This is a genomic window from Prochlorococcus marinus str. AS9601, assembly GCF_000015645.1.
In the GTDB taxonomy this organism is placed as follows: Bacteria; Cyanobacteriota; Cyanobacteriia; order PCC-6307; family Cyanobiaceae; genus Prochlorococcus_A; species Prochlorococcus_A marinus_O.
This window is the reverse complement of the sequence record NC_008816.1, coordinates 171,434-229,104: the sequence shown is the minus strand read 5'-3', so window position 1 is coordinate 229,104 and position 57,671 is coordinate 171,434. Positions and strand designations below refer to the sequence as shown.

The following is a 57,671-nucleotide window of genomic DNA, read 5'->3' as shown; positions in this document are numbered from 1 at the left end:
TATTAAGTCACATTGAGCATGATTTAGAAGCAAATGATCAGCAAGTACTAGAGCTACCATAGCATCAACCATGGGAACTGCTCTTGGTAGAACGCATGGATCGTGCCTCCCTTTTGCTTTCATAAGTACTTCTTTACCTTCAGCATTTACTGTTTTCTGTTCTTTCCCGATGGTTGCTGTAGGTTTAAAAGCTATCTTCATCTCGATATTTTCACCATTACTTATTCCGCCCTGTATACCTCCTGAATTGTTTGATGTTGTTCTTAACTTACTAATATCATCAGACTTGATGAATGCATCATTATGTTCGCTTCCTTTTAAATAAGTTCCAGAGAAACCTGAACCTATTTCAAAGCCTTTCGTGGCAGGCAAAGACATCAAAGCCTTTGCTAAATCAGCTTCTAATTTATCAAAAACTGGCATTCCAAGACCCGAGGGAACATTCCTTACTAGACATTCAATAACACCGCCGCAAGAGTCTCCTTGACGCTTTAATTCCTTAATTCTCTCGATCATTTCTGTTGATACCTTTTCATCTGGACATCTAACAATATTAGAATCTATTTGTTTGAGAGAAATCTTCTCTTTATTTATATCAGACTCAATATCATGTATACGCTTTACCCAAGATAGTATTTCAGTGTTACAGAAGGTTTTTAATAATTGTTTTGCTACAGCACCAGCAGCTACTCTCCCAATTGTTTCTCTAGCAGAGGCTCTTCCACCGCCAGAACTTGCCTGAATTCCATATTTCAGATGATATGTACCATCTGCATGAGAAGGCCTAAATACTTGTTCCAAATTATCATAGTCTCCTGGTCTTTGATCCTTGTTTCTTACCAACATCGCTATTGGAGTTCCAAGTGTGAACCCTTCCTTTATCCCACTTAATATTTCAATTTTATCTTCTTCATTTCTGGGCGTTGTAATGTCACTTTGGCCAGGCCTTCGCCTATCTAATTCATTTTGTATCAGATTTATATCTACTTTTAACTTAGGGGGACATCCATCAAGGATAACTCCTACTGCACCACCATGTGATTCTCCAAAAGTACTAACACGAAAAATTTTTCCAAAACTACTACTCATAGAAATATCAAATGTTTTATCTATATATAAACATTATATGAAACCAATTGAAAATTAAACAAAAAAAAAGCCCCCAAAAAGGGGGCTTGTAAATTTAAGAACTTTAAGCTTAACCGATAGCTGGAGCTGAAAGAGCTACTGTTGTAGACTCAGCTGCTGCTAGATCAAGTGGGAAGTTGTGAGCGTTACGCTCGTGCATTACTTCCATACCTAGGTTTGCTCTGTTAAGAACGTCACCCCATGTAGGAACAATCTTACCGTTTGCATCAACAACTGACTGGTTGAAGTTGAAACCGTTAAGGTTGAATGCCATTGTGCAGATACCCATTGAAGTTAACCATACACAAACAACTGGGAATACAGCTAGGAAGAAGTGAAGACTTCTGCTGTTGTTGAATGAAGCATATTGGAAGATCAAACGACCGAAGTAGCCATGAGCTGCAACGATGTTATATGTTTCTTCTTCTTGTCCGAACTTGTAACCATAGTTCTGAGACTCTGTCTCAGTTGTTTCTCTGATTAGAGATGAAGTAACAAGTGAACCGTGCATAGCTGAGAATAAAGATCCTCCGAACATACCAGCAACACCAGCCATGTGGAATGGGTGCATAAGAATGTTGTGCTCTGCCTGGAAAACAAACATGAAGTTGAATGTTCCAGAGATACCTAAAGGCATTCCGTCAGAGAATGAACCTTGACCGAATGGGTATACAAGAAATACTGCGAAAGCTGCTGAAACTGGTGCAGAGTATGCAACACAGATCCAAGGACGCATACCTAAACGGTATGAAAGCTCCCACTGTCTTCCCATGTATGCTGAGATACCAATTAGGAAGTGGAAAATTACAAGCTGGTAAGGACCACCGTTGTATAACCACTCATCTACAGTAGCTGCTTCCCAAATTGGGTAGAAGTGTAGACCAATAGCGTTAGATGAAGGAACAACTGCACCTGAGATGATGTTGTTTCCATATAGGAATGAACCAGCAACTGGCTCTCTAATTCCGTCGATGTCTACTGGTGGTGCTGCGATGAATGCAACGATGAAGCAAGCCGCTGCTGTAAGAAGGCATGGAATCATTAAGACGCCGAACCAACCAACATAAATTCTGTTGTTAGTTGATGTTACCCACTCACAAAACTGTGGCCAACCTTTTAACAGCGAAGAACGCTGCTGCTGAATAGTTGTCATGAGTTCGTAAAGTATGTCTCTAAATTGAGACGTGTAAATAAAAACGGAAAATAAATTCCGCTTCGAAGATTTTAGACCAAAATCTCTAAAAATGTGTAAATTATTTTCTTTAGGTAAAGTTATTTTTGCGAAATACTAAGAAAAGAGACTTTATGTCTTAATATTTTCTTTGTAATTGGTGATTAAACTTGGTAATTATCGAATGGCTTCTTAACGGAAAAAGATCGAAAGAGGTAGTTTCCTTAAAAGAGGCTAGGTTTAGAAGACTGCAATTAGAGGGTTTTGGAGCTGTTATCTATTGGAGCGAAAGAATTTAGGTTTTTAGGGTTTAAGAGTTAGTAAAAAAAATTAAAGTATTGAACATTAAATAAAATTATCTATTAAATAAAAAATCCTTATTAGTTTTCAATGATTTATTGTTCCGGTTTCTTAATTTAAAGACTTTCAAAATCTTGAACCCATTGTTTTTTGGAACAAATAACTTCTTTTTTTGTGTAACTCATGGCAATATTTTTTTCCTTATAAGCAACTTCTCCAATAAAAACAGGCCAAATCAATTGGTCTCCGTCATATTTGTGAACTATTCCTTGGCTATCAAGAAATAATGGATCTCCTTTTTTAATCATTTTCCAATCTTGATTTATTCTCTCAGGATGAATTAGACCATCAATAACTCCTTTTTTATCTCTTGGATAATCTATGCTTCCTTGATGAACATAAACAACCAATTCCTTTGGGAGTTCTATAAGGTTATTTTTTAATTTATCTATCTCTTCCCTTAGGGAGCTAATTATTAGAGAGAATCTATCTATGATTTTTGGATCATAAAAATTTTGTGCTACAGCTCCTATTTCAATAACTAGACCACATGGCCAAGCTTCTACAAGAAAGCCAGTTTGAGCTTTATCTTTTTCGTGCAAATAAATAGGCAATCCAAATTTGTTCTGCAGTAACGCAGCTAAACAAAAATCTTTGAATCTCCTCCCATACAAAACAATACTAGTTCCCATATTTGCAGTAGTAGTATGCAAATCGATTACAATTTGACAGGGTTTAGATCCGTCAATTCCAAATTCATCTAACAAAAAATTGGCTCTATTTGTTTCATAAAAGCTATTCTTTTGTTGATCACAATTCTCACTTTCTTTAAAAGATCTATTTAAATCTACATCTATATATCTGCACCCTTTTTCATAGGCAACAGGATTACCTATGATGTATTCATACTCAATACCATGTTTTAAACTATTTTCCTCTCTATTAAATTGTTTAACCGCCCAAACAGGATTAATTTCATTCCCATGAGTGCCTGAAACGATAAGTATTCTTTGAACAGTCATTTTTTCTTTAAAAATAAAATTTTATGCAAAATAGACACCTTATTATGGCCTCCAAAAAATTCTGGTTTTGGTTTTGGACTCAACTAATGAATGGCTTTGCGCCATCAGATTTACATGGTAATTATATAAGGCCCAAAGGTATAACAATTGATAGTGAATACGATATTAATAATGAGCATGGGCAAATTTATTTGTTAGTAGGCAATTCTTGTCCATGGTGTCAAAGAACTTTACTCGTCCACGAAATAAAACATTTATCAAAAAAAGTTAAGGTTATTTTTTTAAAAGCAGATGTTGAGCATGGCGAATGGATCTTCAATACAAGTATTAAAGGATATATAAGACTTTCAGACCTTTACAAAAATGCTAATGAAAAGATTATTTTTAGAGCGACATTACCTCTTTTAATTAGTTTTGTAAAAGATGAAGTAAATATTTTGTCTAATGAAAGTTCACAGATTATAAGGCTGCTCAATTCAATAAAAAATGAATCGAAATATAAGACATTAAGCATTAAAAATTGTAATCAAAAATTTTTAGATTTAATTAATAACAGCATTAATGATGGCGTATATAAATGTGGTTTCGCCAGAAACCAGTCAGCTTACGAAAAAGCAAGTCAAAATCTTTTCACGGCTATAAATGAAGTTGAAAATTTACTAGAGAAAAACAAAGGGGACTGGATATTTGGAGAAGAGTTAACCTACGCAGATATTTACCTTTTTCCAACTCTTATAAGATGGGAATTGATATATAGCAAACTTTTCAAATGTACTGAACAAGAACTTTCAAGTTTCGAAAAGATTATTGAATGGAGATTAAAATTCTTTAAATTATCTAATGTAAATAGGACATGCTTCGACAATGAATGGAAAAAAGATTACTATCGAGCTTTATTCCCTTTGAACCCAAATGAAATAATCCCAGTTTTACCATCGCTAAAGGAAATAATGAAAGTAGAGACCTAAAAAAATAAATAAATCAATTTCAAAAAAAAAAAAATGATGTTGTAATGAACACTTATTTAGTTCATAGATAATGCAATTTCATTAGAAATTAACTATGTTATGTATGTCTACTAAAGTGCGAAAAGCTTAAAATGAAATCCATTGACGAACACATCCAAAAAGATCAATCGGAAATCGAATCTGCAAAAGCAGAGGGCAATCTTCCAAAGGTCAGACATTTAACTGAAGAGCTAAAAGAACTCGAAGAGTACAAAGATCATCATCCAGAGGATAAACATGATCCTAATGCTTTGGAACTATTCTGCGATGCCAACCCGGACGAACCAGAATGTCTTGTTTATGATGATTAAGTTTTCTTTTGATAGATAATACACAATAAAAAAGGGCTCTAAAAGCCCTTTTTTTATTTATTAATTCTATTAGTAATCTCTATTAAAGTCGGATGGACTTCCTGTAAGTGAACATACAACTGACTCTTCATTTTTCATCTCCTTGACTTCTACAATTGGTCTTCCCATTTTCTTTAAAACCTCAATATCTTGAATGGTTTGACATCTAGCTATTATTTTTCCTTGTTGATCAAAGCAAGTATAGAAATTCATATTGTGTTTAAAGAGGTATCTTATTTATGACTAATTTTCATTATTAAATCAAGTGTTTTTTTTTACAAAAAAATTTTAATTTAAGTTAAATCCTTTTCCATACTTCAGAAAGCAGTGAAGATAAACCTTTTTTTAAAGATGAAGAAATAACTAAAACTTTCTTTTTAGATAAATCTTCTAACTTTTTTGAAATTATTTTCAGATAATCATCATCTACCAGCTCGATTTTATTCAATACTATTATCCTCTCTTTATCTAAAAGACCTTTTCCATATTTTTTTAATTCCTGCTCAATTATCTCAAAATCATGTAAAGGATTTTCTGCAATTGCATCAATTAAGTGAACAAGTATCTTCGTTCTTTGGATATGCCTTAAAAAATCATGGCCTAAACCTACTCCATCAGCTGCCCCTGATATTAATCCAGGAATATCCGCAAAAAGGCAACCATTCCCATCAATTTTTCTTACTACACCTAAGTTAGGTATTAGAGTTGTGAAAGGATAATTTGCGATTTTTGGACGGGCAGATGATACAACAGAAATCAAGGTACTTTTCCCAGCATTTGGAAGACCTATAATCCCAACTTCTGCAAGAAGTTTTAGTTCTAATTGAACCTCCCATATCTCACCATCTTTTCCTTCAGTGAATGATTCTGGGGCTCTATTTTGATTACTTAAATAGTATGCATTACCATGTCCACCTCTTCCTCCAATGGCAATAGTTAAACTCTGTTTATGTTTAGTTAAGTCTCCTAAAATAATGCCGGTTTTAATATCCCTGATTTCTGTTCCGCATGGTACTTTAAGGATTGTATCCTCACCTGAAGCACCTGATCTCTTATTAGGACCTCCTTTGCATCCATCTTCAGCAATTATTTCACGTTTGAATTTGAAATCTAATAATGTTTGTAGATTATTATCAGCCATCAAAATAACTGAACCCCCTCTACCACCATTCCCCCCCGAAGGTCCTCCAGCAGGAACGAATTTTTCTCTTCTAAATGAAACTATTCCATTGCCACCTTTTCCAGCTTTAAGAATAATGTTCGCTTGATCAATAAATTGCACTTAATACGTTTATTAAATTGTTTTCTAGGTATTTTAAATTTTATTTTATCCACGCAATACTGCAACCAGGGCCACCCTCGTTGTTGGCTGCATCTTCAATCTTATCAACATAATTTAAACCTGATAACCAATTTCTTAGTCCTTTCTTTAATTTTCCTGTGCCAATTCCATGAACAATCCATAGTGGTCCATGAAATCTTCTAATTTTCTCCTCAATAATTATTTCGGCTTCATGCACTCTTAATCCTCTTACGTCAATTGTATTTTTACTTGTTCTAATTTTAGAAAAAGAAAAATCCTCTCTTGTAGCCTTGATCTCAATTTTTGACATTTTGAAATTAGGCTTTTCTCCATTAATACCTTCAAAGTCATTTGCAGATAATGTGCTTCTGAATGAACCACATTTAACTTCGTAAAAACCACCTTTTTTATCTAAATCTACAATTTGTCCCGTACTATTTAGACTTTTAATCTTTACAAAATCGCCTACCTGAGGGTTCCATGATATTGACTTTTCAGATTTTTTTTGGGTTAAATGTTCCGTCTCAATTTCCTTTAATCTTTTTCCAATAATTCTCGTATCCTCTCCATTAACATTTTTATCTCTTAATTTTTTAATCAAATCTATCACCTCTTTTTTAGCGGATATGATATGTTTTGATAATTTAGACCTTTCAAGTTCTTGAATTTTTTGAGCATTTATTTTTTGATGTTCATAATTTCTCTTCAGTTCATCATGTAGTATTTCAGTCCTTGCAATCAATTCTGCAGCAGCTTCTGCAGAATTTTGTTGTTTAATCCTCTCTTCCTCAAGTCCTTTAATAATACTGTTAATGTTGTCAACTTCTTTTGGCTTTAGATAATTTGCAGCTTCATTGAGTATGCTTTCATCGAGACCAATTCTCTTTGAAATTGACAAAGCATTACTTCTCCCAGGAATACCCCAGTTGAGTATATATTTTGGCTTCAAAGATTCCTCATCAAAGGCAACTGATACGTTTTCAAATCTCGAGTCGTTATATTTTAAAGCCTTAATATCTCCATAATGTGTAGTTGCCAAAGTGATATCAGATTTATTTGCAAATTCTTTTAATAAAGCCATCGCAAGAGCGCTTCCTTCAAGAGGATCTGTACCAGATCCAATCTCATCTAACAAAACAACTGATAATCCTTTCTTATAATCAAGTGAATCTAATATCCCTTTTATGCGGGATATATGCCCACTGAAGGTAGATAAATTTTCTTCTAATGATTGATTATCTCCTATATCCACATATATATTTGGACAGAAAGGGATAATAGGATTATTAGTTGAAGGTATCAATAATCCTGCTCTAGCCATAAGTAAAGACAAGCCCAAACCTTTTAAAGCTGCTGTTTTACCTCCAGTATTTGGGCCTGTAATAGCTACAACCTTAATATTTCGATTTATATAAAAATCGACAGCTACTGGTGGAGGGGCTCCTTTTTTCTTATGTTCCCAAATCAATAACGGATGAGAAAAACCAATTAAAGAAATAATAGGATTTTTCTCAAATGTAGGAGTTTTACCTCCAATCCATTTCGAATATCTTGAACGAGTTAGGGCATTTTCTAATCTTAATAAAATGGACGCCATTTCAATAAGATTTTTTGAATTATCACTAACAACATGAGACCATTTCTTAAGTAATTTAAATTCTTCTGCTGTGATCCTAGCCTCTAAAGAAGCAATCTTATTACCTTTAGTTACTACACTTTCAGGCTCGAAATATACTGTATTTCCTGAAGATGAAGAGTCATGAATTATTCCCTTAAATTTATCTACATAATTAACTTTCACTGCTAAAACAGGCCTTCCATACCGATCTCCAATAGTAGTATCTTGCAAATAAGCTAAATTCTTTTGAATAAATTTCTCAACTAATATTTTTCTTTCGAGTTTCTTAGATAAAAATTCTTTTCTAAGAATAGATAACTCATTACTAGCATTGTCTGAAATCCTTCCATTCGATTCAATGCCTTTTTTAAAAATCGTTTCGATATTCTGATGGTCAATTAAATTTTTTGTGAATGATGAAATATAAGGTCTTTGTTCAAAATCTAATAAGATTTTTTTTAAATTTCTTGCTGCAGCAATTGTTTTCGCTATTTCTAACAACTCAGAAGATGTAATTACACCTCCCTTCGAACAAATTTCTATATTTCTACTAATATCAAAAACACCAGAAAAACTAATTGATTTATCTAAATTTTTTTCTAGCTCATTAATTTCAACAGTTTCATTCAAAAGTCTTTTAGATGCCTCGTATTCTGAAGGTATAACAAAACTTAAAATTGATTGTTTACCCATTTCCGTTGAGGCGAACGAAGATAAATGCGTTTTTAATGAATCCCACTCTAAAAGGTTTATAGATTCTTCTTCTAAGGTGTTATCTGAATATGATTTTTTAGAATAACTTTTCTCTTGCATACAAAAAAAAAGAATCAAACATTCGATTGAATCCCTTCAGGAGGAACATAAAGCATCTCAAGCCAGTTTCCTTCAGTATCCTTCATATAAAAAGATGCCGTTCCATCTCTATGCTCATGTAAAGGACCAACTTTTACACCAGAATTTTTTAAATCATTTTGAATATTTTCCACTTCTTTTTTATTTTCAAAATGAAAAGCAAAGTGAGGTCCAGCAGCTTTGTAGCTAGGGCCTAACAACGCAAGTCCATCTTTCCCTTTACCTGCCTCTAAGTAAGACCAATCTTTATCATCCCAAACCAAATTCATACCCAGCTTAATATAAAAAGATTTCGCCCTTTCGAGATTATCTACTCTAAGTGCAATGTGACCAATCCTATTTACTCCTTGTGAAAACTTCAAAACAAAGCAATTAATTTATTACTTATCTAAGAATAAACCAAATTTTTGTTAATAATGAGTTTTTAAGTATCCTGCAACCATTGAGATGCATCACAAGCATGATAAGTGAGTATTAATTTTGCTCCTGCTCTTTTAAAACTAAGCAATGTCTCTAAAACAATATCTTTTTCGTTAATCCAGTTCTTCATAGCAGCAGACTTTACCATGGAATACTCCCCACTAACGTTGTATGCAGCTATGGGCTTATTTGAAAATGTGCTTATTCTATAAACAATATCCAAATATGAAATTCCTGGTTTTACCATCAAAATATCAGCTCCTTCATACTGATCCAATGCAGATTCAATTAAAGCCTCTTTTGAATTGGCAGGGTCCATTTGATATGTAGACTTATTGTCTGGAATTACTTTCTTACTATTTTCTCTAGGAGCCGAATCTAAAGCAGTTCTAAACGGACCATAATAAGCAGATGAATATTTAGCTGTATAACTAATAATACCTACATCACTAAATCCTTCACTATCAAGAGCAGTCCTAATTGCTCCAACTCTCCCATCCATCATGTCACTAGGGCCAATAAAATCTGCTCCAGCTCTAGCTTGAGTTAAAGCTTGTTTTTTTAAAATTTCAATCGTTTCATCATTCAATATTTTTCCAGTTTCATCAACTAAGCCATCATGTCCATCACAGGAGTAAGGGTCCAAGGCAACATCTGTCATTATTGCCATTTCTGGAATCTCTTTTTTTAATATTCGAATAGCTTTAGGTATTAAACCGTCCTCATTAAAACATTCTGCTCCATCTTCAGTCTTTAAGCTATCATTAATTTTTGGGAAAAGAACCACACATCTAATTCCCAATTCCCATGCCCTAGTAACCTCCTTTAGTAAACCATCAATATCCCATCTATAAGTTCCGGGCATTGCGGAAATTTCCTCTTTAAAATCTTTCTCATGAATAAATAATGGATAGATAAAGTCCGATGCCGCCAAATGGTTTTCTCTAACCATTTCTCTTATTGACTCAGTTCTTCTTAATCTTCTTGGACGAATAATCGAATTCATTTGAATATTATTAAAATTGAAAAATATTTATCTAATACATTAATCGCTTGCCTCGCATATAAATCAATCAGAGACTACTTTTGTTCAGGAAAAGTAACTAAAATTTATTTAAAAAAAGCAAAAAAAGTTACAAAAATATTTTGCACAAACTTCATTTTTCACAAATTTACGTCATTAAGAGATAATATCTTTTAGTTAAGTGTTTATTTTAAGGAGAGTATCTTTGAAAATAATTAATGGATTTCATCTAAAGAATTTAAGAGGAGATATTCTTGGAGGGATCACTGCTGCTGTAGTAGCTTTACCTCTCGCTCTTGCTTTTGGTAATGCTGCATTAGGACCTGGCGGGGCAATTTATGGCCTATATGGGGCAGTAGTAGTTGGTTTTTTAGCAGCATTATTTGGAGGAACACCTGCTCAAGTTAGTGGACCTACCGGTCCAATGAGTGTAACTGTTGCTGGCGTAGTAGCAGGCTTAGCAGCAGTGGGGGTTCCAAGAGATCTTTCTGCAGGACAAATTTTACCTTTAGTGATGGCAGCGGTAGTAATTGGCGGCTTACTGCAAATATTATTTGGAATTCTCAAACTAGGTAAATACATTACTTTAGTTCCATATTCTGTTGTGTCAGGATTCATGTCTGGTATTGGAGTAATAATAATTGCACTTCAGATTGGTCCATTACTAGGAATCAGTACCAGAGGTGGAGTAGTTGAATCTTTATCAACTGTATTTTCAAATTTCCAGCCAAACGGTGCTGCTATTGGAGTAGCAATAATGACACTAGGTATAGTATTTCTTACTCCTAGAAAAATAAGTCAATGGGTTCCTTCTCCCCTCTTAGCCTTATTGATAGTAACCCCAATATCAATATTAATTTTTGGAGAAGGAGCTATTGATAGAATTGGTGAAATTCCCAGGGGAGTTCCATCTTTAAATTTCCCAAGTTTTAATCAATATTTTCCAATCATTTTTAAGGCAGGATTAGTCCTCGCAGTACTTGGCGCAATTGACTCTTTACTAACATCACTAGTAGCAGACAATATATCTCAAACAAAACATAATTCTGATAGAGAACTTATTGGTCAAGGAATAGGAAATGCTGTTGCCGGTCTGTTTTCAGGCTTACCTGGAGCCGGAGCAACAATGAGAACAGTTATAAATGTTAAATCTGGAGGATCCACTCCCATTTCTGGTATGGTTCACTCAGTTGTCTTGTTGATAGTTTTAGTTGGCGCAGGTCCTTTAGCCGAGCAAATACCAACTGCGTTATTAGCAGGAATTCTTATAAAAGTTGGTCTAGATATTATTGATTGGGGGTTCTTAAGGAGGGCCCACAAATTATCTTTAAAAACTTCAGTTGTTATGTACGGCGTACTCCTCATGACTGTTTTTTGGGATTTAATTTGGGCAGTTTTAGTCGGTGTATTCATAGCAAATATGCTCACTATTGATTCAATAACGGAAACTCAACTAGAAGGTATGGATGAAGATAATCCTTTATCAAAAGATGATCAAGCTAAAAATGCATTACCTGCTGATGAAAAAGCACTACTTGATAGATGTTCAGGAGAAGTAATGTTATTTAGACTTAAAGGACCACTTAGTTTTGGAGCAGCTAAAGGTATATCTGAGAGAATGATGCTAGTAAGAAACTATAAGGTTTTGATATTAGATATCACTGATGTACCAAGACTTGGAGTGACCGCGACTCTGGCAATAGAAGATATGATGCAAGAAGCTAAAAATAATTCCAGAAAAGCATTTGTTGCTGGGGCTAATGAAAAAGTAAAGGATAGATTAGCTAAGTTTGGAGTTGAAGGCATCATTGAGACAAGAAAAGAAGCTTTAGAAACCGCTCTAAATGAAATAGCCTAATAATTTATGGAAATCAATCCAATTCTGCAAAATGTATTAGCCCCGCCTGTTCTTTTCTTTTTAATTGGAGCAATATCAGTACTCTTTAAATCTGATTTAGAAATACCAGCTCCATTACCTAAACTCTTCTCATTGTATTTGCTCTTAGCCATTGGGTTTAAAGGAGGTATAGAGATACAGAAAAGTGGGTTTACAAATCAAGTATTGCCGACTTTAAGCGCTGCAATACTAATGTCACTACTAATACCTCTGATTGGATTTTTAATTCTAAGATTTAAATTTGATGTCTTTAATTCAGCCGCAATAGCAGCAGCATACGGTTCAATTAGTGCTGTTACATTTATTTCTGCAGAAAGTTTTTTAGAAAGTCAAAAAATAGCTTTTGATGGGTTTATGGTTGGGGCTTTAGCTTTAATGGAATCTCCTGCAATAATTGTTGGATTATTACTTGTGAAATTTGCAGCTCCAAAAAATAGACCAAAATCAAGAAAAATGCATCTAAGCGCAATATTACACGAATCCCTTTTGAATGGATCAGTTTATTTATTGCTCTCAAGCTTGATTGTAGGATTTCTCACTGCTTCCAGTAATCCCTCAGGAATTGAAAAAATGGAGCCTTTTACTGGACAATTATTCTATGGAGCAGAATGCTTCTTCTTGTTAGATATGGGAATAGTTGCTGCTCAAAGATTACCGAGACTGAAAAATGCGGGTTCATTTTTGATTGGATTTGCCATTTTTATGCCTTTATTTAACGCATTTATTGGTGTTTTCGTTGCAAGATTTTTATCTTTAGGACCTGGCAACGCACTTTTATTTGTGGTTTTATGTGCAAGCGCCTCTTATTTAGCAGTTCCCGCAGCAATGAGAATGACTGTTCCAGAAGCTAAATCTAGTTATTATATTTCAACAACACTAGGTTTAACTTTCCCATTCAATATAGTTCTCGGCATTCCCATATATATGAGTTTAGTAAATACTATTATCCCACTATCCTCTTTATAAAAATGAAAAGATTAGATTTGATATTTAGTGAAAGAGAACTAGATGCAATCATTAAAACATTAGAAAAAGCTAATGTTCCTGGATATACAGTTATGAAACATGCTACCGGAAGAGGGCCTGAAAGAGTTGTTACTGAAGATATGGAATTTACAGGATTAGGAGCAAATGCTCATGTAATTGTTTTTTGTGAGCAAGAATTAATAGATAAAATGAGAGATAACATCAGGGACGATTTAAGCTACTACGGAGGAGTGGCTTATATTTCTGAAGCAACACCCCTTTAAATTCAAGAAGAAATATTCTTTTTAAGAATGAATCCAATCTACTCTTATATTTTTTCGACTATTTAAGTATCTATCAATTGACATTGCAGCAATACATCCATCAGAAGCCGCAACTACGGCTTGCTTAAATGGTGTATTTCTTATATCTCCAATAGCCCATACTCCATCAGAGTTTGTAGACATAAAGTCATCAACAATAACTCCTCCGTCTTCTTTTAAAGCAATTTGATCACCTAAAAAATCAGTAATCGGCTTTGAGCCACTCATGTAGACAAACACTCCATCTAAATTTAAATTGATAGGATTTTCTTCTTGTTTATTTTTTACAACAACCCCATTCACACCCAAATCATCGCCCAATATTTCTAATAATCTTGTTCTACTCCAATGTTTTATATTTGAATTATCCATCAATTCCATAGCTTCTTCATTATCTGATTTAGGATCACTTGATGTAATCCAATGCACAGTAGATGCAAATTTAGTTAGAACAGTTGCCTCTTCAATTGCCTCCTTGTTCACTCCAACAACGGCAACTTCTCTATTTTTATAAAAGGCCCCATCACATGTAGCACAATAACTTACTCCTTTGCCAAGAAAATCCGCTTCGCCCTTAAATGATGCAGGCCTACCCATGGCTCCACTTGCAAGCACAAGTGCTTTAGCTTTGAAAGTGCCTTCGGGCGTATAAACCATTTTCCATTCTCCAGTAGCATCTATTCCAAACACTTGCGCTCTTCTATAATCTGTGCCGTATTGCACAGCCTGATCTCTCATTAGAGTAAGTAATTTCTCTCCACTTATATCAACCGGAACACCTGGATAATTAGCTATTTGATGAGTTATTGCTAAGGCGCCAACAGATGGATTTTTATCTAAAATTACTGTCTTTAAGTTTGAACGAGATGTATAAAGTGCGCAAGTACATCCGGCCGGGCCTCCTCCGATAATAACTACATCTGACTCAATGATTTCCAATTTTAAAAAACTCCTTTTTTTAGTAGTAAATTAGATGAGTTTTTGGTTAGAAGATATTTTTAAAGTAAATACCTGAACCTTTATATAGATATAAGTTAAAAGAAAAAAGAGAAAAAAGCTTAATATAGAAACAAACTTACATAGGAAAAACATAAAAAATTAATTATCAAAATGATCAGTTACGTGAAATGTTCTGTATTGATCTATTATTAGGTCATATCGAAAAATCAATTGCCGTTGAAACATTATATTTTTCATGACCAACTCTGATTACCTTTTAAAAGCTGCCATTAAGAAAGTAACCGAAAAATTAAACGAAATATTGGTTGAAAAGATTGAAGAAGCAACGAATATTGCTCAGGATGCTCCAGAAATTATCAAAAAAGAATTTGATAGTTTAAAAGAATCCATAATCGAAGAAGCATCAAGACTGGAAAAAGCCGAAAATATTCAAGAAAATGAGTCTACAAATACTTATCAAGATTCAAAAATAAAAAAAGCTTTAAATGAAATTGAAGGTATCAATAAGCAAATTGATCTGTTTAATAAAACTTTAAATAATCAAATTAAATGAGTTATCACATTTTTCATTATCGTTTAAAAAAATTGAAGAGGGCCTTTGTTATTTGGATAACTCTGATTTCGCTTTTAATAAATTTATGGATAGATAATATTAGATTTACAATTTTCCAAACTAAGAATAATGAAAAAAGTAGGGTTCAAATTAAGAGAGCTAGGTGGTTTACTAATCAATTAATAAAGCTTGGATCAGCATTTATTAAAATTGGACAATTATTATCAGCGAGGCCTGATTTAATTCCTAATACCTGGATACAGGAATTGTCTAAATTGCAGGATCAAGTTCCTAATTTTTCATTTACGCAAGTTGAAGAGACTATTAGAAATGAACTAGGGTCTAAGTTTAATGAAATAGATCAAATAATATGTGATCCGGTTGGATCAGCATCACTAGCTCAGGTTCATAGGGCGACTCTAAAAGATGGTAAGACAGTAGTTTTTAAAGTTCAAAGACCCAATTTAAAAGAATTATTTATTATCGATTTGGGCATAATGCAGCAAATAGCAGGATTATTGCAGAAAAATAAGAATTTGAGTAGAGGTAGAAACTGGGTTGAGATTGCTAAAGAGTGTAGGAAAGTTCTGATGAAAGAACTTGATTTTAATTGCGAAGCGCAATATGCAGCAAGATTTAGGCAGCAATTTCTTGATGATGAAAATGTTGAAGTTCCTGAAGTAATTTGGGATATGAGCAGTGAAAAAGTACTTTGTTTAAGTTATGTAGAAGGGACAAAAATAAGCGATTTAGAAAAATTAAAATCACAAGAAATTGATTTACCTAAAATTGCAGAGATAGGTGCAATCAGCTACTTAAAACAATTAGTAAATTACGGTTTTTTTCATGCAGATCCTCATCCAGGGAATTTAGCAGTTTCAAGTGAAGGTAAATTAATTTTTTATGATTTTGGAATGATGGGGAACATCTCAAATAATCTTCAAAAAAGATTAGGGGGGATGGTTAAGGCTGCTGCTCTTAGAGACGCCTCATCACTAGTTAGTCAATTACAACAAGCTGGGCTAATTTCAAAAGATATAGATGTAGGACCAGTCAGAAGATTAGTCAGATTGATGCTTAAAGAAGCCTTAACTCCTCCATTTAGTCCTAATATTATTGAAAAATTATCTGGAGATTTATACGAACTGGTTTATGAAACGCCATTTCAACTGCCAGTAGATTTAATCTTTGTGATGAGAGCTTTATCAACTTTTGAAGGAGTTGGTAGAATGCTTGATCCAGGGTTTAACCTTGTATCAGTTACCAAGCCTTATTTAATAGAACTTATGACTTCAAATAATCAAAGTCCCAACGATTTAATTAACCAATTTGGAAGGCAAGTAGGCGAACTAGGATCGAAAGCTGTTGGAATTCCCAAAAGAATAGATGAAAGTTTAGAAAGATTAGAACAGGGAGATTTACAATTGCAAATAAGAATGGGCGAGTCTGATAGGCAATTCAAAAAAATGTTTACGGCTCAAAAAACTTTAGGCCATTCAATTCTAATAGGAAGCTTATCAATTGCATCCGCTTTACTTGTATCCAATAAACAAAATAATTTTGCATTGTTGCCACTCTTTTTTGCACTACCAATAAGTATTGATTGGATAAAGTGCCAATTAAGTATGAGAAAAGGCTCACGTTTAGAAAAACTTAAGCGCTAAAAAAACTATATATTTTTAGGACCTAAACCTAGAGCTCCAGCGAATCTTGCTTGATTTCCTAATTCCTCCTCAATTTTTAAAAGCCTATTATATTTTGCAATCCTTTCACTTCTGCTCAAAGAGCCAGTCTTGATCTGACCCGATCTAGTGGCGACAGATAAATCTGCGATTGTTGTATCTTCAGTTTCACCACTTCTATGACTTATAACACTTGTGAAACCAGACATTTTAGCTAACTCAATAGCTTCCAAAGTTTCAGTTAATGTCCCAATTTGATTTACCTTTATTAGGATTGAATTGGCAGATTTTTCTATAATCCCTTTCCGTAATCTTTCTGTATTAGTAACGAATAAATCATCACCTACAAGCTGAACTTTATTCCCTAATTCTTTGTTTAATTCTGACCAACCCTCCCAATCATCCTCAGCTAAACCGTCCTCTATTGAAACTATGGGATAATTAGAAACTAATCTTGAAAGATATGAAATCATTTCAGAACTATTTAAACTTTTACCTTCATATTTATAAATACCATCCCTATAAAATTCAGTACTAGCAGCATCTAAAGCTAAAGATACCTGCTCACCAGGCTTAAATCCGGCTTTTTGAATTGCTTCTAATAATAAGTCCCCTGCTTCTACGCTTGATGACAAATTCGGGGCAAATCCACCCTCATCGCCTACAGCAGTAGATAGACCTTTTTGATCAAGTAATGATTTTAATGAGTGAAAAATTTCAGTACCCATTCTTAATGATTCACTGAAATTATTAACTCCATGTGGAACAAGCATAAATTCCTGAAAATCAAGACTATTTGGTGCATGAGCGCCACCATTTATTACATTCATCAATGGGACTGGAAGAAGATTGGATAATGGATCTCCAAGATATCTATATAGGGGAATGTCTAAAGCATTTGCTGATGCTCTAGCAGTCGCAAGACTTACTGCAAGGATTGAATTTGCTCCAAGGTTAGACTTATTAGGAGTTCCATCAATTTCAATCATTAATTTATCTACTGCAGTTTGATCTAAAGATGACAAACCACATAAAGCCGGCGATATTGTCTCATGAATTTTATTAACAGCATTCAAAACGCCTTTCCCCATATATTTCGAACCACCATCTCTTAATTCATGTGCCTCATGAGCACCAGTACTAGCTCCGCTGGGAACAATTGCTCTACCACTTGCACCACATTCCAAAAATACTTCTGCCTCTACAGTTGGATTACCTCTTGAATCAAGGACTTGCCTTGCTTCAACAGTATCAATCAGAAAATCAATAGTTTCTTTCACAATTTAATTATTACTATTTAAATCCTATTAATAGCTGAACTATTTGGCTAATATCTGAAATATATTTGTTAACCAACTATAATTTTTATTTTTGTAAGAGCTTAGATATTATTTAAAGTTTTTTTTCATTCTAAAGTCCCCGCAAATCCTTTCATCTAAATAATTTTCAAATTCATCTTACAATTTGAAAATTATTGGATGATTATTAATGCAGATCTTATTTAGAATATTAATTAATAATCAACTATAGTTTTTATAGTTTATGAGAGAAACACTTACATCCAGTCCTGAACTATTTAGCGATATTAGTTGGAATCTTCTTTTATTAGGGGAAGAAACCGCAAAAAAATGGGATCATAGCGAATTTAATATTGAACACATAATTCATACATTGTTCTCATCAAGTGAATTCTTTGCCTTCATTGAAAAATTATCAATCGACCAAGATACAGTTTTAGACATAACAGAAGATTTTTTAGAAGAGACACCAACAAATGAGTCAGATATTTTTACTATCGGAGAAGATTTAGAAATTTTATTAGATAACGCGAATCAGATTAAAACTCAATGGGGATCGAGATTAATAGAAATCCCTCATTTACTAATTGCTCTTGGAAGAGATTTAAGAATTGGAAATTATGTTTTTGAAGAAGGAAACCTTTCAATGGAAAAATTAGAGGAAGAATTAAAGTTTTTCCCAAATATTAATCAATCAAAAGATTCTTTTAATTATGGGAATGTAATTGAAATAAATAATCAATCCAATTTTGAATCAAACAATGAGACTAACGAGACTTTTGTAAAAGAAGAAAAATTTAAAAAAGCTATTGTTCCATTACAGAAAAGTGAACTTCAAATTGAAACAAAACAAGTTGGAAAAGATGAAAATGCTCTTTCAATTTATGGAAAAGATTTAACAGAATCAGCTAAAAAAGGGTTACTGGATCCCGTTTTAGGAAGAGAAAATGAGATCAATAATTTAATGAGGGTACTCTGCAGAAGAAACAAAAATAACCCTATACTTATTGGCAATCCTGGAGTTGGTAAAACCTCAATTGCAAAATTACTTGCTCAATTAATTGTAGACAAAAAAGTTCCTGATACTTTAAAGGACTTAAAAATTATTTCACTTGACTTAGGTGCATTAGTTTCTGGGACTAAATTTAGAGGTCAACTAGAGGAAAGACTAAGCTTAATAATGCAGGAACTAAATAATCCAAACCAAGGAATGATCCTATTTATTGATGAAATTCACTCAATATTAAGTTCTGACAGATCTTCTACCGACATCAGTAATATCTTAAAACCTTTACTAGCTGAAGGAGAACTTAGATGTATCGGTACAACTACACCTGAGAAATTTCGTGAAACTATTGAAAAAGATCAGGCATTAAATAATTGCTTTCAAAAGATAACTGTTAATGAACCTTCAGTAGAATTAAGCGCAAAAATATTACAAGGGATCAAAAAGAAATATGAATCACATCATGGCATAAAAATTTCTGAAGAGGCTGTAAACTATTCTGCAAAATTGGCCGATAGATACATCAGCGATAAATGTCTCCCTGATAGTGCAATAGATTTAATTGATGAAGCAGCCGCACAGTTAAAAATCGAGTCTAATAATATGCCTCAAATCATTCTCCAACAAGAAAACAAACTTAATACTATCGATGAAAAATTGAATAATTTGCAAGGAGACAATATCGAAGCTCAAGAAAAACTATTGAATAATAGACAACAATCAGAGGCAAAATTGAACGTTCTTTTAGAAAATTGGAACAATTTACGTGAAGAGATGGAGGAATTATCCATTTTAATGAAAGAAGAAGATAAGCTAACCAAACAAATCAAAGATAAATCAAATCGCGAAATTGAAAATGATCTAGATTATTTAGAAAAGCTTGAAGAAGAGTTAAGTAAAATAGAGAATGAAATACAAAAACTTGAAGAGAACTTTACTAAAATAAAGAAAAATAGAAATTTCCCTTTTAAATATCAAGTTGAACCTGATGATATTGCAGATGTTATATCGAAAATCACAGGTATTCCAATTTCTAAAGTAGTTTCAAATGAACGTAAGAAATTAGTCAATCTAGAAACAGAACTAAGTGAAAAAGTTATTGGACAAGAAAAAGCCATAGAAGTTGTTTCTGCTGCAATTAGAAGAGCTCGAGTTGGCATGAAAAGTCCCAAAAGACCTATTGGATCTTTTTTATTTATGGGTCCTACTGGTGTTGGTAAAACAGAATTAGCAAAATCTCTTGCAACAGTTTTATTTGATGAAGAAGACGCACTTTTAAGATTAGACATGAGTGAATATATGGAGAAAAATGCCGTAGCAAGACTTTTAGGAGCTCCCCCAGGTTATATTGGTTATGAAGAGGGAGGTCAATTAACTGAAGCTGTAAGACGTAAACCCTACTCAGTAATACTTCTTGACGAGATAGAAAAAGCTCATGCAGAAGTATTTAATATCCTTTTGCAAGTCTTAGATGAAGGAAGATTAACGGACTCTCAAGGAAGGACCGTAGATTTCAAAAATACGGTAATCATTATGACAAGTAACCTAGCTGGTAAATCTATACTGGAGTATTCACAAAAAATTTCTAAAAGTGAGGGAAAGTTAGAAAAAGATCAACAAACCCTAGATGATTCAATTAGTAATGCATTGTCTTCAATTTTTAGACCTGAATTTTTAAATAGAATTGACGAAGTGGTAAAGTTTGATCCACTTTCTATTGATGAACTTCAAAAAATAATCATTCTACAAACAGAAGATTTAAAGAACCTGCTACTTGAGCAGAAAATAAATATCGCTATAGACAAAAAAGTTATCAATAAAATTGCAAACGATTCTTACGAACCTGAATATGGTGCTAGGCCACTTAGCAGGGAACTTAGAAGACAAATAGAAAATCCCTTGGCTGCAAAACTTTTAGAGGATAGTTTCAAAAATAAAAAAAATATAACAATTAAACTTAACCCTACTAAAAAAGATGAGATCGTTTTCAAACCTAGCTGAGGAGTAAATCAATAAGCTAAAATAAAAACTAAAGCATAAAGCTTAATTTCAAAAAAATTTTGTGACAAGTCCTACTACTAATAAAGAACCTCTTAAAAAGGATTCTCCTGAAGTTGAAGAGCCTAAAAAAAAGAATAATTTTTTTAGATCTACCTACGATGAGCTTAAACTTGTCGTGTGGCCTAACAAACAACAACTTTTTAGCGAATCAGTAGCAGTTATAATTATGGTATCTTTTTCTGCTGCAGCCATTGCTTCTGTTAGCAGATTCTATGGATGGGCAGCCTCGCAAATTTTTGGTTGAATTATCTCCCGAATATCCATTAATAAAGATCTTAATTAAGCTTCCAGAAAAATGAGTAATGAATTAACTACAAACCTTGCTTCTTCAAAAGCAAATACAAGCATCGCGAGATGGTATGCAGTTCAAGTAGCATCAAGCTGTGAAAAAAAAGTAAAAGCGACTCTTGAGCAGAGATCGGTAACTTTAGGTGTTAATAATAGAATCATTGAAATTGAAATTCCCCAAACTCCAGGAATTAAATTAAAAAAAGATGGAAGCAGACAAACTACTGAAGAAAAAGTTTTCCCAGGTTATGTCCTCGTAAGAATGATTTTGGATGAAGATACAATGATGGCTGTTAAAAGTACTCCAAATGTAATTAACTTTGTTGGTGCTGAAGACGGAAGAGGCAGCGGAAGATCGCGAGGTCACATCAAACCTCGACCATTATCAAGACAAGAAGTTAATAGAATCTTTAAGCGCGCATCAGAGAAGAAAGCTGTAATCAAATTAGATATTGAAGAAAAAGATAGAATCATTGTAACTAGCGGTCCATTCAAGGATTTCCAGGGAGAAGTTATAGAAGTTTCTGGAGAGAGAAATAAATTAAAAGCATTACTTTCTATATTTGGGCGCGAGACTCCTGTAGAATTAGAATTCTCCCAAATCAATAAACAAAATTAATTTCTAATTGTTCTTGTTTATCGAGTAAAATTATGATTTTCTACTCCAGCTTAAATTCTCTAATCTAATGGCAAAAAAAATTGTTGCAGTTATCAAGCTTGCTCTACAAGCAGGCAAAGCAAATCCTGCTCCTCCTGTAGGGCCAGCTTTAGGACAACATGGTGTCAATATCATGGCATTTTGCAAAGAATACAACGCAAGGACACAAGATAAAGCAGGTTTTGTAATTCCTGTCGAGATTTCTGTTTTTGAAGATAGAAGCTTTACTTTTATCACAAAAACACCTCCTGCTTCCGTCTTAATAACAAAAGCAGCTGGTATAGAGAAAGGTTCAGGTGAATCCGCAAAAGGCTCTGTTGGGAATATAAGTAAAGCTCAATTAGAAGAAATAGCCAAAACTAAGCTTCCTGATCTAAACTGTTCTAGTGTTGAATCAGCAATGAAAGTAATTGAGGGTACTGCTCGTAATATGGGCGTCTCTATCACTGATTGAGTTCAATACACAATTTCTCACTATTTAGGGGAGGTTAGTTAATAACCGTTTGCACCCAATATTATTATGAAAAAACTATCTAAAAGAATGGCGGCTCTATCAACAAAGATAGAAGATCGCATTTACGCACCACTTGAAGCTCTTAGTATTATCAAGGAAAATGCTAATGCAAAATTTGATGAAACTATTGAAGCACATATACGTCTAGGTATTGATCCAAAATATACTGATCAACAATTAAGGACCACTGTTGTATTACCACATGGTACTGGCCAAAGCATCAAAATTGCAGTAATTACAAGCGGTGAAAATGTATCGAAAGCTAAGGCTGCTGGTGCAGATTTATTTGGCGAAGAAGATCTTGTAGAAAGCATCAATAAAGGAAATATGGAGTTTGATCTACTTATTGCAACTCCAGATATGATGCCAAAGGTTGCAAAATTAGGAAGAGTTTTAGGACCTAGAGGTTTAATGCCTAATCCTAAAGCTGGGACAGTAACTAATGACATTGCTAATGCAATAAAAGAATTCAAAGCCGGTAAACTCGAATTTAGAGCAGATAAGGCTGGAATCGTTCATGTCCGCTTTGGAAAAGCAAGTTTCACAAAAGAGGCTCTATTTGACAACTTAAAAACCTTACAAGAATCAATTGATAAAAATAAACCAAGTGGAGCTAAAGGAAAGTATTGGAAAACTTTTTATGTAACTTCAACAATGGGGCCTTCAGTTCAATTAGACATAAATGCTGTACAAGATTACCAACCTGAAGGTTAACGCTTTGTAGTATAATTTAAATTGCAATAATACGGCCAAAGAAAGTAGGTTGATTTAGTTATTCTAAATTTTTAATTCCTACCGAGGACTCGTCTTAAATTATTTCTTTTTGGATCTAATAAAAGCGGCCTCTTTAAAAGAACTTTGCCGCATTTCCTGCTCTCCCTAAATTACGATCCAAAAAACATCAATGGGCCGAACACTAGAGAATAAGCAAAAAATCGTTACTGAGATTAAATCTCTTTTAGACGACTCGGAAATGGCTGTGGTTCTTGACTATAAAGGTTTAACTATCAAAGAGATGTCAGATTTGCGATCTAGATTGCAAACAACTAACGGCATCTGCAAAGTTACTAAAAATTCATTAATGCGCAAAGCTATTGATGGAGATAGTAATTGGAACGATCTTGAATCTTTACTGACCGGAACGAATGCTTTTGTGTTAATTAAAGAAGATGTTGGTGGTGCTGTAAAAGCAATCCAATCTTTTCAAAAAGACACCAAAAAATCCGAGACCAAAGGAGCTTTATTTGAAGGCAGACTTCTTAGCGATTCTGAAATAAAAGAAATTGCAAGTCTTCCATCTAAAGAAGTATTGATGGCAAAAATTGCTGGCGCTCTAAATGGCGTAGCAACAAAAATTGCGATCTCTATCAATGAAGTGCCTTCTGGACTTGCTAGATCACTTAAACAACATTCTGAAAAATCAGAATCTTAATTCAAAACCCTAATTAACTTTTAAGAAAATGTCCGCAAAAACTGAAGAAATTCTTGAATCACTTAAATCTTTATCACTTTTAGAAGCATCTGAGCTTGTAAAGCAAATTGAAGAGGCTTTTGGTGTATCTGCTGCAGCTTCTGCAGGTGTAGTAATGGCAGCTCCAGGAGCAGCTGGCGGTGACGCAGATGGTGGCGCTGCTGAAGAAAAAACTGAATTTGATGTGGTTCTCGAAAGCTTTGATGCAGCTGCAAAAATCAAAGTACTTAAGGTTGTAAGAAATGCAACTGGCTTAGGTCTTGGCGATGCAAAAGCACTTGTTGAATCTGCACCAAAAACAGTAAAAGAAGGAATTGCCAAAGCAGATGCTGAATCTTTAAAGAAAGAGATTGAAGAAGCTGGCGGTAAAGTTACACTTAAGTAAGAGTACATTTTTTCAAGCCGATAACCTCAATATCGGCTTCAAAAATTATGAATAGTGATAGTATTGCGATTGAAGCCGCAACCGATGGAGCCTGCAGCGGTAATCCAGGCCCAGGTGGTTGGGGCGGTTTAATAATTTTTGACGATAACAGCGAATTAGAAATAGGTGGGTCCGAGCAAAATACTACTAATAATAGAATGGAACTCACGGCGGCTATAAAAACTCTTGAGAAATTAAAAACCTACAAATTAAAAGAGAACTTTAAACTAAGAACTGATAGTAAATATGTCATAGAGGGTTATACAAAATGGATTATTAATTGGAAGAAAAATGGATGGAAAACAAGTTCAGGAAAACCAGTTCAAAATCTTGATCTATGGCAAAAAATTGATCAATTAAGAATTAATGGCCTAATAATGGAATATGTTAAAGGTCATAGCGGGGATAAACAAAATGATAGGGTTGATAAAATTGCAACTAATTACAGCAAAGGTATATCTATAGAAAGTAACTTAAAAAAAGTAGAATACTCAGTTGATTTTTTTGAAAAAAATGCACCTGCAGAAATTCAGAAATTATTTTCCCGCAATGAATTAATTCAAAAATTTGCAGAAAAAAAATACCTGTTAAGTTCACCTGAACTAGACACCTTATTAGGTGACGAAAACCACTTAAAGATAAAACAATATTCACTTTTTGAATGGCGTAATTGGATATTGATTCCTAAAGATAAAAAATATTGGATAATAGAAAAAAAAGAAGCCTAATTTTTTATGAATGAACAGAAGGGTGGATTTAAAAATCTTTATAAAAACTTGATTACCCCTGTATTACAAAAAGACTCTGGAATTGATGCAGAATACTTAACAAATTTATCTCTTAGTCTCCTATCATTCAGTTCAAGAAAATATAATTGGCCTATAGTATCTTCTATCTTAAAAAATCTAAATGAAGAATTTTCTGTAGTTGATAAAAGGTTAACTCAGAAGATATGTGGAATAAATTTTTGTAATCCAATTGGTTTAGCTGCGGGTTTTGACAAAAATGGAAATGCCGCAAATATATGGAAAGATTTTGGTTTTGGATTTGCTGAGCTTGGAACAGTAACTAAATTTGCTCAGGATGGAAATCCCAAACCAAGGTTATTTAGATTGGCAGAAGAAGAAGCAGCATTAAATAGAATGGGTTTCAATAATAATGGTGCTGAAAATCTAGTTAAAAACTTTGTCGAACAAGGTATTGAGTTTAAAAAAAACAGGGAGAATATTTGTTTAGGGATAAATTTCGGGAAGTCAAAAATTACAGGTTTATCTCAAGCAAAAGATGATTATTTAACTTCTCTAAAATTATTAATTCCATATTGTGATTACGCAGCAATAAACGTTAGTTCTCCAAATACTGAAGGACTAAGAAAATTACAAGATCCAATTCTTCTAAAAGAACTTCTTAGAGAAATTAAAAACTTACCTAATTGTCCACCATTATTTGTAAAAATTGCACCAGATTTAGGCCTTAAAGATATTGAAGATATTTGCAAATTAATAATCGAGGAGAACATCGATGGAATAATTGCTACAAATACCAGCATTGATAGATTAGGTCTTGAAAATAGAAAAATCAAGCAAACTGGATTATTACTCTCTCAAGAGAATGGAGGATTAAGTGGAAAGCCGCTCCAAAAAAAAGCAAATCAAATAATAAAACATATACATAATATTGATAAAAAGATTATTTTAATTGGGGTTGGTGGAATAGATAGTCCTGAGTCAGCTTGGGAAAGAATTTGTTCTGGAGCATCATTAATTCAACTTTATACAGGATGGATATATAAGGGTCCACAATTAGTACCAGATATACTTGAGGGAATTATAAAGCAACTCAATAACCATCAATTATCTAGTATAAAAGATGCAATTGGATCAGATTTAAAATGGATTGAATAAAATTAGAGAATGAATAATGAACCTCATGATTACTCAACGTTAGCCATGCAAGGATCAAACTTGAAGCACGGTGGAAATGTATATGCAATTGCGAAAAAATTAAATTTATTACCCTCCGAAATCATTGATGCTAGTGCATCATTAGTACCCTTTGATCCACCTCAAATACTCATAGATTCAATAAATGCCGAAATTAAGAATCTTGGCTTTAGATATTACCCAGAAAGAAACTTAAGTGATCTGAAAGAAATAATCGGCAAATTTCATGAGATAAATCCAGATAATGTATTGCCTGGGAATGGAGCTTCTGAATTAATAACCTGGGCAGGTTATGAAGCATCCAAATTCGGAATCAGTTGTATTCCTTCTCCATCATTTGTTGATTATGAAAGATCTTTAAATTGTTGGAATAGCAATTTTATAAATTGCGAATTACCAAAAAACTGGAGTGATATTTTTCCTCAATCATTTCCGCTTCATCCAAAAGGTGATGTTCTTTGGATAACAAATCCACATAACCCTACCGGCCAATTATGGGAAAAGAATTCATTGGAGGAAGTTGTAAAAAAATATAAATTAGTTATCTGCGATGAAGCTTTTTTATCCATAACACCTAATGGAGACAAAGAATCTTTAATACCATTAACCAAAAGATTTGATAATTTATTAGTCTTGAGAAGCTTGACCAAAATCTTCAATATTCCTGGACTTAGATTAGGTTACGTTATTGGCTCATCGAAAAAACTTAAACAATGGGAAATAAATAGAGATCCTTGGCCTTTAAATTCATTTTCTATTAAAGCCGGGATTGATCTACTAAGTAATAAGAAATTCTATGAACAGTGGACAAAACAGATTCACAGCTGGATAAATATTGAAAAAAAGAGAGTATTTGAAAAATTATTAAAAATAGAGAACCTTAAAATTCATAACTCTTCAACCAACTTTTTTTTAATAGAAAGTGAAACATCCTTGTCGCCAAATATAAAATACTTAGAAAATAAGGGAATATTGCTTAGAGAATGCACTTCATTTAGATTTCTTGACGAAAAGTGGGCAAGAATAAGTCTACAGAATAGAAAAAATAACACTCTTTTATGTGAAGAAATTCAGAATTCCTTTAAAAAATAATCAATATACTTTTTAATCTCATTTTTAGATTTAATTTTATTATTGTTTTCCATATTCTTCTTCATGAGATCTAATATTTCATAATTTTTTTTTCCCTTTTTTGATTTTATTTTAAAAATTCTTTCTAGAGTTTCTTCAAAAACTTCTTTAGACATATTATTCTGATTGATTAAAACTGAGCCTCCACTTGCAGCAAGAATCATGGCATTTTTCTCCTGATGATTATTTTTAGAATATGGATATGGAATTAAAATTGAAGGTTTTTCAGCCTCCATTAATTCATTGATTGTTCCTGCACCAGATCTCGATATTACAAGATCACAGTTTTGAATTAAAGCTGCTATTTCATTAGTAAATTTCTTTTGAATATAATTTTTGGAGTTTTTTACATGAAAAGTTTTTAGATGAGATTCGCCAACAATATGAACTATCCGAAATTGTTTTTTTATTAAAAACTCTAGAGATTCATAAAGAATTTGATTTATAGCTTTTGCACCTTGACTACCTCCCATAACAATCAAAAGAGGTCCATTTCCTTTTGGAACCCATTCTGGCAAAAAATTAAATTTATAGAATTGCTCTCTTAAAGGTGTTCCAGTGAAAATAGTTTTACAATTTTTTAAATAAGAATTTGTTTCTTTAAATCCTAAAAGAACATAGTTACATAAAAAACCAAAATATTTCGTGACCATTCCTGGAACTACATTTGATTCATGAATAATGATAGGTATCTTTAGAATTTTTGAAGCAACAATAGTAGGGGCAGATATATAACCTCCAGTCGTAAAAACCAAGTTAATTTTTTTTTCTTTTAAGATCCTAATTATTTGGAAAGTTGACATTAAAATTTTTATATATTGATAAAACAAAAAAATATTTTTTCTTGGTGTCTTTAAATTCAAAGTCTTCAAATTATATTTTTGGGGAATCAAATTCGCATCAAGTCTTTGCTGAATACCCAACCAATGAATATTCCACTCATCTTCCACCTCTTTAGAAACTGCTAAAGCTGGAAAAATATGGCCTCCTGTTCCACTAGCTGCAACTAATAAATTATTTTTTTTAGACATAAAAACTTAAATTAGTAGAATGAAAATAATAAATAATAAATATGTTGAATTTAAACTTATTCAGAAATATAGGATTCCCTCTCTACTTATTTATTTATCTCATTCTGCCCTATTCAGCAATAACGCAAACTTTAAAAGTTGATTTTATAAGAAATTTAGAAACCTCATTAAATAAGCGAGACTTAGATTTTATTAAAAAAAATTTTAGAAATGATGAAAACCAAAATATTCCAAAACAATTTTCAAAGATTATTAATGATTTCCCTAACAGCAAATGGAAGATCAAAAGATTAAAATCTAATATTCCAGATGAAGATATTTTGCGAATAAAAGTTTCTGGGGAAAAAATAGTTAACGGAGAAATATATATACTCGAATCTAAATTTGATTATTTATTTTCAATCGTAAATAGAAAAATAAGTGAAGGGATTATCAAAAATTTATTCACCACAATAAGAAACGATAATAAAAAAATAGATATTAGTTTTAAAATTCCTGATAGAGTTCTTACTGGTTCAAAATACGATATCGATATAATTCTAAATAAGCCTCTTGAAGAAGTGATTATTGCTGGAGCTATAAAACCTCATCAAGTTAATTCATTGTTTGAACAAGAAATATTATTGGAACCATTGGCGTCTGGAGGGATTTTTAAAATTACAAGAGCCCCTTCAAAACCAGGGATGCAAATTTGGTCAGGAATCATAGCTCATCCTGAGGGAATGATTACTTTCACAAAGAGCATTGATATTGTTGATGAGATATAGCCTAAGCGTCGTTTAACGCAGCCACACCTGGTAAAGTTTTACCTTCTAAAAGTTCCAAACTAGCCCCACCTCCGGTAGATATATGAGACATTTTCTCAGCTAATCCTGCTTTTTCAACTGCTGCAACTGAATCTCCACCACCAATTATTGTACAAACTTCAGAAAAAGCACTTAAGTCCGCAAGAGTCGTAGCTATTGCATTTGTACCATCTGCAAATTTATCAAATTCAAAAACTCCCATTGGACCATTCCAAATAATTGTCTTACATTCTGCAAGAGCATTCTGAAAAACTTTAATAGAATCTGGACCAATATCTAGACCCATCCAATTCCCACTAATTGCATCAATTTGAGATATTTTACTATTGGCGTCAGGAGAAAATTCATCAGCCAAAACAACATCAGTGGGTAATAATAACTCTACTCCTTTTGCTTTTGCTTTTGCTTCTAAATCTTTAGCAAGCTCGAGTTTATCTTCTTCTACAAGGCTCTTTCCGACATCTAAACCTCTAGCTTTATAAAAAGTGAAAATCATACCTCCACCAATCATGATTTTGTCACACTTATCTAGTAAAGAATCAAGTACTCCTATTTTGCTACTAACCTTTGACCCTCCAACTATTGCTGCCAATGGACGATTTGGGGAATCTACTGCTCCTTGTAGGTATTTCAATTCTTTTTCTAAAAGGAATCCAGCTACTGAGGGACTTAAATAATTTGTAACACCCTGAGTTGAAGCATGCGCTCTATGAGCAGCACCGAAAGCATCATTTACATACATATCTGCATGTGATGCTAATTTTTCAGCAAACTCCAGGTCGTTCTTCTCCTCTTCACCAAAAAAACGAACATTCTCAAGTAAAAGAACATCTCCATTAGATAAGCTATTTGATTGTGCAACTGCTTCATCACCAATACAACTGTTAGTAAGAGCAACATTTTGCCCCAACAATTCACTTAATCTTGCTGCTACTGGAGTTAATCTCATTTTTTCATTTACCTGACCCTTCGGTCTACCAAAATGAGCAGCTAAAATGACTTTTGCAGAATGATTAATAAGATATTCAATAGTTGGGATCGCTGCACGAATACGCGTATCGTCGGTTATTTGACCGTCTTCATTTAATGGAACATTAAAATCTACTCTTACAAGAACTTTTTTTCCTTCTAAATGTGTCTTATCAAGACTGGAAAGAGATAATTTTGACATTAAACAAGCTATATTTATAATCTCAAGAGCCTAACGTTAATTTGGGCTTATTGGGTTAAAAAGTAGTTACTGTTACCTATGCCTTAATAAATTTTAAGAATTAACGATTATAAAAATTTTTAGTTATTAAATTTATACTAAAATTTAGAAGTAAATACTTTTGAAACTTATAAAAACTAAAAGGAATACAAAATTTTATTTGATTTATTGAAGTGGACATACCCAAAATCCAATGGTACCCAGGCCATATCGCAAAAGCAGAAAAGAAATTATCTGAAGTTATCAATAAAGTAGATTTAGTTATAGAAGTGAGAGATGCACGAATTCCTTTGTCAACAGGACATCCACACTTAAATAAATGGATAAATAATAAAAAACATATTCTGGTCATTAACAGATCAGATATGATCTCCCCGAATACAATCAATAGTTGGAATAAATGGTTTAATTCTAAAGATCAATATCCTCTTTGGTGTGATGCTAAAAGAGGAATAGGGATTAAAGAAATTTGTAAGTCAGCCAAAGATTCTAGGTCGTCAATCGACGATAGAAGACTCTCTAGAGGAATGCGAATTAGGCCAATTAGAGCCCTTACACTTGGTTTTCCAAACGTAGGAAAGTCGGCATTAATTAATAGAATCGCAAAAAAAAGAGTTGTAGATAGCGCTAGGAAAGCAGGCGTGACTCGTAATTTAAGATGGATAAAATTAGAAAGTGGTATAGATCTGCTAGATGCTCCTGGTGTTATACCTCCAAATTTAGAAGATCAAAAATCAGCACTTAATCTTGCACTGTGTGACGATATTGGAGAAGCTGCTTATGAAATAGAGAGTGTCGCAATTGGATTTATCAAAATTATATCCACTCTCAACAAAGATAAGAATGCGAATATCTCAGTTAAACAAATATCTAATAGATATGGAGTTGATATTACTAAAGGCTTTAAGAGTCCTTCTGCTTGGATCGACGAAGCAGCTTCAAAACATACCTCTGGCGATAAAAGGAGAATGTCTCATAAGTTATTGGAAGATTATAGAAATCAAATGCTGGGTAAAATTGCTTTAGAAGTCCCACTATGGAATTAAATAATCAAAATTCTTTCGGCATTGGAGAAGGTGAGCTTATAGAAATTATTTATGAGCTACCTCTTCCTATGAGGCTAGACAGATGGTTGGTAAGTAAAAGGCCAGAACAAAGTAGAGCAAGAATTCAACATTTTATAAATTCAGGTTTAGTACTTGTAAACTATAAGACTGCGAAAGCAAAGACCCCATTAAAAAATGGCGACAATATTCAAATATGGATGCCTCCTCCAGAACCTCTTATTTATTTGAAACCTGAAAAAATGGATTTAAATATCCTTTTTGAAGACGAGCACATCATAGTAATTAATAAACAATCAGGACTAATTGTTCATCCAGCCCCTGGACACAAATCTGGAACTTTAGTGAATGGATTACTTTTTCACTGTAAAGATCTACCTGGAATTAATGGGAAATTAAGACCTGGGATTGTTCACAGATTAGATAAAGATACCTCCGGATGTATGGTTGTTGCAAAAAGCCAAGAGGCATTAGTAAATCTCCAGAAACAAATTAAAGAAAAAATAGCATCACGCGAATATATTGCAGTAATTCATGGAGCACCGAATTCTGAAGAAGGCCAAATAGTGGGAAACATTGGCAGAGATAAATTAAATAGATTGAAATATAAAGTAGTTGAAGAAACTTCAGGAAGGTATGCCTGTACCTATTGGAAATTAGAAGAAAGATTTGGCAATTACTCATTAATGAGTTTCAAGCTAGATACGGGGCGAACGCATCAAATAAGAGTACATTGCGCTCACATTAATCATCCAATTGTGGGTGATCCGTTATATGGAAGATGTAAAAAACTACCATGTAAATTAGATGGCCAAGCTTTACACGCCATTAAGCTTGGACTTATACATCCAATAAATGGTAAAGAAATGATATTTGAATCAGAATTACCATTAGATTTTCAAAAATTACTAAGTGTTCTTAAAATTAAATAAGATTCAAAGAGGAATTTAGAAGCGATTTTGTATACGTGTTTTGAGTTTTAGTGAATATTGTGGAACTTTCTCCTTCATCAACTATCTTTCCGTGATTCATAACTAGCAACCTATCACAAAATCTTTTAGCAATGCCCAAATCATGAGTAATAAAGATAATCGTTAAATTCATTTTTTCTTGCAAGACTCTAAGTAATTCAAGAATCTCTATTTTTACTGAAGCATCCAACATATTAACGCTCTCATCACAAATCAAAATTTTTGGTTTCAACAATAGCGCTCTGGCTAATGAAATTCTTTGCAATTGACCACCAGATAATTGGCTAGGATAAGAATTAAAAAAATCATTATTTAAGGGAAGATTCAAATTTCTAAACATTAATTTTATTTCTTTTTCGATTTTTCTTTTATCTGAAATTTTTTGAATAAAAAATATATCTTCCAAAATACTTTTAATTGTCATTTTCGGGTTCAAACTTGAAAAAGGATCTTGAAAAATAATTTGCACTTTATTGTTCTTTTTAAAAGATTTATTTTTTTTCGATGCATGATTTTTATCATAAATTTTGATTTCACCACCTCTTACTTTAAGAAGTCCAATTAAAGCCCTACATAATGTACTTTTACCACTCCCTGAAGAACCAACTATTCCAAGAGTCTCATTCTCATATAACTTGAAACTAACTTCATTTAAAGCCTTATTCCATTTATTAATGAAAATTGAAGAATTTAATTTATACCAATGTCTAAGGTTATTTACCTCAAGAACGACCTGATTTCGAGCATTATTTTTAGTATTTGGTTCTAATACTATTTTTGAAGCATTTACTAACTTTTTCCCGATATCTGATTTTGGTGATTGAAAAATATCTAATATATTCCCCTTTTCAACAATCGATCCCTTTTCAATTATTGCAACTTTTCTACACCACTTTGCTGCAAGATTAATATCATGACTAATTAGAATTAAAGTTGTATCAAATTCATTACATAGATGAATTATTTCTTGCATAATTTCAAAACTTGTTTTGGTATCTAAGCTTGTTGTAGGTTCATCAGCTATTAATAATTTAGGTTTCAAAGCAAGTGCCATTGCTATAGAAACTCTCTGTCTCATTCCGCCGCTAAATTGATGTGGGAAAGAATCAAGTCTACTTTCTTCAATTCCGACTTTTTGAAAAACTTCTCTTACTAATTTTTTAATAGCTAAAGATGATTTAGTTTGATCATGTGTTTTAAATAATTCATATAAATGATCCCCAACTCTCATTAGCGGATTAAGTTTTTTTATAGAGTCTTGATAAATAAATCCAAAATTCTTTCTTCTAAATAATTGTGCATCTTTGTTGTTTATTTTCCTAGGATCTACATTAGAAATCGATAGATACCCTTGAGAAGAGGCCTTTGCAGGCAATATATTTACTAATGTTTTTGCAAAAGTGGTCTTTCCACATCCAGAAGGTCCTATTATGGCCAAATGATCTCCACTATCTATTTCCAAATTAAAATTTTTGATAATAGGTTGCTGTTTTAGACCATATTTAACAATAAGATTTTTAACTACAATAATTTTTTCTTTATTTTTTTCCATGATTTATAGCAAATTTTTCTAGACATAAATAAAATACATCTAAAGCAATATAAAATGTCCGAGGCAGCTGCAAATTCAAAAGAAAAAAACGAAATTGAAGTTTCCAAAACTATTTTGCCTGAAAATAAAAAATATGAAAGTGAATCTTTGAATTATCAAATAAACATTCCCGATTGGCTTCTTAAAGATATTCATAATTTTGAAAAATCAAATAAAGAAAATGATCAGAATCAAAACCTTATAGTAAAGGCTTTTAAACTTGCTTATAAAGCTCATGATGGACAATTCCGTGCGAGCGGCGAACCATACATTATCCACCCGGTTGCTGTTGCAAATCTCCTTAAAGAAATAGGCGCTAGTTCATCTGTTATTGCTGCAGGCCTTTTACATGATGTAGTTGAAGATACTGGCATTGATTTATCTGAAATAGAAACAAATTTTGGATTAGAAGTAAAAATACTTGTAGAGGGTGTAACAAAATTAGGCGGCATTCACTTTAACAATAGGACTGAAGCACAAGCTGAAAATCTTAGGAAAATGTTTTTGGCTATGGCCAGCGATTTCAGAGTTGTCTTAGTTAAACTTGCAGATCGACTTCATAACATGAGAACAATTGAATGGCTAAATGATGAGAAAAAACTAAGAATAGCGAGAGAAACAAGAGAGATTTATGCACCATTAGCTAATCGACTAGGAATAAACAGATTTAAATGGGAATTAGAAGATTTAGCTTTTAAATTCCTAGAGCCTAAAGAATATCTAGATCTTAAAGATCAAATCGCCGTTAAAAGAAGTGATAGAGAAAAAAGATTAAAAGTAACTTTGAATCTTATGAAGGAAAACTTGATTTCAGCGGGTTTGAAAAATTTTGAAATAACAGGAAGGCCAAAACATCTTTATGGCATCTGGAGCAAAATGGAAAGACAACAAAAGCATTTTCACGAGATTTATGATGTTGCTGCCCTAAGAATTATCGTGGACAATTCAGATAGTTGTTATAGAGCTTTAGCAGTTGTTCATGATACTTTCAAACCAATTCCAGGTAGATTTAAAGACTATATAGGATTACCAAAACCTAATGGATATCAGTCCTTACACACTTCTGTGATTGGAAGACATCGACCTATTGAAGTTCAAATTAGAACTACTTCGATGCATCAAATTGCTGAATATGGTATTGCCGCTCATTGGCAATATAAAGAGGGTGGTTCTCCTGCTAAAAGTAATGCCGAGAGATTTAATTGGCTAAGACAATTAGTAGAATGGCAACAAGAAGGTAATGAAAGGGATCATAATGATTATTTAGCTTCAATTAAAGAAGATTTATTTGATGAAGAAGTATTTGTAATCACTCCAAAAGGAGATGTTGTTGGTTTAAGGAAAGGATCTACCGCGATAGATTTCGCCTACAGAATCCATTCTGAAGTTGGAAACCACTGTAATGGAATAAGAATTAATGAAAAGCTTTCTCCATTATCTACAGCACTTCAAAATGGTGACTTCATAGAAATTTTAACAAGTAATAATGCTACTCCAAGCTTGGATTGGCTGAACTTTGTAGTTACGCCAACTGCTAAAAATAGAATTCGCCAATGGTATAAGAAAAGCCATCGTGATGAAACGATTAAAAGAGGTAGAGATTTACTTGAAAAAGAAGTAGGTAGAAACGGTTTTGAAGCATTACTTTCTAGTGAAGCCATGAAAAAAGTTGCAAATCGATGCAATTTAAAAACTACTGAAGACCTTCTTGCATCTCTTGGTTTTGGTGGTTTAACTTTGCATCAAGTATTAAACAGACTAAGAGAAGAAATAAAATTACAGACAGAAGATGTAAAAAATGATTCTGACTCTGAAATAGCAAAATCTCTTAAAAGTAATAATAATTTATCCACTAATCAATCTAATACAGCAGCTAAATCACCAATTTCCGGGATAGAAGGTCTTGATTACAGAATAGGTAAATGCTGTTCCCCACTCCCAGGCGAGGATATTATCGGAACTGTGTCGCTCGGCAACCATGGGATAACTATACATAGGGAAGATTGTGAAAATGTAATACCAATTCCAATAGAGAGAAGATTACCTGTCGGTTGGAATCAAGATAATAAAACTGGCGATAATAAGTTTCCAATTCAGCTACGAATAGAAGTAATTGATCGAGTTGGAGTTCTCAAAGATATTCTTATGCGGTTATCTGATAAAGGTATAAACGTTAGTGATGCCAATGTTAAAACTGCTTATGGTAAACCAGCTATTATAAATCTTTGTGTAGGTCTTGAAAGTTATAATCAACTTCACAAAACAATTGAACAAATTAAATCAATGGCAGATGTTTTAGATATTGCCAGAGTTGGACAAAGTTAATTTTAAAATCAGATCAATCTATCTTTTACTTTTTATCTTGTAGATAAAGAAAACAATACTGCCGCAAATCAAAGCTAATAAAATACCTACACAAGATGAACCTAAGAGTAATTTTAAGGAAAAAATTCTACCTTGTTTCCATAAGTCATCAATAACTAAACTTTTTTCAAGAATTTTATTAGAAGGATTATTTAAAAAAATCGAACCAACTTTATAGTTAAAATAATAAAGTGGAATATAAGTAAAAGGGTTACTGATCCAGGTACCAATTGCAGCTAGAACAATATTTCCCTTAGCTATTTTCGCAAAAAATACTCCCATTAAAGTCTGAAAACCAAAAAATGGAAAGCAACCACTAAATACCCCTATTGCTAAACCTTTAGCATTAAAGAAAGGACTTCCATTCTGACTCCTAAATAATGATAGAATTTTCTTATAGGTAATATCTCTTTTAAATCTCATTCAGAAAGAAAATTTCAAAATTAAATTCTTGATAATCTTACTTAATTATCCATAACAAAGCGAGAGATGGATTCGATAGTTACTACAGAAGATACGATAGCCGCAATTGCTTCAGCTATAAGTATTGGGAAGGGAGGAGTTGCGATAATAAGAGTATCAGGGAAAGACGCAATAAATTCTTGCAAAAAGATTGTTCAAACTAAATCTAAATATGCATGGGAATCACATAGAGTTTTTCGTGGTTTTATTCAGGAAAATAAACAAAATAAATTTATAGATGAGGTTTTAATTTTAGTGATGAAATCCCCAAATAGCTTCACAGGAGAGGATGTAGTTGAACTTCATTGCCATGGCGGAATTATCATAGTAAATAAAGTTTTAAAGATATTATTATCTAATAATTCTAGAGTTAGACTTGCAAACCCAGGAGAATTTAGTCAAAGAGCTTTTCTTAATGGGAAAATAGACCTTACTCAAGCCGAGTCGATTAATCAATTAATTAATGCAAGCAATGCCAGATCAGCAGAGTTAGCCTTTAGCGGGGTTCAAGGAGAAATAAAGAAAAAAATTGATGATATTAAAAATGACCTTATAAATCAACTTTGCGAAATAGAAGCGAGAGTTGATTTTGAAGAAGACTTCACAGATTTTGATTACACCAAATATCTAAAAAACATTAAAAAAGTCAAAGAAAAAATAGAATTACTAATAGAAAATGCAAAAAGAAATTCATATATTCACAATGGAATATCCATTGCGCTTATAGGAAAAACAAATGTTGGCAAAAGCTCTTTATTAAATTTGCTTGCGAAAAAAGAGAAAGCAATCGTAACTAATATTCCTGGAACAACTAGAGATGTTATTGAAGTTAATTTAACTATTAATGATATTCCAATGAAAATAATTGATACTGCTGGCATAAGAGAAACTCATGAACAAATTGAAAGTATTGGAATTAAAAAAAGTTTTGGGAAAATAAAAGAGTCAGATTTTATAATTTATATTTATAGTCTTGAAGAAGGATTTAATGAAGAAGACAAAAAAATAATACAAGAAATTCCCAAAGAAAAATTAATTACTATTTTGGGCAATAAAAAAGATTTAATTGATTGCAAAAATATTAATTCAAATGAGTTAAAACACACAATTCTTATGAGTATTAAGAATAATGATGGTGAAAGATTATTAATAGACACAATTATAAAAAAATGCGGATTAAAACAAGTAGAAAATATCAATATATTTTTAAACGATAGACATCTAACAAATTTGTCTGCTTGCTTATCTAATTTAAATGATACTGATGAAATAATTGAAAATAAATTACCATTTGATTTGTTATCAATTGAGCTGAGAGATGGAATTCAAAACTTATCTAAAATAACTGGTCAAGAATTAACAGAGGAACTTCTAGATAATATTTTTTCTAAGTTTTGTATTGGTAAATAAATTTGAGTTAAATTACATAGTGATATATAGTTGATTCTCTAACTTCAGTTTAATTTTTATTAATTAATTATTTATTAGTTTAGTGGATTTAAATACTCCAATAATAAGTAAAATCATTGATAATTGGATCGATGAAGATATAGGTAGGGGAGATCTTACAAGTTCCTCTATTACAGAAGAGAATGGTAATGCATATTGGATTGCAAAAGAAGAGGGTATATTCTGCGGGGTTGAAATTATAAAAGAAATTTTTAGAAAAATTGATTTAAAAATCAGTCCAAAATTTAATATCTCTGATGGAGATCAATTTGTTAAAGATCAAAAACTCTTAGAAATATATGGGCCTTCAAAAAGTTTGCTAGCTAGTGAAAGAATAAGCTTAAATATAGCAATGCATTTATCTGGAATATCAACATACACAAAGAATCTTGTAAATAAGTTAGAAGGTACAAATATAAAATTAGCAGATACTAGGAAAACGACTCCTGGCTTAAGAATATTTGAAAAATATGCATTCAAATGCGGAGGTGGAGTCAATCATAGAATGGGATTATACGATGCAGCTATGATAAAAGAAAATCACATTGCATGGACAGATAATCTTAATAATGCAGTAAAAAAAATTCGAATAAATTCGCCTTTTACAACTCATATCATAATTGAAGCTGAGAATATCGAACAGGCAAAAGAAGCAGTATTAGCAGGAGCAGATAGTGTCTTATTGGATGAACTTAGCCCTGAAATAATCAAAAAAAACGTTCAAGAATTAAGAGATTTATCAATGAATAGCTTAAAAAAAGAAGTAAATAAAAATTTGATAATAGAAGTTTCTGGAATTAACCCTGAAGAAATTAGTAAATATCTAATAAAAGGTATTGATTTGATTTCAACAAGTTCTTCAATCACCAAAAGTAATTGGATTGATTTGAGTATGCGTTATATTAATTAACTATATAGATAAATAATTGAATAATTAATGCTAATCATTTTTAAAGAATTAACAAAACAATTTGAACAATCTCTTTTAGATAGTCTTGAAAATAATGATAAAAAAGGAGAATTCGAAATTCTTCGAAAAAATTTAATTACACAATCATCAAAAGAGGAATTTGGTGATTATCAATGTAATGTTTGTTTAAGTTTATCTAAAATATATAAAAAGAACCCAAGAGATATTTCTAATGATTTTATTAACCTTTTAAATAAAAATAAAAGGATATCAAAATTATGTAAGAGTCTAGAAATAGCTGGACCTGGATTTATAAATATAAAATTAAAAGATGAGGTTCTAATAAATGAAATTAAGTCAAATATTCAATGCAATAGGGCTGGCATACCTCTAATTAGAAAAGATTTAGAAAGTGGTTTATCCAATAAAGTTATTGTAGATTTTTCTAGCCCTAATATTGCTAAAGAAATGCATGTAGGGCATTTAAGATCAACAATAATAGGTGACTCAATATCTAGAATTTTCGAGTTAAGAGGTTATGAAGTATTAAGACTCAATCATGTTGGTGATTGGGGAACACAATTTGGCATGCTTATTACTCAGCTCAAAGATTTATATTCAAATGATCTAGAAGAAATAGGAAAGATCAAAATAAGTGATTTAGTTGAATTTTATAAAGAATCAAAAAAAAGATTTGATAACGAATCTGAATTCCAAAAAAGATCTAGAGAAGAAGTAGTTAAGTTACAAAGTGGAGATATTAAATCGATTAAAGCTTGGAAATTATTATGTGATCAATCAAGGAAAGAATTTGATGAAATCTATAAAAATTTAAAAATAAAAATAGAAGAAAGAGGTGAATCTTTTTATAATCCCTTCTTAAAATCAGTTATTGATGATTTGAATTTAGAAAAAATATTAGTAGAAGATCAAGGAGCAAAATGTGTATTTTTAGATGGGATGACTAATAAAGAAGGCAAACCTTTACCGCTAATTATTCAAAAAAAAGATGGGGGTTTTAATTATGCCACTACAGATCTTGCTGCTATAAGATACAGATTCAATAAACCTCCTAATGGAGATGATGCTTCAAGAATTATTTATGTAACTGATCATGGGCAAGCAAATCATTTTGCTGGAGTTTTTCAAGTTGCAAAAAAAGCAAAATGGATCCCAGAAAATTGTCAAGTAGACCATGTCCCTTTTGGGTTAGTTCAAGGAATTGATGGCAAAAAACTAAAGACAAGAGAAGGTAAAACAATACGCCTAAAAGATTTATTAAATGAAGCAGTTAGAAGAGCAAAAGAAGATTTATTGAAAAGATTAGAAGATGAAGATCGTTATGAGACCGAAGAGTTTATAGCAAATACTTCAAGAATTATTGGATTAGGAGCTGTTAAGTATGCAGATTTAAGTCAAAATAGGATTACCAATTATCAATTTAGTTTTGATAAAATGCTTTCCCTAAATGGTAATACTGCTCCTTATTTGTTATATACACTTGTAAGAATTTTAGGAATTAAAAGAAAAAATAATTTTGTTTATGACTCTAAAGATTTTCAGTACGTAAATTATGAACATAAATCTGAGTGGAAACTTATCAGAAAATTACTTAAGTTCGATGAAGTCATAATTTCTATTGAAAAAGACTTAATGCCAAATAGATTATGCAATTATCTGTTCGAGCTATGTCAGACTTTTAATAGATTCTATGATCAAGTTCCAATCCTCAAAGAAGAAAAAAATATAAAAATTTCTAGGCTTAATTTATGTGACCTAACTGCAAAAACACTAAAATTAAGCTTAGAGATTTTAGGAATTGAAACTTTAGAAAGAATGTAATGAATGATTTTGATCCATTAAATAATCTTTTCCCAAAACCAAGAGAAGAAATAATAAATATGCAGTCTTACTCTGCACCTTTAGAAAATAGAAGAAATTTACTCCGCTTAGACTTTAATGAAAATACTTTAGGTCCAAGTCCTAAGGTTCTAGAGGCATTAAAAGCGATAAAATTAGATGAGATTTCAATTTATCCAGAATATAATTTTTTAAAAAAATATTTATGTGATAAATATCTTGATTCAAGAAAATTTGGTAATGATGAAATCGGAATTTTCAATGGAGCAGATGCAGCAATAAATGCAATTTTCAATTGCTTTGGAGAAAAAGATCAAATATTTCTAACCACAAATCCAACTTTTGGTTACTATTCTCCTTGTGCAGAAATCCGAGGAATGAAAAAAATAAGTTGTTCTTACATTGGAGAAAATTTTCTATTCCCCATCGAAGAATTTAGGGAAAAAATAATAAAGCATAATCCAAAGTTAATATTTATTTGCAATCCAAATAATCCAACAGGAACTGTTCTAAGCTCTCATGAAATAATTAATTTAGCCAATATCAATAAAGATTCATTAATAGTTGTTGATGAACTATATGAAAAATTTAATGGAGATAGTCTTCTTAAATCGATAGATTTTGAAAAAAATAAAAATATACTAATAATACAATCTCTTTCAAAAACTGCAGGTCTAGCTGGTTTAAGAATAGGTTTTACTTTTGGCAATAAAAGTTTAATTCAGTACATTAATAAAGTTACAGGACCATATGATGTAAACAGCTTTGCTATAACAGCTGCATTAGCAGCACTTAAAGACAAATCATATATTGATAATTATGTTTTAGAAGTAAAAAAGGCGAGGGAATGGATTTTAAATAAATTTAAATCAACAAAAATCAGAACTCACTTTAGTGGAGGTAATTATTTCTTAATTTGGCCAAAAAAAGATCCTAAAATCTTAATACAACAGATGAGAGCAAAAGGTATTCTTATTAGAAGTATGGAAAACAAAAAAGATATCAGTAATTCTATAAGGGTTAGTATTGGAACTAAAGAACAAATGATTTTTTTCTGGGACAATTACAAGATATTAGATTTAAAAAATTAATTACTGAAAATATAAATTGTATTTTGATCGATTCTTTTAGGTTTTATTTGAAAATTTTTTCCAACATATTTTACTTTAAAATCTTTCATATTTTCGATAAATAAATCAGAATTTGAGAAATCACATTCTTTATTAATTTTTTTGCCGCGTTCAAAGTGAACAGGAATAACTACATTAGGTTTTAGAAGCTTAACTATTTTTGAGGCTTCTTTACCATTGTAAGATTTTATTCCTCCTCCAATTGAAATAAACAATATATCTGGACCAGACAAAATAATTTGACTGTTTATATCAATATCACCAGCAGCTCCTCCCATATGAACAATTTTAAGATCATTCTGCTCCCAACTCCAAACAGTTGCCATCCCAAATCTTCTTCCATCTACTCTGTCATGTGGTACAGAAATTCCATTTAATAAAATATCCTCAAATTGATAGATTCCTGGCTCAACGAACATTAATTGATCATTAGGGTTATATCCTTCATCTGGAAGCCTAGAACTAGCCAAAATAAAATCTACGTTGACTTCTTTTGGCTCCTTTAAATTACTTGCACAACCTATTGCTTTAAAGGGATTTATAAGAATAGATTTATCTGCACTAGTAATTAAAAAACTACTATGTCCCAAACTTTTTATTCCTAAGTTCCTTGCCAATAATGAGGTAGGTAAAAAAGAGCTAACTAGTATCAAAAATAAAAAGTTTTTAATTTGAGAAATCATAATATTATTTTTTTTTATTTTACTTTTTTTCAGCCATTTTTAGAAAATTACTAATTAATTTATGACCAAATTGCGTCAACACACTTTCAGGATGGAACTGTACCCCATGTAAATGTTTATATTCTTTATGAGAGATAGCCATAATTGTTGAGTCTTCTAAAGTCGCAGTTATGTCGAAACAAGATGGTAAAGAACTTGAATCAACTATAAGACTATGGTATCTAGTAGCCACAAATGGAGTCTCGATATCTTTAAACAATCCTTTTTGATTATGAAATATTTTGGATGTCTTACCATGCATAAGTTCTTTCCCAACTATAACCTTACCTCCAAAAGCTTGGGCCAAAGCTTGATGACCTAAACAAACTCCCAAGGTCGGAATATTTTTAGATAATTTTTTTAGAATTGGCAGACAAATTCCAGATTGATCTGGATTACCTGGACCTGGAGATAAGAGAATTCCACTAGGATTTAGTTTGATAATTTCGTCTAAAGTAATTTCATCATTTCTTTTAACTATTAATTCTTTAGTTATTTCATGCTCAACTGAAAGTTCTCCTAAATATTGAACAAGGTTATAAGTAAAACTATCGTAATTATCAATAACAAGAAACATATTTATATGGATTTAAAATAACAACTTTATTTTAGGAACAAAGATATATACAGCAATAATAACAGAATTAATTGAAGCTAATAATACTGCTCCTGCAGAAGCATCTTTTGAAATTTTAGCCAAAATACTAAATTCTTTTTTCACTACTAAATCAACGATTGATTCAATAGATGTGTTCAATATTTCTAATATTAAAACAGACATTATTGTTGCAATCAAAATAACATAATTACTTAGACTAATTTTTAGTAAAAAACCAATTATTAAACTTGTAACTGCAAAAATTAATTGAATTTTAAAATTTCTTGAAGTTTTTAATACATAACTAATACCACTGAAAGCATACTTAAAACTTATAAATATATTACTAGAAGTTTTGTATGATTCTTTTCTATTTTCTAGATAGTTTATTTTTTTTTCCATTTATTTTTAATCTAATCGAGTAATTAAATATTCTTGGAAATTTAACATATTTTCTAAATCATGCTCATTATTATGTTCCCATCCCAAAAGATGTAAAAATCCATGACTAGCCAACCAGATCATCTCTCTATAGATTGAATGTTTATATTCATAAGATTGCTCAAGTGCCATCTCTAATGATATAAAAATATCTCCCAACTCTATATGATCTAAATTATTTAGAGATTCATCAGAAATAATTGGAAAAGATAGAACATCAGTTGGACCATTTTTTTGCATCCATTTCTTATTCAAAGAAGCAATTTCTTGATTAGATATTATCTGTAAGCCTAATGAAAAAGATTTTTTATCAAAAATATAATTTGGTAATTCATAATCCTCATTTTTTAATATAGTATTTATCCAAGATAAAAAAACTTTCTCCCAAAAAATAGATTCAAAAATAAGATTAGTTTTAGTATCTTTTAACTTATTTGAAAATTGAGAGAAATTATTACATTGAAAAACCAAATCTAAATTTATTTCAGAAATAATTTTTTCTTTCATACATTCTTAAACTGGAATATTGGGCTTACCTATTGTGGCTACAAGTATTAATATCCCAATTAAAACTAGAAAGGTTATTGAAAAATGAGAAATACTTTTTGAGCCTTTCCTTACCATATTTCTCATAGCAAGCTTGATAAAGCTTGGAGGAGAAACTTTTTTTTCTAAAATTTCGTTTTTATTTTCCATTAGTTATTCAATAGATTCATTAGAAGAAATATTCATACGTAATAATTCATGAATAAATGGGTCAAGTCCACCATCTAAAACACTATCTAACTCGTTAGTCTCCTGCATAGTCCTAAGATCTTTTACCATTTGATAGGGATGGAAAACATAATTTCTTATTTGATTGCCCCATGCAGCTTCCACAATATCACCTTTAATATCAGCGACTTCAGCAGCTCGTTGTTCTTTAGCAATCACTAATAGTTTAGACTTTAAAAGTAACATAGCTTTTTCTTTATTTTGTAATTGAGATCTTTCTTGAGTACATCTTACTGAAATTCCTGAAGGCAAATGAACAATTCTCACTGCTGTTTCTACTTTATTAACATTTTGTCCTCCAGCTCCACCGGATCTACTCGTTGTAATTTCTAAATCTTTTTCAGGTATATCAAGTGAAATATTATCATCTAATTTTGGCATAACCTCTACCCCAGCAAAGCTGGTTTGTCTTTTGCCATTGGCATTAAAAGGAGAAATTCTTACTAATCTATGAGTTCCTTTTTCATGTTGCAGATAGCCATATGCATATTTTCCTTCAATTTCGAACGTTACACTTTTAATACCAGCTTCTTCTCCTTGAGATAATTCATTAATGACAAGGCTCATTTGATTATTATCGGCCCATCTTGAGTACATTCTTAATAATATCTCTACCCAATCCTGCGCATCTGTTCCTCCCGCACCTGCGTTAATAGAAACTACTGCTCCTTCCTTATCGTATTCACCACATAACAATCTCTCAAATTCCCATTTATCCAAATTCTCTCTTAATTTCTTTAATCCCAGCTGCGATTCTAAAATCATTTCCTCTTCGGGTTCTAGAGAATAAAGCTCAAGAGAGGCATTAGCATCAGAAATAAAAGTTTTCCATTTATCTAACAATTCGAGTTGTGCTTTGACATCATCAAGGATTAACATTTGCTTTTTAGCTTCTTCTTGATTATCCCAAAATTCAGGCTGAGCAGAAATTTGCTCTAACTCTTTCCTTTTCGCTTTTAATCTTGGAACGTCAAAGACAATCCTGAGCATTACCCAGGCGCTCTGTTAGTTCCGAAAGATCTTTTTTGAAATCTGTAATATCTATCAAAATAGAATTTAATCGTTATTTATAATCTAACAAGCACTTTTGTTTAATAGTATAAACTAAGTATTATTTTAAAAAAATGTCCAAAGTTGAAATTTATACTTGGCAATATTGCCCATTCTGTATTCGAGCAAAATCACTACTCAAGAAAAAAAATGTAAATTTTACAGAATATAAAATAGATGGCGACGAAGATGCCAGAGCATTGATGATTGAAAGAGCTGATGGTAGAAGAACATTACCACAAATATTTATAGATAATGAGGGTATCGGAGGCTGCGATGATCTCTACGCATTAGAAAATGAAAATAAATTAGAAGCATTATTAAACTAGATCTTATGAAATTTCTATTCGTAATAGATCCAATTAAAAATATAAATCCCTTAAAAGATTCAACTGCTGCTTTAATGCAAGCATCATCAAAAAAAAATATTGAAATCTGGAGTTGTACTCCTCAAGACCTGGAAGCTAGAGGTGATGAAGTATGGGCATCTTCCGTAAAAATTGAAGTAATTCCATGGATTTCTTTCAAAGAGAATGATTGCATACCTCTCGCCGAATTTAATTGCATTTGGATGAGAAAAGATCCTCCTGTAAATGAGGCTTATTTATATGCAACCCATCTTTTAGAAGTTGCCGAAAGAAAAGGAGTAAAAGTAATTAACAAACCCTCATCTTTAAGAGCGTGGAATGAAAAGCTAGGTGCTTTAAGATACAGCCACTTAATGGCACCTACAATAGTTGCGAGTAAGGTAAAAGATCTTATTAATTTTGCAAATATAAATAATGAAGTAGTCATAAAACCTCTAGGAGGAAAAGGTGGTCAAGGTGTTATAAGGATAAATAAAAATTCTCCAGGAATTAAATCAATCATTGAATTAATCACTTCTCAAGAAGAATTACCCGTTATGATGCAAAAATTTATTCCTGAAGTCGTAGAGGGTGATAAAAGAATAATTATCGTAAACGGAGAAGCAATTGGATCAATAAATAGGATTCCTCAAGGAGGCGATTTTAGGAGTAATTTAGCGATGGGAGGCAAGGCTGAACCCACATTATTAACAGAAAAAGAAAAAAGTATCTGCTCAGAATTATCTCAACACTTCAAAGATGAGGGTTTATTTTTTGTAGGTATTGATGTAATAAATGGAATGCTTAGCGAGATTAATGTAACCAGTCCAACAGGTTTAAGAGAAATAGAAAATTTATCCAATAAAAATGTTTCAGAGGAAGTTATTGAAAAATTAGTAGAAATTATCTAGGGTTTTTAGCGCAAAATATCTGTTTTACTATAGATTCAAATTTTAATTTAATCTCATCTATTTCTTTCTCTAAAACGGAGCCAGAAACTAAACCTGAACCTGCAGTAAATTCAATATTTTCTTCAATACATCTTGCGCCTCTTATTGCCAAAAGAAATGAAGCATTGCCTGATGAGTCAACCCAACCCATTGGAGAAGCATAATTTCCTCTAGGAAAAGATTCAAGAGTATTTATCCAATCCAATGCTGCATTTTTTGGGTATCCACAAACAGCTGGAGATGGATGTAAGTTTTTAAGCAATTCAAAAGGACAAATATTTTCAACTTTAGAGAAAATGAGTGTTTGCAAATGAGAAATATCTCCAAATGAATTTACCTTGATATCACTTTTTTTAAAGTTTGTTATTTTTGAAACTTCTAAAGATTTAATCAAATGTTGTATTACATAATTATGTTCCTTTAAGTCTTTAGTACTTGTTAGGAGTTTCTCAAAATTTGAATTAGTAGAGATAGTTCCAGCAAGAGCCTCTAAAGTTAAATTAGGTTTAGAGAAAGAAAATAATTTTTCTGGAGATGCTCCAAACAAAATATCCTTACTATTCCTTTTCCAAACGTATCTACATGTATTTGGTTGATTCTTTTTAAATCTTTTTAAAATTTCTACTAAATCTAATTTATTTTTAAGTTTTATTTTAATCCTATTAGCTAAAACTATCTTTTCGAGGATATCTTTATCTACTAATTGAATTCCACTATTTACTACTTTTTTCATGTTTGTTTTAGAAGTTTCTAAGGAGCGTGAGAAATCATCAATAAAAGGGGAATCAAAACTAGTTTTTAAGCCAGATGATTTTATTAATTCTGAGCCAGAATTAAAAACTTGATTTCTAATTGTCCATATTTCTTCAATTAATGTTCTTAATGATGATTTACCTTCAACATGACCATTGATTCTTAACCAGCAATTCTTGCCACTTTTAGTAATTAATATTTTTGGCAAAATGGCTTCCAAACTAGGGATATCTGAAGGTAAATTCTTATTATTCAAATTTTCAGAGAAAGAAAATAAATAAATTATTTTTGAAAGTGCAGAATTATGCGATTCATTAGTTAAGTTAATTAAATTTTTAAAATTCTCAGAATTAAACTCTTTTGCTACCTCAAATCTTTTTGGGCCATCCAGAGTAACATATTTACACTTCTCGAAAGCTATATATGAAATTCCATCAGATTCCTCCCAAAATGAAGAAAACGGATATTGATTTATTAACAATGCATAAACTTGGAATAAATCAATACAAGGAATCTCAACACAAATACTTACTAATCCAGAATTTTCAACTTTCTTATCGAAAGAGGAAAATACATCTTTTAAAAAATCTGTTAAGTTTAAATCATTTTTCATTACTTATTGAAAATAACTAAAAATGATGCAATAAAGTAAAAAATGTAACTCAATTTATAAACTACATTCAATAATTATCTAATTTTGCGTGTTAATTAAAAATGGACGAAGATAAAAAAAAATTATGGAAAAAAGCAATAAAATGGCCTCTTTATTCTGTTGCCATACTTCCAGTTTTAATAACAGGGGCTTACTTGCTCAATCAATATGAAGAGGTAAAAATTTATAATTTGATTTCATTTACTTTAGCTGCAATTTTGATATTACTTTGGGAAAATCTAACTAATGATTTATACGACGCAGAAACAGGAATCGATGAATTTAAATTCCATTCAATTGTAAATCTTGTAAAAAATAAAAAAATAATTTCATTTATTGCATATACATCTTTAGTTATTGGTTTATTAATAATTTTAATTATTTCAGTATCAACAAGTATAAACATTTTTATTTTGGTGGCAGCTTGCTGCTTCTTAGGATATTTATATCAAGGTCCTCCTTTTAGATTGGGCTATCAAGGTTTAGGAGAACCATTATGCTGGCTTGCATTTGGACCTTTTGCGTACTCTGCAGTCTTAATTGCGTTAAATCCGTCTAATATTTACTTCGAAGATATTCCATGGAAAGTTTCTTTATTACTTGGTTCAGGACCTTCCTTGGCAACAACTCTTGTATTATTTTGTTCTCATTTTCATCAAATTTCTGAAGATAGAAAGCATGGGAAAAATTCACCTTTAGTTCGCTTAGGAGCAAAAAAAGGTTCTCAATTTGTGCCTTGGATAATTTTTACAATATATATTTTTCAACTTCTCACAATAGTTTATGGATTTATTCCAGTGTTTTGCATCCTTTATTTGCTTAGTTTCCCTCAAGCAATAAGACTTATAAATTTATTAAAATCTTCGTATGCAAAACCTTCTGCAATAAAAAATTGCAAATTCGTCGCAATAAAATTTCAAACTCTTAATGGGATTGGTTTAATTACAGGATTAATATTTAATTACTTGCTAAATAAATGAACTTAATATTTCAAAAAAAATCTTATAGCTTTAAGTTATCGGAAAAAGTAGAAAATTCTAAAACCAATTACCATACAAAATCGGGTTGGATAATTAAATTAATAAGGAATGATAAAAAAATAGGGTTTGGAGAAGTTTCACCGCTATATAAAAAAGACTTAAAAAAGTGTGCGAAAGAACTAGATATGATCCCTGAATATATAGAGGAATTTAATTTATCTGAGCAAATAAATATTTTTCACCCATGTATTCAATCTGCAATAAATTCTGCATTAGCTGAGATCAATGGAAAAATAATTTTTAAAGAAAACTACTACTTTGATGAAATTGGTAAAACAGCCATATTGTTAAATCATGAAAATGTAGTTTCAGATCTAAATAAAATTAAAAAAAGACAATCTGATATTGGAAAATCATTAACCATAAAATGGAAAGTAGCATTAAAAAATAATCAAGAGGAAGAAGCAAGTTTAGAAGAAATTTTAAGCCAAATAGGCAATAATATTAAGTTAAGAATAGATGCTAATGGTTCTTGGGGAAGAGAGATAGCTAATAGATGGGCTGATATTTTGAAGGATAACAAAAATGTAGATTGGTTAGAACAACCTCTCTGTGTTGATGATATTGATGGACTGACAGAACTAAACAAAAAAATCCCTATAGCCTTAGACGAATCACTTTTAAAATTTCCAAATTTGATTAATGAGTGGAAAGGTTGGCAAATTAGAAGGCCTTCTCAAGAAAATAATCCAGTTAATCTTTTAAGAGAATTAGAAAATAAAAAAGCTTTAATATCTATAAGTACCTCATTTGAAACTGGTATAGGGAAGAGATGGCTTTATCATTTATCGTCTCTACAATTACAAGGACCAACTCCAAAAGTTCCTGGTTTAGCAATGAATAAATTCCCTAATTCGTTTCTATTTTTAAATGAAGCAAAAAAGATATGGGATCAACTATGAAAAATAAAATTCATACTATTGAAGTTGAAAATAACGAAACTCAATCTGTTGAGAAAATTATTGAAAAAATTAGAGAGAATAAAATTATTTATGTAAAAAACAAATTTTACCAAGACAAAGATGTATTAGATTCAATTACTGAAAATGGGCCAGCAATTATCTTAAACAGTAGTGGGAGTTCTGGAAAACCGAGACAATGTTTTCACCATTTTGATAATCTTAAATTATCTGCAGCTACATCAGGTAAATGGCTAATAGAGCAAGGATTTGAATTGCAAAACTGCTTAATTTTCAATACTTTACCCCTGAATCATATAAGTGGATTAATGCCAATTTTTAGAAGTCAAACTTGGGGATGTGATTGTATTAATATTTCTCCGAATTTGATAAAAAAAACTCGAGAACTTTTACTTTTTACAATTAATTTTAAAAAAAACAAAAAATACTTGATTACGTCATTAGTACCTACCCAATTACAAAGACTTTTAGCTCAAAAAGATGGAATTAGTTGGCTAAAAATTTTTGATCTAATTTGGGTAGGAGGAGCTTCAATTCCAGATGAAACTGCAGAACAATGTATAAAAGAAAAAATAAAATTAGCACCTTGTTACGGCTCAACTGAAACAGCAGCAATGGTTACGAGTTTAAAACCAAAAGAATTCTTAATGGGTTATAAAAATGTTGGAGAAATACTACCTGATACAAAAATAAGAATTAACGCACAAGGATTAATCGAGATAAAATCAGCCAGAATTGGAATCGAAATAATAGACTCTTTAAAAACTGAAAATTTCAAAAATAAAAATGGGTGGTGGCAAACAGGTGATTTAGGTGAAATTAATCAAATCAATAATTCTTTCTATTTAAACTTTGTCGGAAGAAGTGATAATGCCTTTAATTCAGGAGGAGAAATCGTTTTCCCTGAAGTAATTGAATCAAGATTAAATGATTTCATTATGAAAGAAAATATCCCAATTAATAAATTCAATATTTCAAAAGTATCTAACAAATTATGGGGAAATAAGATTAAAGTAATAGTTGAATTTAGAGAACTTACAAATAATAAAAATATTGAAATTTCTTTAAATTTATTAAAAAAATTTTCTCAAAATTGGCCTAAACATGAAAGGCCTGAAAAGTGGATTGTTAAAAACAAAAATAGCATTACAGAAAAAATAAAATATAAATTTAAAAAATAATAATTAGCATTCTTTTAAATTTGTACTCACATTAGAAGCCTCTATCCATCTTTCTAACTGATCGGGAAGTTCTATTTTATCTCTTGAATCAATGTCTAAAGAACAATGTATAATTTTCCCTTCGGCTACTTTATTTCCATTTTTTATAAAAAAGCTATTTACTTGGAACAAATGAGTATTAATTTTATGAGGGACGATTTTTACTTTTAATAAATCTCCAATTTTTATAGGCGCAAGAAAGTTTGCTTCACAATTTACTATTGGAAAAATAATTTGACTTTTACGTATAGAAAAATCTGGGAAAATATCTTGAGAAGGAATCCCATAAATTTCAATACTTTCTTCCCAAGCTTCATGCGACCATTTTAATAAGTTATGAAAATGAATTACACCTGCAGAATCACAATCACCAAATCTTACCTTCTTCTGCAATATTAACCAGTCAGCGGGTTTCATTTAAAGAAATTATCTATCAACAGATCCCATAATGACATCTATTGATCCAAGGATTGCCATAATATCAGCGATTTTGGCACCTTTAAGAATATGAGGCAATATTTGCAGATTATTTAAATCAGCTGCTCTGATTTTGAATCTCCATGGGGTAACTTCATTATTTCCTTGAATAAAAACACCTATTTCTCCTTTGCCGGACTCTAATCTTGTGTATAATTCTCCATTAGGAATTTTAAAAGTTGGAGCAACCTTCTTAGCTACATATTGGTAGTCAATACCGAATATTTCACTTTTCTTATCTTCAGTCACCATTCTTTGAGCTTCTAAATTTTCTGTTGGGCCTCCTGGAATCATTTTGCAGGCTTGGCGAATGATACTTAGTGATTGTCTCATCTCTTCAACTCTTACTCGATATCTCGCATAACAATCTCCTTCTTTTTCAGAAGCAATCTGCCAATCAAAATCGTCATAACATTCATAACTATCGACTTTCCTTAAATCCCATGAAACCCCAGAAGCTCTAAGCATTGGCCCAGACAAAGACCAATTAATTGCCTGGTCTCTTTGTATTGTTCCTAAACCTTCAATTCTTTTTTTAAAAATTGGATTATTTGTGATTAATTTTTCGTATTCATCTATCTTCGGACCGAACCAATCGCAAAAGTCTATACATTTTTCTAACCATCCGTATGGGAGATCACATGCTACTCCACCTATTCTAAAGAAATTATTATTTATTAGCCTTTGTCCAGTAGCAGCTTCCCAGAGATCATAGATCATCTCTCTTTCTCTAAAGATATAGAAAAATGGAGTTTGAGCTCCAACGTCTGCTAAAAAGGGACCAAGCCATAAAAGATGATTAGCAATACGATTAAGTTCGAGCATAAGAACTCTGATGTAACTAGCTCTTTTGGGAACTGGAATATTAGCTAATCTTTCAGGAGCATTTACTACAATAGCTTCATAAAACATTCCTGCGGCATAATCCATTCTGCTTACATAAGGGACATACATTACATTTGTCCTATTTTCAGCTATTTTTTCCATTCCTCTGTGTAAATATCCAATTACTGGCTCGCAATCAATGACATTCTCACCATCAAGAGTTACAACTAACCTTAAAACACCATGCATTGAGGGATGGTGAGGGCCAAAATTGACCACCATTGGTTCTGTTCTAGTCTCTAGCTGAGCCATTCCAAATTTAACTTCTACACAAATCTTAGTCGAAAGTTATGCAAACTGACCTATCTGATTCATCTTTTTTCAATCATCAATCAGTTATGACAGATGAGATTATGGCCTCATTAGAGCATTACCCACTGATACATAACAATCAACTAAAGGGAATAGACGCAACTTTAGGTGGTGGCGGGCACTCTTATCATTTATTGAGAAAATATTCGGATTTAAATATAATTGGACTTGATCAAGATCCATTCGCGAGAAAATCAGCATCAAAAAAACTTGATGAGTTTAAAAACAGGATTGATATAAGGGCTTCAAATTTTGCGGATTTTGTACCAAAAGAAAAAGTTTCTTTTGTGATTGCAGATCTTGGAGTAAATAGTAACCAAATTGATGACCCTAAAAGAGGATTTAGTTTCCAGAAAGATGGTCCACTTGATATGCGCATGAATCCTTTTCTTGATGTTGATGCAGATAAATTAATTGAGGCTTTAAATGAAAAAGATCTAGCTAACCTAATCTATAAATACGGAGAGGAGAGATTATCAAGAAAGATTGCTAGAAAAATAAAATTGGATTTGAAGGAAAATGGGAAATATTCTGGAACAAAAGAGTTAGCTTATTCTATTGCAGGCTGCTTCCCACCAAAACAAAGATATAAAAAAATACATCCAGCAACAAGAACATTTCAAGCACTAAGAATTGCTGTTAATAAAGAAATTGAAGTATTAGAAAAATTTTTGCAAGTTGTACCTGAATGGCTTTTGCCAGGGGGTATTATTTCTATTATTAGTTTTCATTCCCTTGAGGATAGATTAGTTAAGAGTTGTTTTAAGAATGATCAAAGACTAAAAAACCTGACAAAAAAGCCAATAACTCCTTCCGAACAAGAAATTGAACTAAATAAAAGAGCTAGAAGTGGAAAATTAAGAATTGCTCAATTAAATTAAAAGCAAATATTTTCCTATCGTAATGATCTGATCGTATTTGTAAGAATATGAATTGCTTGTTTTATATCTTTTGAATTAGTACTTAATCCAATACTTAGCCTTATTGAAGATTCTACTTCTTTAAGAGATCTACCTAAGGCTAGTAAAACATGAGATGGTTCACCACTACTACATGCAGATCCAGTAGAACAAATTATTTTAGATTTTAAAAGTTTATGAAACTTTGCTCCGTTTAAATCCAATACAGTCAAATTTAAATTGTGAGGTAATCTTTTTTCTATAGAGCCATTAATTAATAAACCAGAATTATTTTTTAACAACCCCTCTAAAAGGTTATTTCTGTAAAAAAGTAATTTCTCAGCATTATTTTTTTGATTAAAAACTGCTATCTCTATTGCTTTAGCAAAGCCAACTACTAAAGGAAGAGGTAATGTTCCAGACCTAAGACCATATTCCTGACCTCCTCCAACAATTAAAGGCTCAAGATTAATTTCTTCATCAATCAAAAGAAGTCCTATCCCTTTTGGACCATATATTTTGTGCGAACTCATCGTTATCATGTTTACATCTGATAAAAGATTGTCTAACGCCATATAACCTAAACATTGTGCAAAATCAGAGTGGAAAATTATTCCTCTCGATTTACATATCTTTGAAATATTCTCTATGGGCTGAATAACTCCTATTTCGTTATTTGCCAACATTACACTAACCAGAAATGTATCTTCTTTTATATTTTTTTTGAATTGTTCTTCTGAAATTAAGCCATCTTTATCAGGATTAATTTCTGTAACCATAAATCCCTCTTTTTTTAGTTGATTTAGGGGCTCCAAAACAGCTTTATGCTCCGTTTTTAAGGTAATAATATGTCCATAATTTCCTGTTTTTTTATAGAAATTTCTAGCAAAACCTAATAAAGCTAAGTTATTAGATTCAGTTGCCCCGCTTGTAAAAATAACTTTTTTATTCTTAAGAAATAAATTTTGTTCTATTTTTTCTCTTGAGGCTTCCAATATAGCGCTTGCGTTAATTCCCGCCAAATTAGATTTGCTTGCAGGATTAGAAAATATCTCACTCCAAAAAGGTTTCATAGAATCAACAACATCTTTAGAGCAAGGAGTCGAAGATTGATAGTCTAGTAGTATGGGAGTTGATAGCATTATGTTAAGTATATAAAATTCTGTTTATTACTAGAAAATCAAATTTAAGAATTTAAAAAATGAATGAAATTAATCAAATAAATAATGAACTTGTAAGAAAATCAAGAATTTTATTAGTTGATGATGAGCCTGGTTTAAGAACAGCTGTTAAAACATTTCTAGAAGATGAAGGCTTTGAAATAATTATTGCAGTTGATGGCGAGGATGGTTGGGAAAAAGCTCAAACAATTTTCCCCGATTTGATAATTAGCGATGTTATGATGCCCCGAGCCAACGGTTATGATTTATTAAAAAAAATTAGAGAGGATGAAAAATTAGGAGGAACTCCAGTTATTTTTCTAACTGCAAAAGGAATGACCCTAGACAGAACAGAAGGTTATCTTGCAGGAGTTGATGATTATATTTCCAAACCTTTCGATCCAGATGAATTAGCTGCAAGAGTTAAAAATGTAATCAACAGACAAGAACGACTATTAAAAGAAGCGGCAAGATTCGCAGATATTGACGTAAGCAAAATGGCAAAACAAATTACTGAAATAAAATCTATGCTCACAGACCAAAACCAGACTAATCCAGAAAATAAAATAAATCTTCCTAGTTTTACTCCTAGAGAAGCAAGTGTGCTTCAACTAGTAGCAGAGGGGCTGATGAACAAGGAAATTGCTAGAAAGCTTGAAACATCTATTAGAAATGTTGAGAAATATGTAAGTAGACTTTTTATCAAGACCGGTACTTCAAGCCGAACAGAATTAGTTCGTTATGCACTTGAAAATCATTTAGTAAAATAAATTATTTAATTTTTTCGAATTCAATTAGTTTTGAAAAATAAAAAGGAGCTTGATTTAATTTCTTTTTAACAACTTTAAATCCTCTTTCTTTCGCAGCATTAATAATACCCTTTTCTTTCAATGTATATGCCCTTGTAGTTTTACTTGGCCCAGGAAATAATTTTCCAATATTTTTTAGAACAGCAAGAACTGGAGTATAAGGAGCAAAGCTAACGATTAGTTTTTCTTTGCTTAAATCGCATAGATGTTGAACCATTTCTTCTGCGACCGGTTGAGGATAATGAATAAATACATCCAAACAAACTACAACATCAAATAATCCTTTTAATTTTTCCAGGTCACAGACTTCATATTTAATTTTGCCTTGACTCAAACCTAATTCATGAATGCGTTTTTTTGTTTCTTCAATCATTTCATAAGAAATATCGCTCAACTGTAGTTCTTTTATACCGAGTCTTAATAAAGGTATTGAAAGACTTCCTACACCACAGCCTGCATCACAATAACTTTTTTTTGTTAATTCAGGATAATTTTTAATGTATGAGACTACATCATCTACAGTTTTTTGATGTCCTTTCCTAATATTTTTCTGAACTGTATTAATTTCATCAGATTTGCTATAAATCTTATTCCATCTTTCAAAGCCAGTACCATTAAAATATTCTCTTACTTCACTTTTTTCGATAATCTTATTTGACGTCATAATATTCTATGAAAATTTATTCTTTTTATACTAACTAACTGGCGCCAAATTAATTGCACGCCATTATAGGAAAGAATTGATTTGTTATTTTGTCAGAATTGAATTCTAAAGATATTTATAAAATTGCTGTCGTAATGGGTAGTGATTCAGATCTAAAAACATTGAAGCCATCCATTGATATTTTAAGAGAATTTGGAATAAAAACTGAAGTTTGTATACTTTCCGCTCATCGAACACCTATTGAAATGATGGAATATGCAAAAAATGCAGAATCAGAAAACATAAAAGTAATAATTGCCGGTGCTGGGGGTGCTGCTCATCTTCCAGGAATGCTAGCATCTATAACTTGCATTCCTGTAATTGGTGTACCAGTAGAGAGTAAGACACTTAAGGGGATTGACTCTCTTTTATCAATCGTACAAATGCCCGCTGGAATTCCAGTTGCAACAGTTGCAATTAATGGAGGTCAAAATGCTGGATTATTGGCAATAGAGATGATCAGTTTATTTGACGAATCCATAAAGAAAAATTTGAAAGAATTCAGAGAAAATCTACATACAAAGGTAAGAACTAAAAATAGTAAGTTATCAAATATTGGACCTGACAATTATCTTCAAAATAAATGAACTAATATTTTTCTATTATGCCTTGTTAAGAAAGTTTTCTTTTTTAAGGTAGTTAATAATTTTTTCAACGGAATCATTTAATTCTAACGAACCTGTATCAACAACAATTTCGGGATTGAGAGGAGCTTCATATGGACTAGAAATCCCTGTGAAT

Annotated in this window: 60 protein-coding genes (2 of these 60 running past the window's edge); 34 read left to right on the top strand and 26 right to left on the bottom strand. The window is 31.7% G+C overall.

What is annotated here, in order from left to right; genetic code table 11:
* Both aroC and psbA read right to left on the bottom strand, forming a co-directional pair.
* Nucleotides 1–1,089, bottom strand: partial view of a chorismate synthase gene (aroC, locus tag A9601_RS10305; protein ID WP_011817717.1) — the 5' portion only. It extends 9 nt beyond the left edge of the window; 1,089 of the gene's 1,098 nt are visible here — the first part of the coding sequence; it begins with the start codon at nt 1,087–1,089; the stop codon falls past the left edge of the window.
* Nucleotides 1,090–1,198: 109 nt separating this feature from the next.
* Entirely contained in the window at nt 1,199–2,281 is a 1,083-nt protein-coding gene (gene psbA, locus A9601_RS10300; RefSeq protein WP_002805533.1) for a photosystem II q(b) protein, read from the bottom strand.
* Nucleotides 2,282–2,469: 188 nt separating this feature from the next.
* Here psbA and A9601_RS18920 point away from each other — a divergent pair, with 188 nt between their 5' ends.
* On the top strand, nt 2,470–2,598 hold the full coding sequence (locus A9601_RS18920) for a hypothetical protein (RefSeq protein ID WP_011817716.1): 129 nt from the start codon (nt 2,470–2,472) through the stop codon (nt 2,596–2,598).
* A 117-nt stretch (nt 2,599–2,715) separates the two neighbouring features.
* Here the strand turns inward: A9601_RS18920 and A9601_RS10295 are convergent, their stop codons facing one another.
* A complete protein-coding gene (locus A9601_RS10295; RefSeq protein ID WP_011817715.1) occupies nt 2,716–3,621 on the bottom strand; it encodes an aspartoacylase in 906 nt (301 codons plus the stop codon).
* Nucleotides 3,622–3,644: 23 nt separating this feature from the next.
* Here A9601_RS10295 and A9601_RS10290 point away from each other — a divergent pair, with 23 nt between their 5' ends.
* Entirely contained in the window at nt 3,645–4,589 is a 945-nt protein-coding gene (locus tag A9601_RS10290) for a glutathione S-transferase family protein (protein ID WP_011817714.1), read from the top strand.
* Nucleotides 4,590–4,720: 131 nt separating this feature from the next.
* Nucleotides 4,721–4,939 (top strand): CP12 domain-containing protein, encoded by a 219-nt coding sequence (locus tag A9601_RS10285; RefSeq protein ID WP_011817713.1) that lies wholly within the window; start codon nt 4,721–4,723, stop codon nt 4,937–4,939.
* A gap of 69 nt (nt 4,940–5,008) precedes the next feature.
* Here A9601_RS10285 and A9601_RS10280 read toward each other — a convergent pair whose 3' ends face one another.
* From A9601_RS10280 to hemB, 5 genes are all read right to left on the bottom strand, one after another.
* Entirely contained in the window at nt 5,009–5,191 is a 183-nt protein-coding gene (locus tag A9601_RS10280) for a hypothetical protein (protein ID WP_011817712.1), read from the bottom strand.
* 85 nt (nt 5,192–5,276) lie between these two features.
* The gene (obgE, locus tag A9601_RS10275; RefSeq protein WP_011817711.1) at nt 5,277–6,260 is read right to left on the bottom strand and encodes a GTPase ObgE; all 984 of its coding nucleotides are present in this window, start codon (nt 6,258–6,260) and stop codon (nt 5,277–5,279) included.
* Nucleotides 6,261–6,300: 40 nt separating this feature from the next.
* Nucleotides 6,301–8,712, bottom strand: coding sequence for an endonuclease MutS2 (locus tag A9601_RS10270; protein ID WP_011817710.1), 2,412 nt, complete (start codon nt 8,710–8,712; stop codon nt 6,301–6,303).
* Nucleotides 8,713–8,726: 14 nt separating this feature from the next.
* On the bottom strand, nt 8,727–9,113 hold the full coding sequence (locus A9601_RS10265) for a VOC family protein (protein WP_011817709.1): 387 nt from the start codon (nt 9,111–9,113) through the stop codon (nt 8,727–8,729).
* A 62-nt stretch (nt 9,114–9,175) separates the two neighbouring features.
* The gene (gene hemB / locus A9601_RS10260) at nt 9,176–10,177 is read right to left on the bottom strand and encodes a porphobilinogen synthase (RefSeq protein ID WP_011817708.1); all 1,002 of its coding nucleotides are present in this window, start codon (nt 10,175–10,177) and stop codon (nt 9,176–9,178) included.
* A gap of 223 nt (nt 10,178–10,400) precedes the next feature.
* Here hemB and A9601_RS10250 point away from each other — a divergent pair, with 223 nt between their 5' ends.
* The 3 genes from A9601_RS10250 to A9601_RS10240 are packed head-to-tail and all read left to right on the top strand — an operon-like array spanning nt 10,401 to nt 13,342.
* Nucleotides 10,401–12,053 (top strand): SulP family inorganic anion transporter, encoded by a 1,653-nt coding sequence (locus tag A9601_RS10250; protein WP_011817706.1) that lies wholly within the window; start codon nt 10,401–10,403, stop codon nt 12,051–12,053.
* 6 nt (nt 12,054–12,059) lie between these two features.
* Nucleotides 12,060–13,058 (top strand): sodium-dependent bicarbonate transport family permease, encoded by a 999-nt coding sequence (locus A9601_RS10245; protein WP_011817704.1) that lies wholly within the window; start codon nt 12,060–12,062, stop codon nt 13,056–13,058.
* Nucleotides 13,059–13,060: 2 nt separating this feature from the next.
* On the top strand, nt 13,061–13,342 hold the full coding sequence (locus A9601_RS10240) for a P-II family nitrogen regulator (protein WP_002805886.1): 282 nt from the start codon (nt 13,061–13,063) through the stop codon (nt 13,340–13,342).
* A gap of 21 nt (nt 13,343–13,363) precedes the next feature.
* Here A9601_RS10240 and A9601_RS10235 read toward each other — a convergent pair whose 3' ends face one another.
* Nucleotides 13,364–14,320 carry an NAD(P)/FAD-dependent oxidoreductase gene (locus A9601_RS10235; protein WP_011817703.1) on the bottom strand — a complete coding sequence of 319 codons (957 nt, stop codon included), beginning with the start codon at nt 14,318–14,320 and terminating at the stop codon, nt 13,364–13,366.
* Nucleotides 14,321–14,576: 256 nt separating this feature from the next.
* On the opposite strand from A9601_RS10235, the gene A9601_RS10230 reads away from it, so the two are divergent.
* Nucleotides 14,577–14,894 carry a hypothetical protein gene (locus tag A9601_RS10230; protein WP_011817702.1) on the top strand — a complete coding sequence of 106 codons (318 nt, stop codon included), beginning with the start codon at nt 14,577–14,579 and terminating at the stop codon, nt 14,892–14,894.
* Nucleotides 14,891–16,558 carry an ABC1 kinase family protein gene (locus tag A9601_RS10225; RefSeq protein WP_011817701.1) on the top strand — a complete coding sequence of 556 codons (1,668 nt, stop codon included), beginning with the start codon at nt 14,891–14,893 and terminating at the stop codon, nt 16,556–16,558. The genes A9601_RS10230 and A9601_RS10225 overlap by 4 nt, the downstream gene beginning before the upstream one ends.
* Nucleotides 16,559–16,563: 5 nt before the next feature.
* Here the strand turns inward: A9601_RS10225 and eno are convergent, their stop codons facing one another.
* Nucleotides 16,564–17,856 carry a phosphopyruvate hydratase gene (gene eno, locus A9601_RS10220; RefSeq protein ID WP_011817700.1) on the bottom strand — a complete coding sequence of 431 codons (1,293 nt, stop codon included), beginning with the start codon at nt 17,854–17,856 and terminating at the stop codon, nt 16,564–16,566.
* Between the two features lie 262 nt (nt 17,857–18,118).
* Here eno and A9601_RS10215 point away from each other — a divergent pair, with 262 nt between their 5' ends.
* The 10 genes from A9601_RS10215 to A9601_RS10170 all read left to right on the top strand — a co-directional run bounded on the left by A9601_RS10215 (nt 18,119) and on the right by A9601_RS10170 (nt 27,331).
* On the top strand, nt 18,119–20,881 hold the full coding sequence (locus A9601_RS10215) for an ATP-dependent Clp protease ATP-binding subunit (protein ID WP_011817699.1): 2,763 nt from the start codon (nt 18,119–18,121) through the stop codon (nt 20,879–20,881).
* A gap of 61 nt (nt 20,882–20,942) precedes the next feature.
* Complete coding sequence (gene secE / locus A9601_RS10210) at nt 20,943–21,185, top strand: preprotein translocase subunit SecE (protein WP_011817698.1); 243 nt, start codon at nt 20,943–20,945, stop codon at nt 21,183–21,185.
* A 51-nt stretch (nt 21,186–21,236) separates the two neighbouring features.
* Nucleotides 21,237–21,848 (top strand): transcription termination/antitermination protein NusG, encoded by a 612-nt coding sequence (gene nusG / locus A9601_RS10205; RefSeq protein WP_011817697.1) that lies wholly within the window; start codon nt 21,237–21,239, stop codon nt 21,846–21,848.
* 67 nt (nt 21,849–21,915) lie between these two features.
* Complete coding sequence (gene rplK, locus A9601_RS10200; protein ID WP_002805232.1) at nt 21,916–22,341, top strand: 50S ribosomal protein L11; 426 nt, start codon at nt 21,916–21,918, stop codon at nt 22,339–22,341.
* A 66-nt stretch (nt 22,342–22,407) separates the two neighbouring features.
* On the top strand, nt 22,408–23,115 hold the full coding sequence (gene rplA, locus A9601_RS10195) for a 50S ribosomal protein L1 (protein WP_011817696.1): 708 nt from the start codon (nt 22,408–22,410) through the stop codon (nt 23,113–23,115).
* A 190-nt stretch (nt 23,116–23,305) separates the two neighbouring features.
* Nucleotides 23,306–23,833: a 50S ribosomal protein L10 gene (gene rplJ, locus A9601_RS10190; RefSeq protein WP_011817695.1), complete on the top strand. Its 528-nt coding sequence runs from the start codon at nt 23,306–23,308 to the stop codon at nt 23,831–23,833.
* Nucleotides 23,834–23,861: 28 nt separating this feature from the next.
* Nucleotides 23,862–24,257 carry a 50S ribosomal protein L7/L12 gene (gene rplL, locus A9601_RS10185; protein ID WP_011817694.1) on the top strand — a complete coding sequence of 132 codons (396 nt, stop codon included), beginning with the start codon at nt 23,862–23,864 and terminating at the stop codon, nt 24,255–24,257.
* 47 nt (nt 24,258–24,304) lie between these two features.
* A complete protein-coding gene (gene rnhA, locus A9601_RS10180; RefSeq protein ID WP_011817693.1) occupies nt 24,305–25,024 on the top strand; it encodes a ribonuclease HI in 720 nt (239 codons plus the stop codon).
* A gap of 6 nt (nt 25,025–25,030) precedes the next feature.
* Nucleotides 25,031–26,200: a quinone-dependent dihydroorotate dehydrogenase gene (locus A9601_RS10175; protein WP_011817692.1), complete on the top strand. Its 1,170-nt coding sequence runs from the start codon at nt 25,031–25,033 to the stop codon at nt 26,198–26,200.
* A gap of 45 nt (nt 26,201–26,245) precedes the next feature.
* Nucleotides 26,246–27,331 (top strand): pyridoxal phosphate-dependent aminotransferase, encoded by a 1,086-nt coding sequence (locus tag A9601_RS10170; RefSeq protein ID WP_193328901.1) that lies wholly within the window; start codon nt 26,246–26,248, stop codon nt 27,329–27,331.
* Here the strand turns inward: A9601_RS10170 and murG are convergent.
* Nucleotides 27,310–28,401 carry an undecaprenyldiphospho-muramoylpentapeptide beta-N-acetylglucosaminyltransferase gene (murG, locus tag A9601_RS10165; protein ID WP_011817690.1) on the bottom strand — a complete coding sequence of 364 codons (1,092 nt, stop codon included), beginning with the start codon at nt 28,399–28,401 and terminating at the stop codon, nt 27,310–27,312. The genes A9601_RS10170 and murG overlap by 22 nt on opposite strands.
* 41 nt (nt 28,402–28,442) lie before the next feature.
* On the opposite strand from murG, the gene A9601_RS10160 reads away from it, so the two are divergent.
* Nucleotides 28,443–29,168 (top strand): hypothetical protein, encoded by a 726-nt coding sequence (locus A9601_RS10160; RefSeq protein WP_011817689.1) that lies wholly within the window; start codon nt 28,443–28,445, stop codon nt 29,166–29,168.
* A gap of 1 nt (nt 29,169) precedes the next feature.
* On the opposite strand, the gene A9601_RS10155 is transcribed toward A9601_RS10160, so the two are convergent.
* Nucleotides 29,170–30,378 (bottom strand): phosphoglycerate kinase, encoded by a 1,209-nt coding sequence (locus tag A9601_RS10155; RefSeq protein ID WP_011817688.1) that lies wholly within the window; start codon nt 30,376–30,378, stop codon nt 29,170–29,172.
* Nucleotides 30,379–30,590: 212 nt separating this feature from the next.
* Here A9601_RS10155 and ylqF point away from each other — a divergent pair, with 212 nt between their 5' ends.
* On the top strand, nt 30,591–31,463 hold the full coding sequence (gene ylqF / locus A9601_RS10150) for a ribosome biogenesis GTPase YlqF (protein ID WP_011817687.1): 873 nt from the start codon (nt 30,591–30,593) through the stop codon (nt 31,461–31,463).
* Entirely contained in the window at nt 31,454–32,413 is a 960-nt protein-coding gene (locus A9601_RS10145) for an RluA family pseudouridine synthase (protein ID WP_011817686.1), read from the top strand. The genes ylqF and A9601_RS10145 overlap by 10 nt, the downstream gene beginning before the upstream one ends.
* Here the strand turns inward: A9601_RS10145 and A9601_RS10140 are convergent.
* Entirely contained in the window at nt 32,406–34,004 is a 1,599-nt protein-coding gene (locus tag A9601_RS10140) for an ABC transporter ATP-binding protein (protein WP_011817685.1), read from the bottom strand. The genes A9601_RS10145 and A9601_RS10140 overlap by 8 nt on opposite strands.
* Nucleotides 34,005–34,058: 54 nt before the next feature.
* On the opposite strand from A9601_RS10140, the gene A9601_RS10135 reads away from it, so the two are divergent.
* Nucleotides 34,059–36,368: a RelA/SpoT family protein gene (locus A9601_RS10135; RefSeq protein ID WP_011817684.1), complete on the top strand. Its 2,310-nt coding sequence runs from the start codon at nt 34,059–34,061 to the stop codon at nt 36,366–36,368.
* 18 nt (nt 36,369–36,386) lie between these two features.
* Here A9601_RS10135 and A9601_RS10130 read toward each other — a convergent pair whose 3' ends face one another.
* A complete protein-coding gene (locus A9601_RS10130) occupies nt 36,387–36,830 on the bottom strand; it encodes a DUF2062 domain-containing protein (protein WP_011817683.1) in 444 nt (147 codons plus the stop codon).
* Between the two features lie 66 nt (nt 36,831–36,896).
* On the opposite strand from A9601_RS10130, the gene mnmE reads away from it, so the two are divergent.
* From mnmE to A9601_RS10110, 4 genes are all read left to right on the top strand, one after another.
* Nucleotides 36,897–38,279 (top strand): tRNA uridine-5-carboxymethylaminomethyl(34) synthesis GTPase MnmE, encoded by a 1,383-nt coding sequence (gene mnmE, locus A9601_RS10125; protein ID WP_011817682.1) that lies wholly within the window; start codon nt 36,897–36,899, stop codon nt 38,277–38,279.
* Between the two features lie 82 nt (nt 38,280–38,361).
* Entirely contained in the window at nt 38,362–39,228 is an 867-nt protein-coding gene (gene nadC, locus A9601_RS10120; protein WP_011817681.1) for a carboxylating nicotinate-nucleotide diphosphorylase, read from the top strand.
* A 27-nt stretch (nt 39,229–39,255) separates the two neighbouring features.
* Nucleotides 39,256–41,070: an arginine--tRNA ligase gene (gene argS / locus A9601_RS10115; RefSeq protein WP_011817680.1), complete on the top strand. Its 1,815-nt coding sequence runs from the start codon at nt 39,256–39,258 to the stop codon at nt 41,068–41,070.
* Nucleotides 41,070–42,179 (top strand): pyridoxal phosphate-dependent aminotransferase, encoded by a 1,110-nt coding sequence (locus A9601_RS10110; RefSeq protein WP_011817679.1) that lies wholly within the window; start codon nt 41,070–41,072, stop codon nt 42,177–42,179. Before argS ends, A9601_RS10110 begins: the two co-directional genes overlap by 1 nt.
* On the opposite strand, the gene A9601_RS10105 is transcribed toward A9601_RS10110, so the two are convergent.
* The 6 genes from A9601_RS10105 to prfB form a co-directional block, all read right to left on the bottom strand.
* Entirely contained in the window at nt 42,176–42,901 is a 726-nt protein-coding gene (locus tag A9601_RS10105; protein ID WP_011817678.1) for an MBL fold metallo-hydrolase, read from the bottom strand. The two genes, A9601_RS10110 and A9601_RS10105, sit on opposite strands and share 4 nt — an antisense overlap.
* A gap of 19 nt (nt 42,902–42,920) precedes the next feature.
* The gene (locus A9601_RS10100; protein ID WP_011817677.1) at nt 42,921–43,517 is read right to left on the bottom strand and encodes an anthranilate synthase component II; all 597 of its coding nucleotides are present in this window, start codon (nt 43,515–43,517) and stop codon (nt 42,921–42,923) included.
* Between the two features lie 12 nt (nt 43,518–43,529).
* Entirely contained in the window at nt 43,530–43,940 is a 411-nt protein-coding gene (locus A9601_RS10095) for a diacylglycerol kinase family protein (protein WP_011817676.1), read from the bottom strand.
* A 6-nt stretch (nt 43,941–43,946) separates the two neighbouring features.
* A complete protein-coding gene (gene ybeY / locus A9601_RS10090; RefSeq protein ID WP_011817675.1) occupies nt 43,947–44,486 on the bottom strand; it encodes an rRNA maturation RNase YbeY in 540 nt (179 codons plus the stop codon).
* Between the two features lie 6 nt (nt 44,487–44,492).
* On the bottom strand, nt 44,493–44,675 hold the full coding sequence (locus A9601_RS10085; RefSeq protein WP_011817674.1) for a DUF3285 domain-containing protein: 183 nt from the start codon (nt 44,673–44,675) through the stop codon (nt 44,493–44,495).
* Between the two features lie 3 nt (nt 44,676–44,678).
* A protein-coding gene (gene prfB, locus A9601_RS10080) for a peptide chain release factor 2 (RefSeq protein ID WP_144039669.1) occupies nt 44,679–45,801 on the bottom strand; the annotation gives its coding sequence in 2 pieces (ribosomal slippage) (nt 44,679–45,725 and nt 45,727–45,801; 1,122 coding nt in all).
* A gap of 76 nt (nt 45,802–45,877) precedes the next feature.
* On the opposite strand from prfB, the gene grxC reads away from it, so the two are divergent.
* Nucleotides 45,878–46,132: a glutaredoxin 3 gene (gene grxC / locus A9601_RS10075; RefSeq protein ID WP_011817672.1), complete on the top strand. Its 255-nt coding sequence runs from the start codon at nt 45,878–45,880 to the stop codon at nt 46,130–46,132.
* A 5-nt stretch (nt 46,133–46,137) separates the two neighbouring features.
* Nucleotides 46,138–47,061, top strand: coding sequence for a glutathione synthase (gshB, locus tag A9601_RS10070; protein ID WP_011817671.1), 924 nt, complete (start codon nt 46,138–46,140; stop codon nt 47,059–47,061).
* On the opposite strand, the gene A9601_RS10065 is transcribed toward gshB, so the two are convergent.
* Nucleotides 47,054–48,466 carry a chorismate-binding protein gene (locus A9601_RS10065; protein ID WP_011817670.1) on the bottom strand — a complete coding sequence of 471 codons (1,413 nt, stop codon included), beginning with the start codon at nt 48,464–48,466 and terminating at the stop codon, nt 47,054–47,056. The genes gshB and A9601_RS10065 overlap by 8 nt on opposite strands.
* A gap of 101 nt (nt 48,467–48,567) precedes the next feature.
* Here A9601_RS10065 and menA point away from each other — a divergent pair, with 101 nt between their 5' ends.
* From menA to A9601_RS10050, 3 genes are read left to right on the top strand one after another with little or no spacing between them, the layout of a single operon-like run.
* Entirely contained in the window at nt 48,568–49,485 is a 918-nt protein-coding gene (menA, locus tag A9601_RS10060; RefSeq protein WP_011817669.1) for a 2-carboxy-1,4-naphthoquinone phytyltransferase, read from the top strand.
* Complete coding sequence (locus A9601_RS10055) at nt 49,482–50,447, top strand: o-succinylbenzoate synthase (protein ID WP_011817668.1); 966 nt, start codon at nt 49,482–49,484, stop codon at nt 50,445–50,447. The genes menA and A9601_RS10055 overlap by 4 nt, the downstream gene beginning before the upstream one ends.
* The gene (locus A9601_RS10050) at nt 50,444–51,646 is read left to right on the top strand and encodes an AMP-binding protein (protein ID WP_011817667.1); all 1,203 of its coding nucleotides are present in this window, start codon (nt 50,444–50,446) and stop codon (nt 51,644–51,646) included. Before A9601_RS10055 ends, A9601_RS10050 begins: the two co-directional genes overlap by 4 nt.
* Before the next feature lie 3 nt (nt 51,647–51,649).
* Here the strand turns inward: A9601_RS10050 and A9601_RS10045 are convergent, their stop codons facing one another.
* Both A9601_RS10045 and A9601_RS10040 read right to left on the bottom strand, forming a co-directional pair.
* Complete coding sequence (locus A9601_RS10045; RefSeq protein WP_011817666.1) at nt 51,650–52,102, bottom strand: acyl-CoA thioesterase; 453 nt, start codon at nt 52,100–52,102, stop codon at nt 51,650–51,652.
* Nucleotides 52,103–52,111: 9 nt separating this feature from the next.
* A complete protein-coding gene (locus A9601_RS10040) occupies nt 52,112–53,299 on the bottom strand; it encodes an NAD(P)H-quinone oxidoreductase subunit H (protein WP_011817665.1) in 1,188 nt (395 codons plus the stop codon).
* A 38-nt stretch (nt 53,300–53,337) separates the two neighbouring features.
* Here A9601_RS10040 and rsmH point away from each other — a divergent pair, with 38 nt between their 5' ends.
* Nucleotides 53,338–54,240, top strand: a complete 903-nt coding sequence (gene rsmH, locus A9601_RS10035) for a 16S rRNA (cytosine(1402)-N(4))-methyltransferase RsmH (protein ID WP_011817664.1) — start codon at nt 53,338–53,340, stop codon at nt 54,238–54,240.
* Nucleotides 54,241–54,254: 14 nt separating this feature from the next.
* Here rsmH and A9601_RS10030 read toward each other — a convergent pair whose 3' ends face one another.
* Nucleotides 54,255–55,400: a cysteine desulfurase family protein gene (locus A9601_RS10030; RefSeq protein ID WP_011817663.1), complete on the bottom strand. Its 1,146-nt coding sequence runs from the start codon at nt 55,398–55,400 to the stop codon at nt 54,255–54,257.
* Between the two features lie 59 nt (nt 55,401–55,459).
* Here A9601_RS10030 and A9601_RS10025 point away from each other — a divergent pair, with 59 nt between their 5' ends.
* The gene (locus tag A9601_RS10025; RefSeq protein ID WP_011817662.1) at nt 55,460–56,188 is read left to right on the top strand and encodes a response regulator transcription factor; all 729 of its coding nucleotides are present in this window, start codon (nt 55,460–55,462) and stop codon (nt 56,186–56,188) included.
* Nucleotide 56,189: 1 nt separating this feature from the next.
* On the opposite strand, the gene bchM is transcribed toward A9601_RS10025, so the two are convergent.
* On the bottom strand, nt 56,190–56,891 hold the full coding sequence (bchM, locus tag A9601_RS10020; protein WP_011817661.1) for a magnesium protoporphyrin IX methyltransferase: 702 nt from the start codon (nt 56,889–56,891) through the stop codon (nt 56,190–56,192).
* 89 nt (nt 56,892–56,980) lie between these two features.
* Between bchM and purE the strand changes: the two genes are divergently transcribed.
* Entirely contained in the window at nt 56,981–57,517 is a 537-nt protein-coding gene (gene purE, locus A9601_RS10015) for a 5-(carboxyamino)imidazole ribonucleotide mutase (RefSeq protein ID WP_041484504.1), read from the top strand.
* Between the two features lie 15 nt (nt 57,518–57,532).
* On the opposite strand, the gene cysC is transcribed toward purE, so the two are convergent.
* Nucleotides 57,533–57,671, bottom strand: the final stretch of a protein-coding gene (gene cysC / locus A9601_RS10010; RefSeq protein ID WP_011817659.1) for an adenylyl-sulfate kinase. Its footprint extends 485 nt past the window's final position; only the last 139 of its 624 coding nucleotides appear in the window; the start codon falls outside the window, past its right edge; it ends in the stop codon at nt 57,533–57,535.

Excerpts from the sequence above, each read along its gene's own strand:
- psbA (WP_002805533.1), bottom strand. The coding sequence starts at position 2,281 with ATGACAACTATTCAGCAGCAGCGTTCTTCGCTGTTAAAAGGTTGGCCA.
- A9601_RS10295 (WP_011817715.1), bottom strand. The coding sequence starts at position 3,621 with ATGACTGTTCAAAGAATACTTATCGTTTCAGGCACTCATGGGAATGAA.
- A9601_RS10290 (WP_011817714.1), top strand. The coding sequence starts at position 3,645 with ATGCAAAATAGACACCTTATTATGGCCTCCAAAAAATTCTGGTTTTGG.
- A9601_RS10285 (WP_011817713.1), top strand. The coding sequence starts at position 4,721 with ATGAAATCCATTGACGAACACATCCAAAAAGATCAATCGGAAATCGAA.
- A9601_RS10280 (WP_011817712.1), bottom strand. The coding sequence starts at position 5,191 with ATGAATTTCTATACTTGCTTTGATCAACAAGGAAAAATAATAGCTAGA.
- A9601_RS10270 (WP_011817710.1), bottom strand. The coding sequence starts at position 8,712 with ATGCAAGAGAAAAGTTATTCTAAAAAATCATATTCAGATAACACCTTA.
- hemB (WP_011817708.1), bottom strand. The coding sequence starts at position 10,177 with ATGAATTCGATTATTCGTCCAAGAAGATTAAGAAGAACTGAGTCAATA.
- A9601_RS10245 (WP_011817704.1), top strand. The coding sequence starts at position 12,060 with ATGGAAATCAATCCAATTCTGCAAAATGTATTAGCCCCGCCTGTTCTT.
- A9601_RS10240 (WP_002805886.1), top strand. The coding sequence starts at position 13,061 with ATGAAAAGATTAGATTTGATATTTAGTGAAAGAGAACTAGATGCAATC.
- A9601_RS10230 (WP_011817702.1), top strand. The coding sequence starts at position 14,577 with ATGACCAACTCTGATTACCTTTTAAAAGCTGCCATTAAGAAAGTAACC.
- A9601_RS10225 (WP_011817701.1), top strand. The coding sequence starts at position 14,891 with ATGAGTTATCACATTTTTCATTATCGTTTAAAAAAATTGAAGAGGGCC.
- A9601_RS10215 (WP_011817699.1), top strand. The coding sequence starts at position 18,119 with ATGAGAGAAACACTTACATCCAGTCCTGAACTATTTAGCGATATTAGT.
- nusG (WP_011817697.1), top strand. The coding sequence starts at position 21,237 with ATGAGTAATGAATTAACTACAAACCTTGCTTCTTCAAAAGCAAATACA.
- rplK (WP_002805232.1), top strand. The coding sequence starts at position 21,916 with ATGGCAAAAAAAATTGTTGCAGTTATCAAGCTTGCTCTACAAGCAGGC.
- rplA (WP_011817696.1), top strand. The coding sequence starts at position 22,408 with ATGAAAAAACTATCTAAAAGAATGGCGGCTCTATCAACAAAGATAGAA.
- rplJ (WP_011817695.1), top strand. The coding sequence starts at position 23,306 with ATGGGCCGAACACTAGAGAATAAGCAAAAAATCGTTACTGAGATTAAA.
- rplL (WP_011817694.1), top strand. The coding sequence starts at position 23,862 with ATGTCCGCAAAAACTGAAGAAATTCTTGAATCACTTAAATCTTTATCA.
- rnhA (WP_011817693.1), top strand. The coding sequence starts at position 24,305 with ATGAATAGTGATAGTATTGCGATTGAAGCCGCAACCGATGGAGCCTGC.
- A9601_RS10175 (WP_011817692.1), top strand. The coding sequence starts at position 25,031 with ATGAATGAACAGAAGGGTGGATTTAAAAATCTTTATAAAAACTTGATT.
- A9601_RS10170 (WP_193328901.1), top strand. The coding sequence starts at position 26,246 with ATGCAAGGATCAAACTTGAAGCACGGTGGAAATGTATATGCAATTGCG.
- murG (WP_011817690.1), bottom strand. The coding sequence starts at position 28,401 with ATGTCTAAAAAAAATAATTTATTAGTTGCAGCTAGTGGAACAGGAGGC.
- A9601_RS10160 (WP_011817689.1), top strand. The coding sequence starts at position 28,443 with ATGTTGAATTTAAACTTATTCAGAAATATAGGATTCCCTCTCTACTTA.
- A9601_RS10155 (WP_011817688.1), bottom strand. The coding sequence starts at position 30,378 with ATGTCAAAATTATCTCTTTCCAGTCTTGATAAGACACATTTAGAAGGA.
- A9601_RS10145 (WP_011817686.1), top strand. The coding sequence starts at position 31,454 with ATGGAATTAAATAATCAAAATTCTTTCGGCATTGGAGAAGGTGAGCTT.
- A9601_RS10140 (WP_011817685.1), bottom strand. The coding sequence starts at position 34,004 with ATGGAAAAAAATAAAGAAAAAATTATTGTAGTTAAAAATCTTATTGTT.
- A9601_RS10135 (WP_011817684.1), top strand. The coding sequence starts at position 34,059 with ATGTCCGAGGCAGCTGCAAATTCAAAAGAAAAAAACGAAATTGAAGTT.
- A9601_RS10130 (WP_011817683.1), bottom strand. The coding sequence starts at position 36,830 with ATGAGATTTAAAAGAGATATTACCTATAAGAAAATTCTATCATTATTT.
- mnmE (WP_011817682.1), top strand. The coding sequence starts at position 36,897 with ATGGATTCGATAGTTACTACAGAAGATACGATAGCCGCAATTGCTTCA.
- argS (WP_011817680.1), top strand. The coding sequence starts at position 39,256 with ATGCTAATCATTTTTAAAGAATTAACAAAACAATTTGAACAATCTCTT.
- A9601_RS10110 (WP_011817679.1), top strand. The coding sequence starts at position 41,070 with ATGAATGATTTTGATCCATTAAATAATCTTTTCCCAAAACCAAGAGAA.
- A9601_RS10105 (WP_011817678.1), bottom strand. The coding sequence starts at position 42,901 with ATGATTTCTCAAATTAAAAACTTTTTATTTTTGATACTAGTTAGCTCT.
- A9601_RS10100 (WP_011817677.1), bottom strand. The coding sequence starts at position 43,517 with ATGTTTCTTGTTATTGATAATTACGATAGTTTTACTTATAACCTTGTT.
- A9601_RS10095 (WP_011817676.1), bottom strand. The coding sequence starts at position 43,940 with ATGGAAAAAAAAATAAACTATCTAGAAAATAGAAAAGAATCATACAAA.
- ybeY (WP_011817675.1), bottom strand. The coding sequence starts at position 44,486 with ATGAAAGAAAAAATTATTTCTGAAATAAATTTAGATTTGGTTTTTCAA.
- A9601_RS10085 (WP_011817674.1), bottom strand. The coding sequence starts at position 44,675 with ATGGAAAATAAAAACGAAATTTTAGAAAAAAAAGTTTCTCCTCCAAGC.
- grxC (WP_011817672.1), top strand. The coding sequence starts at position 45,878 with ATGTCCAAAGTTGAAATTTATACTTGGCAATATTGCCCATTCTGTATT.
- gshB (WP_011817671.1), top strand. The coding sequence starts at position 46,138 with ATGAAATTTCTATTCGTAATAGATCCAATTAAAAATATAAATCCCTTA.
- A9601_RS10065 (WP_011817670.1), bottom strand. The coding sequence starts at position 48,466 with ATGAAAAATGATTTAAACTTAACAGATTTTTTAAAAGATGTATTTTCC.
- menA (WP_011817669.1), top strand. The coding sequence starts at position 48,568 with ATGGACGAAGATAAAAAAAAATTATGGAAAAAAGCAATAAAATGGCCT.
- A9601_RS10055 (WP_011817668.1), top strand. The coding sequence starts at position 49,482 with ATGAACTTAATATTTCAAAAAAAATCTTATAGCTTTAAGTTATCGGAA.
- A9601_RS10050 (WP_011817667.1), top strand. The coding sequence starts at position 50,444 with ATGAAAAATAAAATTCATACTATTGAAGTTGAAAATAACGAAACTCAA.
- A9601_RS10045 (WP_011817666.1), bottom strand. The coding sequence starts at position 52,102 with ATGAAACCCGCTGACTGGTTAATATTGCAGAAGAAGGTAAGATTTGGT.
- A9601_RS10040 (WP_011817665.1), bottom strand. The coding sequence starts at position 53,299 with ATGGCTCAGCTAGAGACTAGAACAGAACCAATGGTGGTCAATTTTGGC.
- rsmH (WP_011817664.1), top strand. The coding sequence starts at position 53,338 with ATGCAAACTGACCTATCTGATTCATCTTTTTTCAATCATCAATCAGTT.
- A9601_RS10030 (WP_011817663.1), bottom strand. The coding sequence starts at position 55,400 with ATGCTATCAACTCCCATACTACTAGACTATCAATCTTCGACTCCTTGC.
- A9601_RS10025 (WP_011817662.1), top strand. The coding sequence starts at position 55,460 with ATGAATGAAATTAATCAAATAAATAATGAACTTGTAAGAAAATCAAGA.
- bchM (WP_011817661.1), bottom strand. The coding sequence starts at position 56,891 with ATGACGTCAAATAAGATTATCGAAAAAAGTGAAGTAAGAGAATATTTT.